At 56.4% G+C, this 56,998-nt stretch carries 56 protein-coding genes, 5 tRNA genes and 1 riboswitch (2 of these 62 running past the window's edge); of the genes, 18 read left to right on the top strand and 43 right to left on the bottom strand.

Annotated elements, in window-relative coordinates; all coding sequences use genetic code 11:
* Positions 1-365, top strand: the final stretch of a protein-coding gene (gene clsB / locus FZF21_RS06915) for a cardiolipin synthase ClsB (protein ID WP_032670294.1). It extends 874 nt beyond the left edge of the window; only the last 365 of its 1,239 coding nucleotides appear in the window; the start codon falls outside the window, past its left edge; the stop codon is at positions 363-365.
* Positions 365-1,327, top strand: a complete 963-nt coding sequence (locus FZF21_RS06910) for a YbhN family protein (protein WP_149120996.1) — start codon at positions 365-367, stop codon at positions 1,325-1,327. The genes clsB and FZF21_RS06910 overlap by 1 nt, the downstream gene beginning before the upstream one ends.
* Positions 1,328-1,441: 114 nt before the next feature.
* Here the strand turns inward: FZF21_RS06910 and FZF21_RS06905 are convergent, their stop codons facing one another.
* The 6 genes from FZF21_RS06905 to moaA all read right to left on the bottom strand — a co-directional run bounded on the left by FZF21_RS06905 (position 1,442) and on the right by moaA (position 4,915).
* Entirely contained in the window at positions 1,442-2,149 is a 708-nt protein-coding gene (locus FZF21_RS06905) for a Bax inhibitor-1/YccA family protein (protein ID WP_015571081.1), read from the bottom strand.
* Between the two features lie 58 nt (positions 2,150-2,207).
* The gene (gene moaE / locus FZF21_RS06900; RefSeq protein ID WP_015571082.1) at positions 2,208-2,660 is read right to left on the bottom strand and encodes a molybdopterin synthase catalytic subunit MoaE; all 453 of its coding nucleotides are present in this window, start codon (positions 2,658-2,660) and stop codon (positions 2,208-2,210) included.
* A 1-nt stretch (position 2,661) separates the two neighbouring features.
* The gene (gene moaD / locus FZF21_RS06895; protein WP_032670296.1) at positions 2,662-2,907 is read right to left on the bottom strand and encodes a molybdopterin synthase sulfur carrier subunit; all 246 of its coding nucleotides are present in this window, start codon (positions 2,905-2,907) and stop codon (positions 2,662-2,664) included.
* The gene (moaC, locus tag FZF21_RS06890) at positions 2,900-3,385 is read right to left on the bottom strand and encodes a cyclic pyranopterin monophosphate synthase MoaC (RefSeq protein WP_032670297.1); all 486 of its coding nucleotides are present in this window, start codon (positions 3,383-3,385) and stop codon (positions 2,900-2,902) included. Before moaC ends, moaD begins: the two co-directional genes overlap by 8 nt.
* Positions 3,386-3,388: 3 nt before the next feature.
* A complete protein-coding gene (moaB, locus tag FZF21_RS06885) occupies positions 3,389-3,901 on the bottom strand; it encodes a molybdenum cofactor biosynthesis protein B (RefSeq protein WP_022647501.1) in 513 nt (170 codons plus the stop codon).
* Positions 3,902-3,925: 24 nt separating this feature from the next.
* A complete protein-coding gene (gene moaA, locus FZF21_RS06880; RefSeq protein WP_047737834.1) occupies positions 3,926-4,915 on the bottom strand; it encodes a GTP 3',8-cyclase MoaA in 990 nt (329 codons plus the stop codon).
* A riboswitch (molybdenum cofactor riboswitch) is annotated at positions 4,903-5,036 on the bottom strand. It overlaps the preceding gene by 13 nt.
* A 226-nt stretch (positions 5,037-5,262) precedes the next feature.
* Here moaA and yvcK point away from each other — a divergent pair.
* Positions 5,263-6,171: a uridine diphosphate-N-acetylglucosamine-binding protein YvcK gene (gene yvcK, locus FZF21_RS06875; RefSeq protein ID WP_017384936.1), complete on the top strand. Its 909-nt coding sequence runs from the start codon at positions 5,263-5,265 to the stop codon at positions 6,169-6,171.
* Positions 6,172-6,249: 78 nt separating this feature from the next.
* Here yvcK and uvrB read toward each other — a convergent pair whose 3' ends face one another.
* Entirely contained in the window at positions 6,250-8,265 is a 2,016-nt protein-coding gene (gene uvrB / locus FZF21_RS06870; RefSeq protein WP_045142379.1) for an excinuclease ABC subunit UvrB, read from the bottom strand.
* 748 nt (positions 8,266-9,013) lie between these two features.
* Between uvrB and FZF21_RS06865 the strand changes: the two genes are divergently transcribed.
* The gene (locus FZF21_RS06865; protein ID WP_015571086.1) at positions 9,014-9,736 is read left to right on the top strand and encodes an ATP-binding cassette domain-containing protein; all 723 of its coding nucleotides are present in this window, start codon (positions 9,014-9,016) and stop codon (positions 9,734-9,736) included.
* Here FZF21_RS06865 and bioD read toward each other — a convergent pair.
* The 4 genes from bioD to bioB are packed head-to-tail and all read right to left on the bottom strand — an operon-like array spanning position 9,699 to position 13,326.
* Complete coding sequence (bioD, locus tag FZF21_RS06860; RefSeq protein ID WP_074162668.1) at positions 9,699-10,400, bottom strand: dethiobiotin synthase; 702 nt, start codon at positions 10,398-10,400, stop codon at positions 9,699-9,701. The two genes, FZF21_RS06865 and bioD, sit on opposite strands and share 38 nt — an antisense overlap.
* Positions 10,393-11,148: a malonyl-ACP O-methyltransferase BioC gene (gene bioC / locus FZF21_RS06855; RefSeq protein ID WP_045343742.1), complete on the bottom strand. Its 756-nt coding sequence runs from the start codon at positions 11,146-11,148 to the stop codon at positions 10,393-10,395. Before bioC ends, bioD begins: the two co-directional genes overlap by 8 nt.
* A complete protein-coding gene (gene bioF, locus FZF21_RS06850; protein ID WP_032670302.1) occupies positions 11,132-12,289 on the bottom strand; it encodes an 8-amino-7-oxononanoate synthase in 1,158 nt (385 codons plus the stop codon). Before bioF ends, bioC begins: the two co-directional genes overlap by 17 nt.
* Positions 12,286-13,326 (bottom strand): biotin synthase BioB, encoded by a 1,041-nt coding sequence (bioB, locus tag FZF21_RS06845; protein ID WP_023303328.1) that lies wholly within the window; start codon positions 13,324-13,326, stop codon positions 12,286-12,288. Before bioB ends, bioF begins: the two co-directional genes overlap by 4 nt.
* A 68-nt stretch (positions 13,327-13,394) precedes the next feature.
* Here bioB and bioA point away from each other — a divergent pair, with 68 nt between their 5' ends.
* A complete protein-coding gene (gene bioA / locus FZF21_RS06840) occupies positions 13,395-14,702 on the top strand; it encodes an adenosylmethionine--8-amino-7-oxononanoate transaminase (RefSeq protein WP_047057931.1) in 1,308 nt (435 codons plus the stop codon).
* A 47-nt stretch (positions 14,703-14,749) separates the two neighbouring features.
* Entirely contained in the window at positions 14,750-15,226 is a 477-nt protein-coding gene (locus tag FZF21_RS06835; protein ID WP_003858531.1) for a kinase inhibitor, read from the top strand.
* A 103-nt stretch (positions 15,227-15,329) separates the two neighbouring features.
* Here FZF21_RS06835 and hutH read toward each other — a convergent pair whose 3' ends face one another.
* From hutH to hutI, 5 genes are all read right to left on the bottom strand, one after another.
* Positions 15,330-16,850, bottom strand: a complete 1,521-nt coding sequence (gene hutH / locus FZF21_RS06830) for a histidine ammonia-lyase (protein ID WP_149120997.1) — start codon at positions 16,848-16,850, stop codon at positions 15,330-15,332.
* Positions 16,847-18,535, bottom strand: a complete 1,689-nt coding sequence (hutU, locus tag FZF21_RS06825; RefSeq protein ID WP_003858533.1) for a urocanate hydratase — start codon at positions 18,533-18,535, stop codon at positions 16,847-16,849. Before hutU ends, hutH begins: the two co-directional genes overlap by 4 nt.
* 127 nt (positions 18,536-18,662) lie before the next feature.
* Positions 18,663-19,397: a histidine utilization repressor gene (locus tag FZF21_RS06820; protein ID WP_017384945.1), complete on the bottom strand. Its 735-nt coding sequence runs from the start codon at positions 19,395-19,397 to the stop codon at positions 18,663-18,665.
* Between the two features lie 19 nt (positions 19,398-19,416).
* The gene (gene hutG / locus FZF21_RS06815; RefSeq protein WP_015571092.1) at positions 19,417-20,355 is read right to left on the bottom strand and encodes a formimidoylglutamase; all 939 of its coding nucleotides are present in this window, start codon (positions 20,353-20,355) and stop codon (positions 19,417-19,419) included.
* Entirely contained in the window at positions 20,352-21,575 is a 1,224-nt protein-coding gene (hutI, locus tag FZF21_RS06810) for an imidazolonepropionase (RefSeq protein ID WP_040117393.1), read from the bottom strand. The genes hutG and hutI overlap by 4 nt, the downstream gene beginning before the upstream one ends.
* Positions 21,576-21,798: 223 nt before the next feature.
* Between hutI and FZF21_RS06805 the strand changes: the two genes are divergently transcribed.
* Positions 21,799-23,082, top strand: a complete 1,284-nt coding sequence (locus FZF21_RS06805) for a putative acyl-CoA thioester hydrolase (protein ID WP_017384948.1) — start codon at positions 21,799-21,801, stop codon at positions 23,080-23,082.
* Between the two features lie 103 nt (positions 23,083-23,185).
* On the opposite strand, the gene pgl is transcribed toward FZF21_RS06805, so the two are convergent.
* Positions 23,186-24,181, bottom strand: a complete 996-nt coding sequence (pgl, locus tag FZF21_RS06800; protein WP_015571095.1) for a 6-phosphogluconolactonase — start codon at positions 24,179-24,181, stop codon at positions 23,186-23,188.
* A 119-nt stretch (positions 24,182-24,300) separates the two neighbouring features.
* Between pgl and FZF21_RS06795 the strand changes: the two genes are divergently transcribed.
* Positions 24,301-25,119: a pyridoxal phosphatase gene (locus FZF21_RS06795; RefSeq protein ID WP_149120998.1), complete on the top strand. Its 819-nt coding sequence runs from the start codon at positions 24,301-24,303 to the stop codon at positions 25,117-25,119.
* Here FZF21_RS06795 and modC read toward each other — a convergent pair whose 3' ends face one another.
* The 4 genes from modC to FZF21_RS06775 all read right to left on the bottom strand — a co-directional run bounded on the left by modC (position 25,120) and on the right by FZF21_RS06775 (position 27,974).
* A complete protein-coding gene (gene modC, locus FZF21_RS06790) occupies positions 25,120-26,178 on the bottom strand; it encodes a molybdenum ABC transporter ATP-binding protein ModC (protein ID WP_149120999.1) in 1,059 nt (352 codons plus the stop codon).
* On the bottom strand, positions 26,178-26,870 hold the full coding sequence (modB, locus tag FZF21_RS06785; protein ID WP_003858545.1) for a molybdate ABC transporter permease subunit: 693 nt from the start codon (positions 26,868-26,870) through the stop codon (positions 26,178-26,180). Before modB ends, modC begins: the two co-directional genes overlap by 1 nt.
* The gene (gene modA / locus FZF21_RS06780) at positions 26,867-27,643 is read right to left on the bottom strand and encodes a molybdate ABC transporter substrate-binding protein (protein WP_017384951.1); all 777 of its coding nucleotides are present in this window, start codon (positions 27,641-27,643) and stop codon (positions 26,867-26,869) included. Before modA ends, modB begins: the two co-directional genes overlap by 4 nt.
* A gap of 178 nt (positions 27,644-27,821) precedes the next feature.
* Positions 27,822-27,974, bottom strand: coding sequence for an AcrZ family multidrug efflux pump-associated protein (locus FZF21_RS06775; protein ID WP_003858549.1), 153 nt, complete (start codon positions 27,972-27,974; stop codon positions 27,822-27,824).
* A gap of 127 nt (positions 27,975-28,101) precedes the next feature.
* On the opposite strand from FZF21_RS06775, the gene modE reads away from it, so the two are divergent.
* The 7 genes from modE (at position 28,102) to gpmA (ending at position 35,911) form a co-directional block, all read left to right on the top strand.
* The gene (gene modE / locus FZF21_RS06770; protein WP_032653013.1) at positions 28,102-28,890 is read left to right on the top strand and encodes a molybdenum-dependent transcriptional regulator; all 789 of its coding nucleotides are present in this window, start codon (positions 28,102-28,104) and stop codon (positions 28,888-28,890) included.
* Positions 28,891-28,957: 67 nt separating this feature from the next.
* Positions 28,958-30,430 (top strand): molybdate ABC transporter ATP-binding protein ModF, encoded by a 1,473-nt coding sequence (gene modF, locus FZF21_RS06765; protein WP_149121000.1) that lies wholly within the window; start codon positions 28,958-28,960, stop codon positions 30,428-30,430.
* A gap of 201 nt (positions 30,431-30,631) precedes the next feature.
* The gene (gene galE, locus FZF21_RS06760) at positions 30,632-31,648 is read left to right on the top strand and encodes a UDP-glucose 4-epimerase GalE (protein ID WP_003858554.1); all 1,017 of its coding nucleotides are present in this window, start codon (positions 30,632-30,634) and stop codon (positions 31,646-31,648) included.
* A gap of 9 nt (positions 31,649-31,657) precedes the next feature.
* Positions 31,658-32,704: a galactose-1-phosphate uridylyltransferase gene (gene galT / locus FZF21_RS06755; RefSeq protein WP_017384954.1), complete on the top strand. Its 1,047-nt coding sequence runs from the start codon at positions 31,658-31,660 to the stop codon at positions 32,702-32,704.
* A 3-nt stretch (positions 32,705-32,707) separates the two neighbouring features.
* A complete protein-coding gene (gene galK, locus FZF21_RS06750; protein WP_058700488.1) occupies positions 32,708-33,856 on the top strand; it encodes a galactokinase in 1,149 nt (382 codons plus the stop codon).
* Entirely contained in the window at positions 33,850-34,893 is a 1,044-nt protein-coding gene (gene galM, locus FZF21_RS06745; RefSeq protein WP_045328178.1) for a galactose-1-epimerase, read from the top strand. The genes galK and galM overlap by 7 nt, the downstream gene beginning before the upstream one ends.
* A 265-nt stretch (positions 34,894-35,158) precedes the next feature.
* The gene (gpmA, locus tag FZF21_RS06740; protein ID WP_006809557.1) at positions 35,159-35,911 is read left to right on the top strand and encodes a 2,3-diphosphoglycerate-dependent phosphoglycerate mutase; all 753 of its coding nucleotides are present in this window, start codon (positions 35,159-35,161) and stop codon (positions 35,909-35,911) included.
* Positions 35,912-35,972: 61 nt separating this feature from the next.
* On the opposite strand, the gene aroG is transcribed toward gpmA, so the two are convergent.
* Entirely contained in the window at positions 35,973-37,025 is a 1,053-nt protein-coding gene (gene aroG / locus FZF21_RS06735) for a 3-deoxy-7-phosphoheptulonate synthase AroG (protein WP_003858564.1), read from the bottom strand.
* 304 nt (positions 37,026-37,329) lie between these two features.
* Between aroG and FZF21_RS06730 the strand changes: the two genes are divergently transcribed.
* Positions 37,330-37,689, top strand: coding sequence for a protein YbgS (locus tag FZF21_RS06730; protein WP_003858566.1), 360 nt, complete (start codon positions 37,330-37,332; stop codon positions 37,687-37,689).
* 99 nt (positions 37,690-37,788) lie between these two features.
* Positions 37,789-38,727 (top strand): CDF family zinc transporter ZitB, encoded by a 939-nt coding sequence (gene zitB, locus FZF21_RS06725; RefSeq protein WP_045347418.1) that lies wholly within the window; start codon positions 37,789-37,791, stop codon positions 38,725-38,727.
* On the opposite strand, the gene pnuC is transcribed toward zitB, so the two are convergent.
* From pnuC to mngA, 20 genes are all read right to left on the bottom strand, one after another.
* Positions 38,724-39,443 carry a nicotinamide riboside transporter PnuC gene (gene pnuC / locus FZF21_RS06720; RefSeq protein ID WP_023296141.1) on the bottom strand — a complete coding sequence of 240 codons (720 nt, stop codon included), beginning with the start codon at positions 39,441-39,443 and terminating at the stop codon, positions 38,724-38,726. The genes zitB and pnuC overlap by 4 nt on opposite strands.
* A gap of 22 nt (positions 39,444-39,465) precedes the next feature.
* Positions 39,466-40,509 carry a quinolinate synthase NadA gene (gene nadA, locus FZF21_RS06715; protein WP_032653006.1) on the bottom strand — a complete coding sequence of 348 codons (1,044 nt, stop codon included), beginning with the start codon at positions 40,507-40,509 and terminating at the stop codon, positions 39,466-39,468.
* Positions 40,510-40,739: 230 nt separating this feature from the next.
* Positions 40,740-40,815: transfer RNA gene (locus FZF21_RS06710), tRNA-Lys, on the bottom strand.
* Positions 40,816-40,846: 31 nt separating this feature from the next.
* A tRNA-Lys gene (locus tag FZF21_RS06705) sits at positions 40,847-40,922 on the bottom strand.
* 41 nt (positions 40,923-40,963) lie between these two features.
* A tRNA-Lys gene (locus FZF21_RS06700) sits at positions 40,964-41,039 on the bottom strand.
* Between the two features lie 3 nt (positions 41,040-41,042).
* Positions 41,043-41,118 (bottom strand) — tRNA-Val (locus FZF21_RS06695).
* 27 nt (positions 41,119-41,145) lie between these two features.
* Positions 41,146-41,221, bottom strand: a tRNA-Lys gene (locus FZF21_RS06690).
* A gap of 161 nt (positions 41,222-41,382) precedes the next feature.
* Positions 41,383-42,171 carry a cell division protein CpoB gene (gene cpoB / locus FZF21_RS06685; protein WP_003858574.1) on the bottom strand — a complete coding sequence of 263 codons (789 nt, stop codon included), beginning with the start codon at positions 42,169-42,171 and terminating at the stop codon, positions 41,383-41,385.
* A gap of 9 nt (positions 42,172-42,180) precedes the next feature.
* Entirely contained in the window at positions 42,181-42,702 is a 522-nt protein-coding gene (gene pal / locus FZF21_RS06680) for a peptidoglycan-associated lipoprotein Pal (RefSeq protein WP_003858578.1), read from the bottom strand.
* A 34-nt stretch (positions 42,703-42,736) separates the two neighbouring features.
* Entirely contained in the window at positions 42,737-44,029 is a 1,293-nt protein-coding gene (gene tolB, locus FZF21_RS06675; protein WP_017384962.1) for a Tol-Pal system beta propeller repeat protein TolB, read from the bottom strand.
* Positions 44,030-44,129: 100 nt separating this feature from the next.
* Positions 44,130-45,365, bottom strand: coding sequence for a cell envelope integrity protein TolA (tolA, locus tag FZF21_RS06670; RefSeq protein ID WP_047737853.1), 1,236 nt, complete (start codon positions 45,363-45,365; stop codon positions 44,130-44,132).
* 28 nt (positions 45,366-45,393) lie between these two features.
* On the bottom strand, positions 45,394-45,822 hold the full coding sequence (gene tolR, locus FZF21_RS06665) for a colicin uptake protein TolR (protein ID WP_003858589.1): 429 nt from the start codon (positions 45,820-45,822) through the stop codon (positions 45,394-45,396).
* 3 nt (positions 45,823-45,825) lie between these two features.
* A complete protein-coding gene (gene tolQ / locus FZF21_RS06660; protein ID WP_003858590.1) occupies positions 45,826-46,518 on the bottom strand; it encodes a Tol-Pal system protein TolQ in 693 nt (230 codons plus the stop codon).
* Positions 46,515-46,919 carry a tol-pal system-associated acyl-CoA thioesterase gene (gene ybgC / locus FZF21_RS06655; protein ID WP_003858593.1) on the bottom strand — a complete coding sequence of 135 codons (405 nt, stop codon included), beginning with the start codon at positions 46,917-46,919 and terminating at the stop codon, positions 46,515-46,517. Before ybgC ends, tolQ begins: the two co-directional genes overlap by 4 nt.
* A gap of 148 nt (positions 46,920-47,067) precedes the next feature.
* Complete coding sequence (gene ybgE / locus FZF21_RS06650; RefSeq protein WP_003858596.1) at positions 47,068-47,358, bottom strand: cyd operon protein YbgE; 291 nt, start codon at positions 47,356-47,358, stop codon at positions 47,068-47,070.
* Complete coding sequence (cydX, locus tag FZF21_RS06645; RefSeq protein WP_003858598.1) at positions 47,358-47,471, bottom strand: cytochrome bd-I oxidase subunit CydX; 114 nt, start codon at positions 47,469-47,471, stop codon at positions 47,358-47,360. Before cydX ends, ybgE begins: the two co-directional genes overlap by 1 nt.
* A 14-nt stretch (positions 47,472-47,485) precedes the next feature.
* Positions 47,486-48,625, bottom strand: a complete 1,140-nt coding sequence (gene cydB / locus FZF21_RS06640) for a cytochrome d ubiquinol oxidase subunit II (RefSeq protein ID WP_023303309.1) — start codon at positions 48,623-48,625, stop codon at positions 47,486-47,488.
* 15 nt (positions 48,626-48,640) lie between these two features.
* Positions 48,641-50,209, bottom strand: a complete 1,569-nt coding sequence (gene cydA / locus FZF21_RS06635; protein WP_003858601.1) for a cytochrome ubiquinol oxidase subunit I — start codon at positions 50,207-50,209, stop codon at positions 48,641-48,643.
* A 679-nt stretch (positions 50,210-50,888) separates the two neighbouring features.
* On the bottom strand, positions 50,889-53,525 hold the full coding sequence (gene mngB / locus FZF21_RS06630) for a mannosylglycerate hydrolase (protein ID WP_086524344.1): 2,637 nt from the start codon (positions 53,523-53,525) through the stop codon (positions 50,889-50,891).
* Positions 53,526-53,548: 23 nt separating this feature from the next.
* Positions 53,549-55,465: a PTS 2-O-a-mannosyl-D-glycerate transporter subunit IIABC gene (gene mngA / locus FZF21_RS06625; RefSeq protein ID WP_149121001.1), complete on the bottom strand. Its 1,917-nt coding sequence runs from the start codon at positions 55,463-55,465 to the stop codon at positions 53,549-53,551.
* 170 nt (positions 55,466-55,635) lie between these two features.
* Here mngA and FZF21_RS06620 point away from each other — a divergent pair, with 170 nt between their 5' ends.
* Entirely contained in the window at positions 55,636-56,352 is a 717-nt protein-coding gene (locus FZF21_RS06620; RefSeq protein WP_149121002.1) for a GntR family transcriptional regulator, read from the top strand.
* Between the two features lie 85 nt (positions 56,353-56,437).
* On the opposite strand, the gene sucD is transcribed toward FZF21_RS06620, so the two are convergent.
* Positions 56,438-56,998, bottom strand: partial view of a succinate--CoA ligase subunit alpha gene (sucD, locus tag FZF21_RS06615; RefSeq protein WP_003858609.1) — the 3' portion only. Its footprint extends 309 nt past the window's final position; only the last 561 of its 870 coding nucleotides appear in the window; its start codon lies beyond the right edge, outside the window; the stop codon is at positions 56,438-56,440.

Genomic DNA, 56,998 nt, shown 5'->3' with positions numbered 1-56,998 from the left:
AAGTCGCCGTGATGGATGACCACTGGGCGACCGTTGGCTCCAGCAACCTCGATCCGCTGAGCTTATCGCTCAATCTGGAAGCGAACCTGATCATCCACGATCGCCAGTTTAATCAGACCCTGCACGATAACCTTCAGGGTCTTATCAATAAAGACTGCGTGCGTGTGGATGAGTCCATGGTGCCGAAACGGAGCTGGTGGAACGTGGGCATCGGCGTGGTGGTGTTCCACTTCCTGCGCCACTTCCCGGCCATGGTGGGCTGGCTGCCCGCGCATACGCCGAAACTGGCGCTGGTGGATCCGCCTGTGCAACCCGAAATGGAAACCCAGGACCGCGTAGAGGCGGAAGATGGAGGGAAAACCTGATGTCGAAATCTCATCCTCGCTGGCGGCTGGCGAAAAAAATCCTGACCTGGCTGTTCTTCATTGCCGTCGCGGTCCTGCTGGTGGTGTATGCCCAAAAGGTGGACTGGGAAGAGGTGTGGAAAGTTATTCGCAACTACAACCGGACAGTCCTGCTGGGGGCCGTTGGGCTGGTGATTGTGAGCTACCTGATGTACGGCTGCTATGACCTGCTGGGACGTGCCTACTGCGGACATAAGCTTGCCAAACGGCAGGTTATGCTGGTGTCATTCATCTGCTATGCCTTTAACCTGACGCTGAGCACCTGGGTGGGCGGGATTGGTATGCGCTATCGCCTGTACTCCCGCCTTGGCTTACCGGGCGGCACCATCACGCGTATTTTCTCCTTAAGCATCACCACCAACTGGCTGGGGTATATCCTGCTGGGCGGGGTGATTTTCACCATCGGCGTGGTGCAGCTGCCTGCGCACTGGTACATCGATGAGGCTACCCTGCGCATCCTGGGCATCGTACTGCTGATGATCATCGCCGCCTACCTGTGGGCCTGCGCCTTTGCCAAACGTCGTCACATGACCATTAAAGGCCAGACGCTGGTGCTGCCGTCATGGAAGTTTGCCGTCCTGCAAATGGTGGTTTCCAGCGCTAACTGGATGGCGATGGGGGCCATTATCTGGCTGTTGATTGGCGAAGATGTGAACTACTTCTTCGTGCTGGGCGTGCTGCTGGTAAGCAGTATTGCCGGAGTGATTGTGCATATTCCGGCGGGTATTGGCGTACTGGAGGCGGTGTTTATCGCGCTGCTTGCGGGGGAGCATGTGTCTCACGGGACGATTATCGCCGCCCTGCTCGCGTACCGCATGATCTACTACTTCCTGCCGCTGGCGCTGGCAACGGTCTGTTATCTGGTGCTGGAGAGTCGGGCGAAGAAGCTGCGCGCGAAGAACGAGAGGATGTTGGCGAAGTGAGTTGTGTCGGGTAGCGCTGCGGTCTGATGCCCTCTCCCACGGGGAGAGGGAGAAAAGCCCGCACCGTGCAATCCCCTCTCCCTGAGGGAGAGGGTTAGGGTGAGGGGGAAATAACTAGCGACGGTTGCCGAAGATACGCAGCAGCATCAGGAACAGGTTGATGAAGTCCAGATAAAGCGTCAGCGCGCCCAGAATCGAGTATTTGCGCAGGTTTGAACTGTCGCGAACATCAATTTGTTCACCGATGTTTTTCAGCTTCTGGGTGTCGTAAGCGGTTAAGCCCACGAAGATCACCACCCCGATATAGGTCACCGCCCACATCAGCGCGTCACTCTTCAGCCACAGGTTCACCAGCGACGCCAGCACAATCCCAATCAGCCCCATAAACAGCATGTTGCCGAAGCCGCTCAGGTCACGTTTGGTGGTGTAACCGTACAGGCTCATCACACCGAACATCCCGCCGGTCACCACAAACGTGCTGGCGATGGAAGAGTAGGTGTAAACGATGAAAATACTGGAAAGCGTCAGCCCGGTCAGCGCCGAATAGAGCATAAACAGCGTGGTCGCCATACCCGCACTGAGCTTGTGCACCAGCCCGGAGAGCACGAACACCAGCGCCAGTTGCGCAATAATCAGCCCAAAGAAGGTGATTTTGCTTGAGAAGATAAACATCATCAGTTCAGGCGTGTTTGCCGCATACCACGCGATAAACGCGGTAAGCAGCAGGCCAACCGTCATCCAGCCATACACCTGAGCCATGTAGGTTTGCAGCCCGCTACGGGTCTGCTGAACTATCGAATCGGAACGCGGAAATCGGTCCATGATTCACTCCTGATTAAGTAAACACACACGTTAAGAGTAACACATCCGCGTAAACCAACTACCAACGGCTGGCGGCATGCTTATCGCTGTCGCGTGATTCTACCCAGCGCTCACCTTCCGGCGTCGCTTCACGCTTCCAGAACGGCGCTTTGGTTTTAAGGTAATCCATGATGAACTCCCCCGCCGCAAAAGCACTCCCGCGATGGGCGCTGGTGACGCCGACAAACACAATCTCTTCGCCGGGCCACATTTCGCCGATGCGATGGATAACCGTAACGCGCCCTAGCGGCCAGCGGCCTCGCGCCTCTTCGACAATGGCCGCCAGCGATTTTTCGGTCATTCCCGGATAGTGCTCCAGCGTCAGCGCTTTTACGCTGTCCCCGAGATTATGATTACGCACTTTCCCGGTAAACGTCACGACCGCGCCGTCTTCGTCGCGCCCGGCCAGCCAGTCATATTCCGTGCCCACGTTAAAACGCTCATGGCCGACCAGAATTCGGGTTTCCGTCATCTTAACCCCCTGTGACCGGCGGGAAGAAGGCCACTTCGTCCCCATCGGCCAGCGGGTGGTTTAACTCCACCAGCGTCTGGTTCACGGCGGCCAGCAGTTTGCCTTCGTCCAGCGCCAGCGCCCAGCGGTCGCCTTGCGCCGCCAGATGCGCACGCAGGGCGGCGACATTTTCGAAAGAGCCGTCCAGCGTCAGGCTGTCGGTATTGACCAGCTCACGGACCTGGGCAAAAAAGAGCACCTTAATCATGGCTTTCCACCTTAAAATCACCGGATTTGCCGCCGCTTTTTGCCAGCAGACGCACCGGGCCAATCACCATATCTTTCTGCACCGCTTTACACATGTCGTAGATGGTCAGCGCCGCCACGGAGGCTGCCGTCAACGCCTCCATCTCCACGCCGGTTTTCCCGGTTAAGCGGCACAGGGACTCGATACGCACGCGGTTATGCTCCGGCTGCGCCTGCAAATTTACCTCCACTTTGCTGAGCATCAGCGGATGGCAGAGCGGGATGAGGTCCCAGGTACGTTTAGCGGCCTGAATACCGGCGATGCGGGCGGTGGCAAACACATCACCCTTGTGATGGCTACCGTCGATAATCATCGCCAGCGTCTCCGGCAGCATGGAGACGAACGCTTCAGCACGCGCCTCGCGCACCGTTTCGGTTTTGGCGGAGACATCCACCATATGCGCTTCGCCAGCGGCGTTTATGTGGGTCAGTTGTGACATAGCTTATTTCTTTAAATGGGGATGGAAATTACACGGACGGGTACGGGCATCCAGCTGCGGGGCAATAATGTTTTCCCACGCGGTGCGGCAGGCTTTGGTCGACCCCGGCATGGCGAAGATCAGCGTCTTATTCGCCACCCCCGCGACGGCACGGGACTGAAGCGTAGAGGTGCCAATCTCTTCAAAGGAGAGCATGCGGAACACTTCGCCGAAGCCTTCCACTTCGCGATCGAACAGCGGGAGCAGCGCTTCCGGCGCCTGGTCGCCTGCGGTAAAGCCGGTGCCGCCAGTGATCAGAACAACCTGGACGTCATCGCTCGCAATCCACTGTGAGACCTGAGCGCGAATGGCGTAACGGTTTTCTTTGACGATCGCTTTATCAACAATCTGGTGTCCGGCTTCGTGTGCCGCCTCGCGCAGCCAGTGGCCAGAGGTATCATCCTCTTCACCACGACGTTCGGAAACGGTAAGAATAGCAATGCGTGTCGGGATAAATTCCGCGCTTACCTGACTCATCTTCTGGTTCCTTCTAAAGCCTGATTACCCGCCGATATAGGACAGGTTCTGAGTAATGCCGGTGTTGCCCTGATGCAGGAAATGGGTCTGCTTTTTGTGCGTCAGCGCCTCGGAAATACGTGCTTCAAGCGCGTCCTGCTGGGCGTCATCTTCCAGCAAATCGCGTAGATCGACGCCGCCATCCCCGAACAGGCAAAGATGGAGCTTGCCGACGGAGGAGACGCGCAGGCGGTTGCAGCTGGCACAGAAGTCTTTTTCATAGGGCATGATCAGGCCGACTTCGCCTTCATAATCCGGATGACAAAAGACCTGCGCCGGGCCATCGCTGCGCTGGCGGATCTGGTGGATCCAGCCGCGTTTCAGCAGTTCGTCGCGCAGAACCATGCCGGAGATATGATGGCGACGGAACAGCTCACTGCCCTCCCCGGTCTCCATCAGCTCAATAAAACGCAGTTGAATGCGGCGCGGTTTGATCCACGCCAGGAAAGTGTCCAGCTGATGGTGGTTCACATCACGCATCAACACGGTATTGACTTTGACCTTGTCGAAACCGGCGGTGAACGCGGCATCGATGCCGTCCATCACCTGCTGGAACTTATCCTGGCCGGTAATGGCGTGGAACTGACGGGCGTCCAGGCTATCGACGCTGACGTTGATCGCCGTCAGCCCCGCATCGCGCCAGTTCGCCACGTCACGCGCCATGCGGTAACCGTTGGTGGTCACCGCGATCTGGCGGATACGTTCGTTTTCACGCACGGCGGCAATGATGTCAGGGAAATCACGGCGCAGGGAGGGCTCTCCCCCGGTAAGACGCACTTTTTCCGTGCCAAGTTCAGAGAACGCGCGCGTGACACGGCGTACTTCATCCACGGAGAGAAAGCCATTATTGGTGACGCTGCCCGGCTTGTAGCCATCGGGCAGGCAGTAGGTGCAACGGAAGTTACACACGTCGGTAATCGACAAACGTAAGTAGAAAAACTTACGCGCGAAAGCATCAGTAAGTTGTGAAGCCATGTACACCTTTCCAGATCGGGAGGCACAGTCATTTCTTTCTGTACCCTGGTGGCAAATCCGCCACGGCCAGGGCGCCATATCTCTCGACACAGGCGCCAGGGCTAGAGTGTATGTTTTCAGTTTTGAAAACGTGGTTATGGCGATAGTAGCGTGGAAATCGCCACTTCGCCATTGTCGCTTTTCGCTATATAAATTTATATATAACGATGTTATCGTGCATTTTCACTACAGAATACGCAAAAACAGCGCTTTCGCATTGATATACGTCATTATGGTTTGTGAGAGGCATCGTCTTTTAGGAGTAGTTGCGTTACTGTGACGCAAGCTTAACAGGATAAGGAATAGGTATGCGCAATCGCACTTTTGCGGATCTGGACCGTGTGGTCGCTCTTGGCGGAGGTCACGGTCTGGGACGCGTGATGTCGTCGTTATCGTCACTGGGCTCGCGCCTGACGGGCATCGTGACAACAACGGACAACGGCGGCTCAACCGGGCGGATCCGACGTGCTGAAGGCGGGATTGCCTGGGGTGACATGCGCAATTGCCTCAACCAGCTTATCACGGAGCCAAGCGTGGCCTCGGCGATGTTTGAGTACCGTTTTGGCGGAAATGGTGAACTTTCAGGCCATAACCTTGGAAATCTGATGTTAAAGGCGCTGGATCACCTGAGCGTGCGCCCTCTGGAAGCGATCAATTTAATTCGTAACCTGTTAAAGGTGGATGCATTCCTGATCCCGATGTCTGAACAGCCGGTGGATTTAATGGCGATCGATGCCGACGATCACGAAGTGTATGGTGAAGTGAATATCGACCAGCTTCTTCTTCCGCCAAAAGAGCTGATGACCTACCCCAGCGTACCCGCAACGCGTGAAGCGGTAGAAGCGATTGCCGAGGCCGATCTGATCCTGATTGGGCCGGGAAGTTTTTATACCAGCCTGATGCCGATCCTGCTGGTGAAAGAGCTGGCGCAGGCGCTGCGCAGAACGCCTGCGCCCATGGTCTATATCGGTAATTTAGGCCGCGAACTCAGCCCGGCGGCGGCAAGCCTGTCGCTGGCGGATAAGCTGGACCTGATGGAACAGTACGTTGGTAAGAAAATTATCGATGGTGTCGTGGTCGGGCCGAAAGTGGATGTATCGGGGATTGGCGATCGCGTGGTGGTGCAGGAGCCGCTGGAAGCCAGCGATATTAAATATCGCCACGACCGCCATCTGCTGCGCGAGGCGCTGGAGAAGGCGATTCAGGCATTAGGTTAGGTTCGTTTTGTGCGGCCTGATGCCCTCACCCCGGCCCTCTCCCACAGGGAGAGGGAGAAAACGCCACCGGGCAAAAAACTACGATGCCGCAATAAACAGATCCCGCAGCTGATGCAGCTGATCGCGGATTTGCGCGGCCTCTTCGAACTCCAGGTTCTGCGCATGCTGCATCATCTGCCCTTCCAGCTCGTGGATCTTCTGCTGCAACGCTTTCGGCGTCAGCGCGACGGTATCCTCTTCCACCACTGAACGGGCCTTGCCGCGGCCTTTCGCTTTGGTCTTCGCAATGTTCTGACCCAGCGCCAGGATATCCACCACCTTCTTGTTCAGCCCCTGCGGCGTGATGCCGTGCTCTTCGTTGTAGCGCTGCTGCTTCTCGCGACGACGTTCCGTTTCGCCAATCGCTTTGGCCATCGACGGGGTGATTTTATCCCCGTACAGGATCGCCTTCCCGTTGACGTTACGCGCGGCGCGGCCAATGGTCTGGATCAGCGAGCGCTCGGAACGCAGGAAGCCCTCTTTGTCCGCGTCCAGAATCGCCACCAGCGACACCTCAGGCATATCCAGCCCTTCTCGCAGAAGGTTAATACCGACCAGCACGTCGAACTCGCCCAGACGCAGATCGCGGATGATCTCCATACGCTCCACGGTATCGATATCCGAGTGCAGATACCGCACCTTCTCGCCGTGTTCTTCCAGATACTCCGTCAAATCTTCCGCCATACGTTTGGTGAGCGTGGTAACCAGCACGCGCTCGTTGATGACGGAGCGGGCACGTATTTCCGAGAGCAGATCGTCCACCTGCGTCGCCACCGGACGCACCTCGATAATCGGATCCAGCAGCCCGGTCGGACGCACCACCTGGTCCACCACGTCATCACCGGATTTTTCCAGCTCGTAGTTGCCCGGCGTGGCCGATACGTAGATGGTCTGCGGAGCAAGCGCCTCAAATTCTTCAAACTTCATCGGACGGTTGTCCAGCGCTGACGGCAGTCGGAACCCGTACTCCACCAGCGTCTCTTTACGCGCGCGGTCACCGCGGTACATCCCGCCGATCTGGGGGATCGTAACGTGGGATTCGTCGATCACCAGCAGGCCGTCCGCCGGAAGGTAGTCAAACAGCGTCGGCGGCGCTTCGCCCGGCCCGCGCCCGGAGAGGTAGCGCGAGTAGTTTTCGATGCCGGAGCAGTAGCCCAGCTCGTTCATCATCTCCAGATCGAACTGGGTACGCTGGCTCAGGCGCTGCTCTTCCAGCAGCTTATTGTTCGCCAGCAGCACCTTGCGGCGGTCCGCCAGCTCGGTTTTGATCTCTTCCATCGCCTGCACAATACGCTCGCGCGGCGTTACATAGTGCGTTTTCGGGTAGATGGTGAAGCGCTGGATCACCGACTCGACGTGACCGGTCAACGGATCGAACAGCGACAGGCGTTCAACCTCTTCGTCGAACAGCTCCACGCGCAGCGCCATATCGTCCGACTCCGCCGGGAAGATATCAATCACCTCGCCGCGCACGCGGAAGGTCCCGCGCTGGAACGCCTGATCGTTACGGGTGTACTGCAACTCCGCCAGACGGCGCAAAATCGCACGCTGATCGATGATCATCCCCTGCGTCAGGTGCAGCATCATCTTGAGATAGAGATCCGGATCGCCCAGGCCGTAGATCGCCGACACCGAGGCCACCACCACCACATCACGACGCTCCAGCAGCGCCTTGGTCGCCGACAAACGCATCTGCTCGATATGTTCGTTCACCGAGGCATCTTTCTCGATAAACGTGTCGGAGCTGGGAACGTAGGCTTCCGGCTGGTAGTAGTCGTAGTAGGAGACGAAATACTCCACCGCGTTTTCCGGGAAGAACTCTTTCATCTCACCATACAGCTGCGCCGCCAGCGTTTTGTTCGGCGCGAGAACCATCGTCGGACGCTGGAGATCGGCAATGACGTTGGCAATGGTGAAGGTTTTGCCCGAACCGGTAACCCCCAGCAGGGTCTGGTGCGCCAGCCCGTCCTCCAGCCCCTCTTCCAGGCGACGAATAGCCTCGGGCTGATCCCCGGAAGGACGGAAAGCAGAATTCAGTTTAAACGGTTTACTCATGGGCGACGACCTGATGACAGAATAAGCGGCAGGTGAGTAATTTTACTCGTTGTGGCCAGGATTGCCAGTAAAAAACACTGGATGAAAAACCAGTAGCGTGTCAGGATATTTAGCGTAGCGCAGAGAGGATTAGTGCGTTCGCGAGCCAAATTTCGACTGTGACAAAATAAAACACCAGCCTCAGGGGGTTATCCCCAGAACTATTACTTTTTTAACATTTGTCAAGGGCGGTTATGAAAGTTTTATGGCAACAGGTGTCGCTGGCGTTGAGGGAATTGCTTTTATCTAATTCGTTAAAAAATAAAGACTAATTTATTAAGCCGCGTTTCGCATCAATTTGGTTGTAACCCGCGTATTCTCTCGCTTATCGCGGGTTTTCTAACTCTAATGCACAAGGTTATCCACAGGAATAGTGGATAACTGCCTCCAGCCCGTACAGCATGCACTCCAGCAAATTCCCGGTTTTTCCCACGAAGCGGCAGTAAAAAATTTTTATCACTCTTTTTTGCCTGGAAAACGTTCATTTTTTCATAAGCGACTGGCGAGATCTTAATCACAATTCTGTCATTTCTCCTGCACCACAATTCGACATACGCAGCACCGGGAGTGTGCAATTCGTATAAACGTTCAGCTTTTGATAGTGAGTTATTCCTAAAAATGGCCTTTTTTTAATCATTATGAAGTTCCTGGCAGGCGTTTTGCAGACATCACTCTGTGCATCACCCCACACATTTTTAAGGAGAGAAAGATGTTGAGTCTGCGTGCTGTAAATCAGTTTTACGGAAGCCAACATACGCTATGGAACGTGAATATCGATTTCCCGCAAGGCATCTGTACGGGCATTGTTGGCCTGCCTGGCATGGGCAAATCCACGCTTATGAACTGCATTACCGGAAAGGTGCCCGTCGAGAGCGGCACCATCATCTGGCATGAGGCTGGCGCGCCGCCGCATAACTTGCTCAACCCTGCGTCCGCATTCCCGGCGCCGCCGACGATAGGCTACGTCCCGCAGGATCGGCGAATATTTTCCCAGCTCACCGTCGATGAAAATCTGCATATCGCTATGCGGGCGACGGGGAAACCCGATCCGGCATCAAAAAGTGACGTGTATGCCCTGTTTCCGGAGCTCTATCCGCTGCGACAGAGCCGTGCCTCTGCGCTGTCCCCTGACGACCAGTATCAGCTGGCCCTCGCCAGTGCGCTGGTTAATCGTCCGCGCGTGTTGATTCTGGATGAGCCCATGCATGGCGCAGGGCACGGTTTCGCGCGCAGGCTGGGGCAGTTGCTGGTGCGGTTGAATCGGGAGCTGGGAATGACGGTGCTGTTAGCGGAGCAACAGCTGTCGTTTATCCGCCGGGTAGCGGATCGTTTCTGCATGCTCTATCGCGGGCGTAACGTGGCACAGGGCCACGTTAACGAGCTGGATGACGACCTTATTGCGCACTGGATGGCGCGGGACATAAGGCGCTGAGGTCGAGATAGCGTCCGGTTTCCGCCTGCTCTGCGCCGTCGGCAAGCCACGGGATCTCGCCGAGAAACGGCGCAGGCAGCACCCGCTTCAGCGTCGCCAGATACTCAGCATGACGTTTACCCGGCGCTACCACGTCATTGGCAATCCACCCTGCCAGACGCAACCCGGCCTGCTGCACGGCCTGGGCGGTCAGCATGGCGTGATTGATACAGCCAAGCTTCACGCCAACCACCAGAATGACCGGAAGCTGCTCGGCCTGCACCCAGTCAGCAAATGTCTGCTCGTCGGACAGCGGGGTAAACCAGCCGCCAGCCCCCTCCACCAGCACCCAGTCGGCCTGTGTTTCCAGGTCGCGTAACCCGGAAGAGAGCACCGAAAAATCAATCGGACGATCTTCATCGACGCTGACGATGTGCGGCGAGGTGGGTTCAGCAAAGGTATAGGGGTTCACCGCAGAATAGGCCAGCGTAAGGCTGCTGTTACGCTGTAGCGCCAGCGCATCGGTATTACGTAAGCCTTCCGGCGTCATCTCGCTGCCGGAGGCTACGGGCTTATACCCGGCCGTTGTTTTCCCCAGCAGACGCGCCGCCTGCAACAGCGCGGCGCTGGCAACCGTTTTACCGACTTCAGTGTCCGTACCGGTAACAAAATAACGTTCAGTCACGTTCAATAATCCCATGAAAAAGATGATAAGAGAGCGGGAACCGGCCCCGCTCCTGCGGCCAGGCCAGCTCGAGACGCTGGAGTTGGCCGCGGGTAAGGGGTTTCTTCTCCCGTCCGGCGTGCAGGTGCGTCGCGCCTATGCCCTTAAGCGATCGCATGGCGCTTAACGCATCGCTAAATTCGAGGGTGACGGTCTGGACCACGCTGCGATAGCGCCAGCCTGCCAGCGCCTGAGTGACCTGTTCGTGCGAGAGAAACCGGTTGACGTGCGGCTGTGCATCCACTGCCCTCCACGCCTGATTCAGCTCTGGCAACGAACTTTCCAGCAAGGTGGTAAAGGCCACCGCTCCGCCGGGCCGCGCCACGCGGTATAGCTCGCGTAGGGCCTGCGGCAGGCTGGCGCACCACTGCACCGCCAGATGGCTCCAGACGAGGTCAAACAGCGCATCCTCCAGCGGGATGGCCTCGATATCGGCCACCAGATAACGGTCTGCTGACTGCTGCTGGCGGGCCTCATCCAGCATCTGCGCGGATAAATCCAGCGCCGTGACGTGGCTACCCGTTGCGCGCCAGTAGCGGCTATTGCCGCCAGGCCCGCAGCCAGCGTCGAGCACCTGCGCAAAACGCCCCTCACCGAGCGCGGCCAGCAGCCCGCGGGCGCTCAGGCGTTGCAGCTCATCGTGCTGTGAATAGCTTTGCGCTGCCCGGCCAAACGCGGCGGCAACGGCCTGTTTATTGACAGGAGACATACAGTGCCTCCAGAAGCGTATCGATATCCTGCGGCTCGTGCGCTGCCGTGAGCGTCAGACGCAAGCGCGCGGTGCCTGGCGGCACGGTGGGTGGGCGGATCGCCGTGACCCACTGCCCGCGCTCTCGTAGCGCCTGTGCCAGCATCAGCGCCCGATGGTTTTCACCCACAATCACGGGCTGAATGGCGCTGTGCGAGTCGGTAAGCCGGTAAGGCAGTGCGCTTACCCCCCGGCGAAAACGCTGAATATGGTCGGCCAGGCGCGCCCGGCGTTCAGCGCCGTCTTCGCCGCGGATCACCGCAAGCGACGCAGAGAGCGCCACGGCCTGCGCCGGGGGCATGCTGGTGCTGTAGATCAGGTGCCGGGCGAACTGCACCAGGTAATCGGCCACCGGCTCGCTGCACAACACCGCGGCGCCGCTGACGCCGAAGCCTTTGCCGAAGGTGACCACCAGCAGTTCCGGCCTGACGCGTTGCTGGTGCGCGCTTCCGCGCCCCTCCTCGCCGGTGACGCCAATGCCGTGGGCATCGTCGACCAGCAGCCAGGCGTTCTGCTGTTTTGCGACGTCATGCAAAGTGGCAAGCGGCGCGCTGTCGCCGTCCATGCTGAATACCCCTTCCGTCACCGCCAGCTGAAGCCCTGAACAGGGTTTACCCAGCAGGACGTTCAGCTGAGAGGCATCGTTATGGGCAAAACGCCGCAGCTGCGCCGGGCTGAGACTGGCCGCTTCAAGCAGGGACGCGTGGCTCAGGCGGTCCGCGATGATGCGGTCGTCTTTGCCCATCAGGGCGGTAATCACCGCCTGATTCGCGGCAAAACCGGAGATAAACAGCAGCGCCCGCGGGTAGCCCAGCCAGTCGGCCAGCTCTTCCTCCAGCGCCTGATGCGCCGTGGTGTAGCCGCTGACGTGCCCGGAGCCACCGCTGCCCACGCCGTAACGATCCGCGCCCTGCTGCCAGGCGCGAACGATCTGCGGGTGCTGGCTCAGGCCCAGATAATCGTTGCTGGAGAAATTACAGAACCGCTCTCCTTCCCGGGAGAGAAAACGGCCTGCACCGTTTTCCACTACCCTGCGCACCCGAAACGCATCCGCCGCCCGCCGCTCGTCGAGCGCGGTCCTGATACGTGCCTGCCAGGTCATACGGCTGCCGCGTTGTAGAACTGGTCGGTGTCGGCGTTAAAAATCTGCTGCTCCAGCTGCTGCTGTTGCTCGTTATCCCCCGCCTGTACCTCGGTCTGGTGTGGGTTCAGCCCCAGCTTGCGGAACAGCTGGACATCTTTGTCCTCTTCCGGGTTTGGCGTGGTCAGCAGTTTGCAGCCGTAGAAGATGGAATTGGCCCCGGCCATGAAGCACATCGCCTGGGTCTGCTCGCTCATCTGCTCGCGACCGGCAGAGAGGCGAACGTAAGAGGTCGGCATCATGATGCGCGCCACCGCGATGGTGCGGATGAAATCGAAGGCATCCACGTCCTCGTTATCCGCCAGCGGCGTCCCTTTTACCTTCACCAGCATGTTGATGGGCACGCTTTCCGGCGGGGTCGGCAGGTTTGCCAGCTGTAACAGCAGGCCGGCACGATCTTTTACCGTCTCGCCCAGTCCCACGATCCCGCCGGAACAGACCTTGATCCCCGCATCACGCACTTTATCCAGCGTGTCCAGACGCTCCTGATAGGTGCGCGTGGTGATGATGTTGCCGTAGAACTCCGGCGAAGTATCGAGGTTGTGGTTGTAGTAATCCAGCCCCGCCGCCGAGAGACGCTGCGCCTGCTCTTCGTTCAGCGTACCCAGGGTCATGCAGGCTTCAAGCCCCATCTCCTTCACCCCCTTCACCATCTGCTCCAGATAGGGCATGTCGCGGTCATGCGGATTTTTCCACGCCGCGCCCATGCAGAAGCGGGTCGAGCCAGCGTTTTTGGCCTTGCGCGCGGAGTCGAGCACTTGCTCGACTTCCATCAGGCGCTCGGATTCGAGACCGGTTTTATAGCGCGCGCTTTGCGGGCAATATTTGCAGTCTTCCGGGCAAGCCCCGGTTTTGATCGACAGCAGCGTGCTGACCTGAACATGACGCGGATCGAAGTGCTGGCGGTGCACCTGTTGCGCCTCAAACATCAGCTCCAGGAAAGGTTTGTTGAATAATTCAGTGACTTGCGACATCGTCCAGCGTGCGTGGTGAGCCATCGGGCTTCTCCAAAGGGTTTTGTTAATTGTCGGTTCGGTTTATACTTGTAAACCTAAAACTTTTCAAAATGGTTTACAAGTCGATTATGACCCAGGACGATCTCGCCTTCGACAAGCAGCATATCTGGCACCCTTACACCTCCACGACCCGCCCCCTTCCCGTCTATCCGGTAGCCTCGGCCCACGGCTGCGAGCTGCATCTTGCCAGCGGCGAGCGGCTTGTTGACGGGATGTCCTCCTGGTGGGCGGCGATCCATGGCTACAACCACCCGCGACTGAACGCGGCGATGAAAGCGCAGATTGACCAGATGTCACACGTGATGTTTGGCGGGATCACGCATCAGCCCGCGGTGGATTTATGCCGTCGCCTGGTAGCGATGACGCCTGAATCGCTGGAGTGCGTTTTCCTGGCCGACTCCGGCTCGGTGGCCGTGGAAGTGGCGATGAAAATGGCGTTGCAGTACTGGCATGCGAAGGGCGAAACGCGCCAGCGGTTCCTTACCTTCCGCAACGGCTATCACGGCGACACTTTCGGCGCGATGTCGGTATGTGATCCGGACAACTCCATGCACAGCCTGTGGAAAGGCTATCTGCCGGAAAACCTGTTTGCGCCAGCCCCGCAGAGCCGCTTCGACGGCGAATGGGACGAGATGGACATGGTGGGCTTCGCGCGGCTGATGGCGGCCCATCGCCACGAGATTGCCGCCGTTATTCTCGAACCGATTGTGCAGGGCGCGGGCGGAATGCGGATGTACCATCCCGAGTGGCTGAAGCGCATTCGAAAGATGTGCGACCGCGAAGGGATCCTGCTGATTGCCGATGAGATCGCCACCGGCTTTGGCCGCACCGGGAAATTGTTCGCCTGCGAGCATGCGGGGATCGCGCCGGATATTCTGTGCCTGGGGAAAGCGCTCACCGGCGGCACCATGACGCTCTCCGCCACGCTTACCACCCGCCAGGTTGCCGATACCATCAGCGACGGCGACGCGGGCTGCTTTATGCACGGCCCGACGTTTATGGGCAACCCGCTGGCCTGCGCCGTGGCAAGCGAAAGCCTCGCCATTCTGGAAAGCGGCGCATGGCAGACGCAGGTGGCGGCGATTGAGGCGCAGCTGAAGCAGCAGTTAAGCGCGGCGGCGGAGGCGGAATACGTCGCGGACGTCCGCGTACTGGGCGCCATCGGGGTAATCGAGACAACGCATCCGGTGAACATGGCCGCGTTGCAGCGCTTCTTCGTTGACCAGGGCGTGTGGGTGCGACCTTTCGGTAAGCTGATTTACCTCATGCCGCCGTACAGCATTTCTGCGGATCAGCTCCGCAAGCTGACCGGGGCAGTGGTTGAAGCCGTTAACACTTCAGCGCATTTCGCGATTTAACCCCATGCGTTACACTTTCTGAATGAGTGAGTAACGAGGGAAATCGGATGAAAATCATCAGTAAAGATTTGCGCGACGGCGAAAAGCTGCCGGAACGTCACGTGTTTAACGGGATGGGTTATCAGGGGGATAATATCTCTCCCCATCTGGCGTGGGACGATGTGCCAGCGGGAACCAAAAGTTTTGTCGTGACCTGCTACGATCCGGATGCGCCAACCGGGTCGGGCTGGTGGCACTGGATCGTGGCAAACCTGCCCGCCGACACGCGCGTGCTGCCGCAGGGCTCCGGTTCCGATCTGGTTGCTCTGCCTGACGGTGCGATTCAGACGCGCACTGACTTTGGCAAAGCGGGCTACGGCGGCGCGGCGCCGCCAAAAGGGGAAACGCACCGCTATATCTTCACCGTGCACGCGCTGGATGTGGACAAGATTGAGGTCGACGAAGGGGCGAGCGGCGCGATGGTAGGCTTTAACGTGCATTTCCATTCGCTGGGTAGCGCGTCGATTACGGCGATGTATTCGTAATCGTGCGGGCTGATGCCCTCACCCCGGCCCTCTCCCACAGGGAGAGGGAGAAAACCTAACAATTCCCTCTCCCTGTGGGAGAGGGTTAGGGTGAGGGTAAAAATCACAGCACCGAAGGTAACAGCCCCACCAGCCGTCCTTCCTCCAGAAGCTGCATCGCCTTATCAATATCCGGCGCAAAGAAGCGGTCGTCATCGTAGTGCGTAACGTGCTCGCGCAGTTCATGGCGCGCCTGCTCCAGCAGCGGGCTGGATTTTAGCCCTTCGCGCAAATCAATACCCTGACACGCCGCCAGCCACTCCACCGCCAGCACGCCGCGGGTGTTAGAGGCCATCTCCCACAGACGACGCCCGGCAGCCGGGGCCATCGAAACGTGATCTTCCTGGTTGGCTGAGGTTGGCAGGCTGTCCACGCTGTGCGGATGCGACAGGGCTTTGTTCTCGCTTGCCAGTGCCGCGGCGGTGACCTGGGCAATCATGAAGCCCGAGTTCACGCCGCCGTTGCGCACCAGGAATGGCGGTAGCTGGGACATGTGCTTATCCATCATCAGCGCGATTCGACGCTCAGACAGCGCCCCGATTTCGGCAATCGCCAGGGCGATATTATCTGCGGCCATCGCCACCGGCTCGGCGTGGAAGTTACCGCCAGAAACCACCTCGTTTTCCTGAGCAAATACCAGTGGGTTATCGGACACCGCATTGGCTTCGACCAGCAGCACTTCTGCCGCCTGGCGCAGCTGCGTCAGGCATGCGCCCATCACCTGCGGCTGGCAGCGCAGGGAATACGGATCCTGCACCTTCTCACAGTTGTGATGCGAATCGGCAATGTCGCTGGTATCGGTAAGTACGTGGCGGTACATGGCGGCGGCATCAATCTGACCGCGCTGGCCGCGCACCTCGTGGATGCGGGCATCGAACGGACGACGCGAGCCGAGCACCGCCTCAGTGGTCAGTGCACCGCACACCACCGCCGAGGCGAACAGATCTTCCGCTTCAAACAGACCGCGCAGCGCGAAAGCGGTCGACGCCTGCGTGCCGTTGAGCAGCGCCAGCCCCTCTTTTGCCGCGAGGGTGATCGGCGTTAAGCCAGCTTTTTTCAGCGCCTCTTTCGCAGGCAGCCACTCCCCTTGCCAGCGCGCCTGGCCTTCACCCAGCAGGAGCAGCGACATATGCGCCAGCGGCGCCAGATCGCCGGAGGCGCCGACGGAGCCCTTCGCCGGGATCCACGGATAAACTTCCGCATTGACCAGCGCCATCAGCGCCTGGATCACGCTCAGACGAATGCCGGAAAACCCACGCGCCAGGCTGTTGATTTTCAACACCATCATCAGGCGGACGATCTCATCGTCCAGCGGCTGGCCAACCCCCGCCGCGTGCGACAGCACCAGCGAACGCTGTAAATTCTCCAGATCGTGCGTGGCGATGCGGGTCTGCGCCAGCAGGCCAAACCCGGTATTGATGCCGTAGGCGGTGCGCCCCTCCGCCACAATCGCCTCCACGCAGGCCACGCTGTCGTTAATGGCACGGTGGGCGCTTTCATCAAGGGAGAGTGTCACCGGCTGACGCCAGACGTGACGCAGCTGTTTGAGCGTCAGCGAGCCGGGAGTAAGTGTTAACGCGTTCATGCAGGCTTTCCTTGTGTGGCGGGGATCATCGGCAGGTTCAGGCCCTGCTCTTTGGCACAATCAATGGCAATCTCGTAACCCGCATCCGCGTGACGCATCACGCCGGTTGCCGGGTCGTTGTGCAGCACGCGAGCGATACGCGCGGCCGCTTCATCAGTTCCGTCACAGACGATGACCATCCCGGAGTGCTGGGAGAAGCCCATCCCGACGCCGCCGCCGTGGTGCAGCGACACCCAGGTCGCGCCGCTGGCGGTGTTCAGCAGGGCATTCAGCAGCGGCCAGTCGGAGACCGCATCCGAGCCGTCGCGCATGGCTTCGGTTTCACGGTTCGGACTGGCGACAGAGCCGGAGTCCAGGTGGTCGCGGCCAATGACGATCGGCGCGGAGACTTCGCCGCTGCGCACCATTTCGTTAAAGGCGAGGCCGAGTTTTTGCCGCCACTCCAGCCCGACCCAGCAGATACGCGCCGGCAGGCCCTGGAAGTTAATGCGTTCGCGCGCCATATCCAGCCAGCGATGCAGGTGTTCGTCGTCGGCGACAATCTCTTTCACTCTGGCGTCAGTTTTGTAGATATCCTCCGGGTCGCCGGACAGGGCAACCCAGCGGAACGGCCCAATGCCGCGGCAGAACAGAGGACGGATATAGGCGGGCACGAAGCCGGGGAAGTCAAAGGCGTTATTCACCCCCATTTCTTTCGCCATCTGGCGGATGTTATTCCCGTAATCAAAGGTCGGAATACCCATCTTACTGAAGGCCAGCATCGCGGAGACGTGTTCCGCCATGGCGCGTTTGGCCGCCAGTACCGTGCCCTCAGGATCGGTTTCCGCTTTTTGCTGGTAGTCTTCCCACGTCCAGCCTTTTGGCAGATAGCCGTGGAGCGGATCGTGAGCGCTGGTCTGGTCGGTGACCAGATCCGGACGCACGCCGCGCGCCACCAGTTCCGGCAGAATATCCGCCGCGTTGCCGCACAGGGCAACCGACACGGCTTTGCCTTCAGCGGTGTACTTTTTGATGCGCGCCAGCGCGTCATCGAGGTTGTCGGCCTGCTCATCGACATAGCGGGTACGCAGACGGAAATCGATGCGGCTCTGCTGGCACTCAATGTTCAGGGAGCACGCGCCCGCCAGCGTCGCGGCCAGCGGCTGCGCGCCGCCCATGCCGCCCAGTCCGGCGGTGAGCACCCAGCGGCCTTTCAGTGATCCGTTATAGTGCTGACGGCCCGCTTCCACGAAGGTTTCATACGTGCCCTGCACAATCCCCTGGCTGCCGATGTAGATCCAGCTACCCGCGGTCATCTGGCCGTACATGGCCAGCCCTTTTGCGTCCAGCTCGTTGAAGTGTTCCCACGTCGCCCAGTGCGGCACCAGGTTGGAGTTGGCAATCAGCACGCGAGGCGCATTTTTATGGGTTTTGAATACGCCCACCGGTTTGCCGGATTGCACCAGCAGCGTTTCGTCGTTTTCGAGATTCGTCAAAGACTCGACAATCGCGTCATAACACGCCCAGTTGCGCGCGGCGCGGCCAATGCCGCCGTAGACCACCAGCTCGTGGGGATTTTCTGCTACCTCAGGATCAAGGTTGTTCATCAACATGCGCAGCGGTGCTTCGGTGAGCCAGCTTTTTGCGGTGAGCGTGGTGCCGCGCGCGGCGCGGACATCCTGCTTGCGGTATTTATCTGACGACATTGTGTGTTCCTCATAAGGGACAGGTGATGCATTTAGATATACTTGTATAGACAAGCACACACAAGGTCGGATTTAACAAAAAAGATACAATTTTGCTATATTGCGTTAGCGATCACGCTTATAAAACTTATGACATAAAGTGGCCCTGTAACCGGTAGCGATTCCCCGGGAATAGCAGCTTCGCATGCGATACAATTTGCGAGGACGACCAGGTACGACGGCGGATCAGCAGACAGGGATCGTGCTCTTTAATACGCAACAGCTCGCACTCCTGCGGCGTGGCGCGCACGGCTTCCACGATATGCTCCCCTTCCGTCAGCGGGGCGACGAGCGAGAGATACGCATGCGGTGTGGTTTGGGTGTAATCCTGGCTCAGGTAGTCCGGTATCCGCTCCGCGTTGACGCAGCGGTCTTCAATCTGGACCGGAATGTCGTTCTCATAATGCACCATCACCGAATGGAAAATCCGGGTGCCCTCGGTAACGTTCAGCTCGATGGCCTGTTCGGCGCTGGCCTGCGTCTCTTCAAGCACCAGCACCTCGCAGTGGTGCTGATGGTTGCGGGCGGCAATTTCATCGGCAATGCTGCGGATTTCAAACAGCGCCGACTGTCCTTTTGGCTCGGCGACAAAGGTTCCGACACCCTGCAAACGCACCAGCAACCCTTCATCGGTCAGTTCACGCAGTGCGCGGTTGATGGTCATTCGGCTAAAGCCAAACTGCGCCACCAGCTCGGCCTCGGACGGAATGCGGTCGTGCGGGCGCCAGACGCCGGCGGCGATTTTTTCGCTGATCGCCTGCTTCACCTTTTCGTAAAAAGGCGCGGGAGGGCTCGGCTGCGGCAGGGGCGAGCGTGAAAACATCATGACTCCTTGAATGTTGTTATGCCCACCAGTGAGCAATTTGCCAGGCCAATCGGGCGGCGAGCTTAGCGCCCTGACCGTCCCGATCGTAGTGCGGATTAAATTCCACCAGATCCGCCGCCTGTAGTTTACCGCTTCGGCAGATACGCTCAATCACCGGGAACAGATCCAGCGCCGGGATCCCCAACGCCGCAGGGGCGGACACGGCGGGCATTTCTGCGGCAGGCAGCACATCGAGGTCAACGGTGAGATAAACCCGGTCTGCCTGCGCAAGCACGCTATCTAGCGCGGATAGCGCATCCCGGCGAAAATCGAGATCTTCAACCAGCGTCACGTTCAACCGCTCAGCTTCCTCCCACAGCGCCTGAGTATTCGCCGCACGGCTTACCCCCAGGCAGGCGTAGTGAAACACCCGCGACTGAGACGCGCAGTAGTGCGCCAGCTGGCGGAACGGCGTGCCGGACGTTGCCCGTTCGGCCTTGCGTAAATCGAGGTGCGCATCCAGGTTGATCACCGCAAGGCGATCGTTCGGAAAGGCGTCCAGCACGCCGCGCCCGTGCGCCCAGGCGGTTTCATGTCCACCACCGAAAACCAGAGTACGCATCCCGGATTGCTGGCACGCGGTTATGGCCTCGCTCAGCGCCTGCTGTGCCGCCTCCAGCGCGTGGCCTTCAACATAAATAGCGCCCATATCCACGAGGCGCGCATGCCCCTGATGGCTCGCCATATTCGCCAGCGCGCCACGCAACACATCGGGCGCCTGTGCAGCACCGGGCCTGCCCTGGTTACGCTTAACCCCTTCATCACATTCAAAGCCCAGCAGGGCGATGCCTGACGGCGCGGGAGAAAAGTGTTCGCGCTGCTGTATGGTCTGGAAGAGACGCTTCGCGGTGCTGGACTCGGCGCTGTCGTCACGACCCTGCCAGACCTGCGGAGAAACGGGATGCCACAGTTTCATGCTACCTGCCCCCGAAACACGCGTTGATACAAAGGATTCCGCCCCGGCTCGTAAACCATCTCAACCGGATGATTCGCCTCCCAAACGACGAAATCAGCCACATAACCGGGCTTTAACTGCCCGTGCGTCGCACCACGTCCTAGCGCCTGCGCCGCATGCCGCGTCACGCCAGCCCAGGCCTCTTCCGGCGTGAGGCCAAACTGGACGCAGGCCATGTTCATTGCCAGATGCAGGCTGGCAAACGGGCTGGTGCCCGGATTGTAGTCGGTAGCCACCGCCATCGGCACGCCCTGCTCTCTCAACTGCGCCACCGGTGGACGCTGGCGCTCCTGAAGAAAATAGAACGCGCCGGGGAGCAATACCGCCACCGTGCCGCTTTGCGCCATCGCCTGAATACCTTCATCATCAAGATACTCAATATGATCGGCCGACAGCCCTTTATACTGGCTGACCAGCGCCGCGCCGCCGAGATTCGACAGTTGTTCTACATGCCCTTTTACCGGGATCCCGAGCGCGGCGGCGGCCCGGAACAGGCGCTCGGTTTGCGCCGGGGTAAAGCCGACGTTTTCACAAAACACGTCCACCGCTTCAAATAACTCTTTTTGCCATAGCGTGGGCATGATCTGCTCACAGACCAGCGCCAGATAGGCATCCGGATCCTGTCGGTACTCGGCAGGAACGGCGTGCGCGGCCAGCAGCGTCGGGCTGATATCGACCAGATTATTCAGGCTGAGCTGGCGGGCAACCAGCAGCATTTTCTCTTCGGCTTCGGCATTCAGTCCGTATCCCGATTTGATTTCAACGGTCGTTACGCCTTCATTCATCAGCCGCTGGAGTCGCTGCTGCGCCACCGTCAGGAGCGTTTCCGGCGAACTGTTGCGGGTGGCCGTGACCGTGGCGTTAATTCCGCCGCCCTGCGCGCTAATGGTCTGATATGACACGCCGTTAAGCCGTTGCTCCCATTCCGCTGCGCGATCGCCGCCGAACACCAGATGGGTGTGGCAATCGATCAGGCCGGGGGTAACCAGACGCCCGTCGAGATCGACACACTGACGATGCCCGGAGGGGATCTCGGATTCAGGAATAATGGCCAGAATCGTCTGGCCGCGCACAACGAGGGCATGTTGTTCTCTCAGGCCGTAGGGCTCCGCCTCACCTGTCGCCAGGGTTGCCAGTCGCGCATTTCGCCATATCACATCATCGGGATGAAGCTGCTGCATGTGCCTTCCACTTGTCATGGGTTGTATAGACATTTATTTTCATCTGCCGCCTGCTGTCAACCGCATTGGGGGAAAATGTTATTTATTTGTGATGACTTTCCCGTCGCCTGCGGGCAAAAATGCAACTTTTCCGGTTTTTATCTTCCCGTTTCGCTCAACTTAGTATAAAAAAGCAGGCTATTTCGTCTATCCAGATAAGACTTGCATACCCAGGAGCATTACCTTGAATATTTCCAGGATTTCCCGTCTGGCGTTGGCACTCGCCTTTGGCGTGACTTTATCCGCTTGCAGTTCAACACCACCGGATCAGCAACCTTCTGAGCAGGTTGCTCCGGGCACCGCTTCCCGTCCGATCCTGTCAGCGGCTGAAGCGAAGAACTTCACCCGTGCGCACTATTTCTCGGCGATGGATCCCAATGCAGCCCCGTGGACGCCTTCTTCTATTAACCTGCCGAAACAGCCAGACTTCGTTGTCGGCCCGGCCGGGGCAGAGGGCGTTACACACACCTCTATTCAGGCAGCCGTTGATGCCGCAATTACCAAACACAGCGCATCTCGTCAGTACATTGCCATCCTGCCGGGTGAATACGAAGGAACCGTTTATGTTCCGGCGGCACCGGGAAGCATTACGCTTTACGGCCTGGGCGAAAAAGCGGTCGACGTAAAAATTGGCCTGGCGATTGATTCAGAGATCGACAGCACCACCTGGCGCCATCTGGTGAACCCGGCCGGTAAATACATGCCAGGTAAACCGGCGTGGTATATGTTTGATAACTGCCAGCGCAAGCGTGCCGCCACCATTGGCGTGATGTGTTCGGCGGTATTCTGGTCACAGAACAATGGCCTGCAATTGCAGAACCTGACCATTCAGAACACCCTGGGCGACAGCGTTGACGCAGGTAATCATCAGGCCGTGGCGCTGCGTAGCGATGGCGACAAGGTACAGATTAACAACGTCAATATCCTGGGCCGCCAGAACACCTTCTTCGTGACCAACAGCGGCGTGCAGAATACCCTTCAGAACAACCGTCTGACGCGTACTCTGGTCACCAACAGCTACATTGAAGGCGACGTGGATATGGTCTCTGGCCGCGGCGCGGTGGTATTTGATAACACCGACTTCCGCGTGGTGAATTCACGTACGCAGCAGGAAGGTTACGTCTTTGCCCCGGCCACGCAGTCTAACCTGTTCTATGGCTTCCTGGCCGTGAATAGCCGCTTTACTGCTGCTGGCGATGGCGTGGCGCAGCTTGGTCGCTCTCTGGACGTGGACTCCGCCACTAACGGCCAGGTCGTGATCCGCGACAGCGTGATTAACGAAGGCTTTAACATGGCAAAACCGTGGGCGGATGCGGCGATCTCGAAACGTCCTTTCTCCGGCAACACCGGCACGGTGGATGATAAAGACAACGTGCAGCGTAACCTGAACGACGCTAACTTTAACCGCATGTGGGAATACAACAACCGCGGTCTGGGTAGCAAAGTGGTTGCTGAGCCGAAGCAGTAAAATGCCTGCTGCCGGGTGGCGGCTGCGCCTTACCCGGCCTACCTCATGCATTAACCGCGCATAAAAAAAACCTCGCATTTGCGAGGTTTTTTTCGTCTACGGATCAATGAGCGTTAATCACAACCCACATCGGCCCTTGTCCGACCGCATAGCGTCCTTTCTCTTCCAGTAGACCCTGCACGCCCTGGATTTCATAGAGCGCAATGTGGTGGGATTTCTGCCCCGCCGCAATCAGGTATTTGCCGCTGTGATCGACATTAAAGCCGCGCGGCTGGGTTTCTGTCGGCTGGAAGCCTTCAACTGCCAGAACGCTGCCGTCTTCAGAGACGCTGAAGATGGTGATCAGACTGGAGGTACGGTCACAGGCATACAGGTGACGGCCATCCGGCGTAATGTGAATGTCTGCCGCCCAGCGTGTGTCGGAGAAATCAGATGGCATCATGTCCAGCGTCTGTACGCACTCGATCTGCCCGTTAGGATCGTTCAGTTCCCACACGTCTACCGAGCTGTTCAGCTCGTTAACGACATAGGCATACTGCTGATTCGGATGGAAGACCATGTGGCGCGGGCCTGCGCCTTCCACGGTGGTGACTTCCGCCGGGCTCTGCGCGACCAGATGGCCGTCATCGCTCAGGGTGAACAGGCAGATGCGGTCCTGCTTAAGCGCTGGCACCCACAGCGTGCGGTTATCCGGCGAAATGTTGGCGGAGTGGCAACCTTCTAGCCCTTCTACCACGTCGACGGTTTCAACGGGAATACCGTCTTCCAGGCGGGTGACGCTCACGCAGCCTGCATTGTAGGAGCCGCTGAAGATAAAGTTGCCTTTATGGTCAGTGGAAATATGGGTCGGGCTGCCCGGCAGCGGGGCTTCTGCGGTATAGGTCAGCGCGCCGTCATCCGGGGAGATGCGGTATGCCAGCACGCGGAATTCCGGGCGTACGCCGACATAAAGAAAACGTTTATCCGGGCTGACGACCATCGGCTGCACCTGGCCTGGCACATCAACAACCTGAACCAGCGTAAGCGAACCTTCTGTATTCAAACGCCAGACATGGATCTGCTGACTTTCAGGACTGGCGGTATAAACGGTTTGTTTCATGAATACTCCTGATTATTTTTAACGGTGAATGCTGAATTGTAGTCCGGGATTTTGCAGGGTTCCGCTCTCGGTGTACCATCCCGACAGACCTTAAATTCAACATTAACCCGGAAGAAAAAATGACCTCGCGAGTGATTGCCCTGGATTTAGACGGAACACTGCTTACCCCTCAGAAAACCCTGCTCCCCTCTTCTCTTGAGGCCCTCAAACGAGCCCAGGAAGCGGGGTATCAACTTCTCATCGTAACGGGTCGACATCACGTAGCCATTCATCCTTTTTATCAGGCACTGGGCTTAGATACACCTGCAATTTGTTGTAATGGCACCTATTTGTATGATTATCAGGCAAAAAAGGTTTTAGCCTCCGATCCGCTTCCCGTTACGCAGGCGCTGCAATTGATTGATTTACTGGATGAGCATGCCATTCACGGCCTGATGTATGTGGATAACGCCATGGTGTATGAACGCCCTACCGGCCATGTGATCCGCACCAGCAACTGGGCTCTGTCTCTGCCGGAAGCGCAGCGTCCGGTGTTCACTCAGGTTTCCTCCCTGCGCCAGGCGGCGGAAGACGTCGACGCAATCTGGAAATTTGCCCTGACCGATGAAGACACCGCCAAACTGAATACCTTCGCAAAACATGTCGAGCATACGCTGGGTCTGGAATGTAAATGGTCCTGGCACGATCAGGTGGATATCGCCCGCAAAGGCAACAGCAAAGGAAAGCGTCTGACCCAGTTCGTCGAATCGCAGGGCGGATCAATGCAGGACGTAATTGCCTTCGGCGATAACTATAACGACATCAGCATGCTGGAAGCGTCCGGAACGGGCGTGGCGATGGGTAATGCCGATGACGCGGTGAAAGCGCGCGCTGACGTGGTGATTGGCGATAACACCACCGACAGCATCGCGCAATATATTTATACCCACCTGCTGTAATCAGGCGGTTATGGAAACGCTCTTGATTTGCGCGTAAAGCCACAGGCCAGGCTTGATGCCCAGCTCATCCCTGGCCCACGGGCTGATGCGCGCCCACAGCGTTCTGTTGCCTACTTCCAGCTGCACTTCCACCTGGCCGTTATCATCAAAACACTGCGCCACTTTTGCGCGCAAAATATTGCGGATACTGGTTTGCAGCGGCGGTTGCAGGACCAGGGAGACATCCGACGCCTGAATGCGGATCCGTAACGTGGACTGAATCGGCGTATCGATTTTATTCACCCACAAATGCTGATCGCCCAGCGCCAGCGCGGTCATCGCGTAGTGCGGATGGTGCTCCAGCACGCTCACCTTCAGAATGCTGCTCTGCTGCTCCTTTGGCAGCCATGGATGCATAACGCTGCTGCCCCACACCTCCTCCAGATTGCCGAATGCCTTCACCCTGCCCGCTTCCAGCACCAGCACTTTGTCGGCCAGATGTAAAATCTCATCCAGCGAATGGCTGACGTAGAGCATTGGCACATTGATTTCCCGCGCCAGACGTTGCAGATACGGCAGCAGCTCGCGCTTGCGCGGAATATCCAGCGAGGCCAGCGGCTCATCCAGCAGTAACAGTTCCGGCGCGGTTAACAGGGCGCGGCCAATCGCCACGCGCTGTTTTTCACCACCCGACAGCGACGACGGCAGACGATCCAGCAGCGGTTCGATGCCCAGCAGCGCCACTAGCTTATCGAACTGTCCGGCCATGTTTTTTGCCATGCCGTAACGCAGGTTCCCGCAAACGCTGTAGTGCGGAAACAGGCGCGCATCCTGAAACACATAGCCGATACGGCGTTTGTCCGGTGACAGGCAGACCTTCTTCTCCGCGTCATTTAAGACGCGGTTATTTAGCACAATACGGCCAGACTGGGGACGCGTCAGGCCGCTAATCGCATTAATCAGCGACGTTTTCCCCGCCCCGGACACGCCAAAAATGGCGGTGATACCGCTGGCAGGCAGCGTTTCGTTCAGCGTCAGGGTGTGGCTGCCCAGGGTTTGCGTAAAGTTGAGTTCCAGCATCACGATTTCCCCATCCGTTCACGGCTTAGGCGCGCCAGCCACTCAGACACCAGCAGCGAGACCAGAGCGAGCACAATCGAAATAATACACAGCCGGGCCGCCGCACCTTCGCCGCCCGGGGTCTGAATCAGGGTATACATGGCCGACGGGATGGTCCGCGTCTCGCCGGGAATGTTCGACACAAAGGTGATGGTCGCGCCAAACTCACCCAACGAGCGGGCGAAGGCTAACACCGTACCGACGATAATGCCCGGTAACGTGAGCGGAAGCGTAATGGTCAGGAATACCCGCCAGCGGCCTGCGCCCAGCGTGCGGGCGGCCTGTTCTAACCGGATATCTACCCCTTCCAGCGCCAGGCGGATAGCGCGCACCATCAGCGGGAAGGACATTACTGCCGCGGCCAGAACCGCGCCGCGCCAGCTGAAAGCAAAGGTCAGTCCGAACCAGTCGTACAGCCATTCGCCAATAAAACCGCGCCGCCCCATGGAGATCAGCAGCAGATATCCGACCACCACAGGCGGTAAGACAAGCGGAAGATGGAGAACACTGTCGAGCAGGGCTTTGCCTGGAAACTTCACGCGAACCAGTAACCAGGCAAAGAACACCCCAAAGGGCAAACTCAGCGCAACCGCCAGGGAAGAGACTTTCAGGCTCAGCAGCACGGCCTGCCATTCAGGTTCGGTCAATATCATTCGTGAGTCGTAAATCCGTAACGTTTAAAGATCGCGGACGCTTCCGGCCCCTTCAGGTAGTCAACAAAGGCCGTCACGGTCGCATTTTTATGTCCATCAACTATCGCAACAGGATATTCTACTTTCTTATGCGAGTCTTCCGGGAAGGTGCCCACCACCTTCACACCTTTACTGGCGACGGCATCGGAGCCGTAAACGATCCCGAGTGGTGCTTCGTTACGCTCCACCAGCGCCAGCGCGCCACGCACATCTTCTGCGGGAGCCAGCTTCGGCGATAAGGTCTCCCATGCACCCAGTTTTTGTAGCGCTTCTTTCGCATAAATCCCGGCAGGAACATGCTCCGGATCGCCTACCGCCAGACGGCCACCGTTGAGCAGACGGGTCCAGTCCGTCTGTTTGTTGATGGCGATGTCGTCCTGCTTGCTGTTTGTGGGCGCGACCACCACCAGGCTATTTCCCAGCAGCGTTTCGCGGGTAGCCGTATCAACAGATTTTTTCTCCACCGCGTAATCCATCCATTTCTGATCGGCAGAGATGAACAGATCCGCGGGTGCCCCCGCTTCAATCTGGCGGGCCAGCGTGGACGAGGAGGCAAACGACGAGACCACCTCGACGTTTTTCTCTTTTTTGTATACCGCAGCAATATCCTGCATCGCGTTAGTCAGCGACGCCGCCGCAAAGACCGTGATTTTTCCTTCATCCGCCAGTGCGTGGGCGGTGAGTGAGAGAGTCAGCGTTGCCCCTGCGAAAAGGCGTACCCATGAACGTGCCATTTGAAGCTCCTGTGCGTGTCGTTATATACAAATAAATATAACGACATATCGCAGGCGTTCCTAGCGCTAAATCGTACCCATTAATGCGTAAACTCAAGGAACGTTGTAAAAGATATCGGCGGGAAAGGAATAAACTTGAGAGCAAAACGCCCGGGCTGGCCGGGCGTTTTGGAGGAAATCATTGCTGCTTTTTAGGCTGGTCACGACGATGACCAATGTTCGAAAAGACGTTGAACACTTCACCCAGGCCGTAGATGGCACCGAGGATGATAGCCATCACTACTGGCACCATGATTACCGCGAATACCAGACTTTTCAACAACTCTAACATGGTTTTCTCCAGATCTTGTGAACGGCTTATTCTACCCTGAAAAGTAAGAAAAACATCCCCTTTTGTGCGGTGCGCTTTCCGCCCCCGGGCATTTGGGTCACAATAGCCTTTTTACCGGGACACTGTTATGCAGGCCGAAATTCTCCTCACCCTACGACTTCAGCAGAAGCTTTTCGCCGATCCGCGACGCATCGCCCTGTTAAAACAAATAGAACAAACTGGCTCGATTAGCCAGGGAGCCAAAAACGCCGGCATAAGCTATAAAAGCGCCTGGGATGCGATTAACGACATGAACACCCTGAGCGAACATACGCTGGTTGAGCGTGCCACCGGCGGGAAAGGCGGCGGCGGCGCCGTGTTGACGCGTTACGGGCAACGTCTAATCCAGCTCTACGATTTACTGGCGCAGATCCAGCAAAAAGCATTTGATGTGCTGAGCGATGACGACAACCTGCCGCTGGACAGCCTGCTGGGCGCCATCTCCCGTTTCTCTTTGCAGACCAGCGCCCGCAACCAGTGGTTTGGTACGGTGACGGGGCGCGATCATTCGCAGGTGCAGGAGCATATAGAGATCCTGCTTGCGGACGGTGCGACGCGCCTGAAAGCCGCCATCACCGCGCAAAGTGGTCAACGCCTTGGGCTGAACGAAGGACAGGAGGTGCTGGTATTACTCAAAGCGCCCTGGATCAGCATCGCACTCAACCCTGAGCAGGCCGCAGAGGCCGACAACCAGCTACGCGGGTGTATCAGCCACATCGAGCGCGGCGCAGAACAATGTGAAGTGCTGATGACCCTGCCGGATGGACAGTTGCTCTGCGCCACCGTTCCGGTGAACGACGCGACCGAATTAGACGAAGGTGCTGTGGTGACCGCATATTTCAATGCAGACAGGGTAATTATCGCCACATTGTGCTAAGCGCATTGACAACCCTGCTTACACTGAGTATCCCTGACATCTGTTGCTGCAAAAAATGGGATAACACATGTCATCATTGCATATTTCGCAAGGCACGTTTCGTCTTAGTGATACCCGTACCTTATCGCTGCCAGAGTTAACCCTTCGCGCCGGAGAAAGCTGGGCGTTTGTGGGCACGAATGGCAGCGGAAAATCCGCGCTGGCCCGCGCTCTGGCAGGCGAATTAACCCAACTGAAGGGTGAACGTCGGTGCACCTTTACCCGGCTGACGCGCCTTTCCTTCGAACAGCTGCAAAAGCTGGTCAGCGATGAGTGGCAGCGTAACAATACCGATTTGCTCAGCCCCGGCGAAGAAGATACCGGCCGCACGACGGCGGAAATTATCCAGGATGAGATAAAAGATCCTGCCCGCTGTCAGCAGCTGGCGGAGCAATTTGGCATTACCGCCCTGCTTAATCGCCGCTTTAAATACCTTTCAACCGGTGAAACGCGCAAAACGCTGCTGTGTCAGGCGCTGATGAGCGAGCCGGAACTCCTGATCCTGGATGAACCGTTTGACGGACTGGATGTGCAGTCCCGCGCGCAGCTGGCAGCGTTGCTGGCGTCGCTTAACCAGCAGGGATACACGCTTGTGCTGGTTCTTAACCGCTTTGATGAGATCCCGGATTTCGTACAGTATGCGGGCGTGCTGGCGGACTGTAGCCTGACCGAAACCGGCGAGAAAGCCGTACTGCTTCGGCAGGCGCTGATTGCGCAGCTGGCGCACAGCGAGAAACTGGACGGTATTGCCCTGCCGGAGCCGGATGCGCCTTCGGCACGCCACGGGCTGGAGCCTGACCAGCCGCGCATTGTGCTGCGCGATGGGGTGGTTGCTTACGACGATCGCCCTATTCTTAATCACCTCAGCTGGACGGTTAATCCTGGTGAGCACTGGCAGATCGTCGGCCCCAACGGAGCGGGTAAATCCACGCTGCTGAGCCTGATCACCGGGGATCACCCGCAGGGATACAGCAACGATCTCACCCTGTTCGGCCGTCGCCGCGGCAGCGGGGAAACCATCTGGGATATCAAAAAGCACATCGGCTATGTCAGCAGCAGCCTGCACCTGGACTACCGGGTGAGCACCACGGTGCGAAATGTGATCCTCTCTGGCTTCTTCGACTCCATTGGTATTTATCAGGCGGTATCCGACAAGCAGCACAAGCTGGCGCAGCAGTGGCTGGATATTCTGGGTATGGATAACCGGGTCGCCGATGCGCCATTCCACAGCCTGTCGTGGGGGCAGCAGCGGCTGGCATTGATCGTCCGCGCGCTGGTCAAGCACCCTACGCTGCTGATTCTTGACGAACCGTTGCAGGGGCTGGATCCGCTCAACCGTCAGCTGATCCGCCGCTTTGTGGATGTCCTGATTAGCGAAGGTGAAACCCAGCTGCTGTTTGTGTCCCACCATGCTGAAGATGCCCCGTCCTGCATCACCCATCGGCTGGAATTTGTCCCTGACCGCGAGCAATACCGCTACCTGCTGAGCAAAATCGATTAACGCGTGGAGGGCGCTGCCCTCCGCTTTTCAGACAACCTGCAACAATACATCTCTATCTCTTTGATCTACAATGCACTCAGTCTGTGAAAAAGCGCGTGTGAAAACCAGTGTAAACGATACCACTATTTTATCCCATGTCACACTTTTCGCGTCTCTGATATGCTATGGTTAATTCATACCATAAGCCTAATGGAGCGAAATATGCGAGTTCTGGTAACAGGTGGTAGCGGTTACATAGGAAGTCATACCTGTGTGCAACTGCTGCAAAGCGGCCACGATGTCGTCATTCTTGATAACCTGTGCAACAGTAAGCGCAGCGTGCTGCCGGTCATTGAACGCCTTTCGGGTAAACAGCCGACTTTCGTGGAAGGCGACATCCGCAATGAAGCATTGATGACTGAAATCCTTCACGATCACGCGATTGAAACCGTTATCCACTTCGCGGGCCTGAAAGCGGTTGGCGAATCGGTGGCAAAACCGCTTGAGTACTATGACAACAACGTCAACGGTACCCTGCGTCTGATCTCCGCCATGCGTGCGGCCAACGTTAAAAATTTTATCTTCAGCTCCTCCGCGACCGTCTACGGCGATCAGCCAAAAATCCCTTACGTTGAAAGCTTCCCGACCGGTACGCCGCAAAGCCCGTATGGCAAAAGCAAGCTGATGGTAGAGCAGATCCTGACCGACCTGCAAAAAGCTCAGCCTGAGTGGAGCATTGCCTTGCTGCGCTACTTCAACCCGGTCGGCGCGCATCCGTCAGGTGATATGGGCGAAGATCCGCAGGGCATTCCTAATAACCTGATGCCGTATATCGCGCAGGTTGCCGTAGGGCGCCGCGATTCCCTGGCGATTTTTGGTAACGATTATCCCACCGAAGATGGCACCGGCGTGCGCGATTACATTCACGTCATGGATCTGGCCGACGGCCACGTGGCGGCGATGCAGCAGCTGGCGGATAAACCGGGCGTGCATATTTACAACCTCGGCGCCGGGATCGGCAGCAGCGTGCTGGACGTGGTGAATGCCTTCAGTAAAGCCTGCGGCAAGCCGGTGAAGTATCACTTCGCTCCCCGCCGCGATGGCGACCTCCCGGCTTACTGGGCCGATGCCACCAAAGCGGATAAAGAGCTTAACTGGCGTGTCACCCGCACGCTTGATGAAATGGCACAGGATACCTGGCACTGGCAGTCGCGCCATCCGCAAGGCTATCCAGATTAAGGATTTGTCATGACGCAATTCAATCCCGTCGATCACCCGCATCGTCGTTTTAACCCGCTCAGCGGGCAATGGATTTTAGTTTCACCGCATCGCGCCAAGCGCCCCTGGCAGGGGGCGCAAGAGACGCCGGCCAAACAGACGCTGCCGCAGCATGATCCGGACTGTTTCCTCTGCCCGGGCAATACGCGCGTGACGGGCGATAAAAACCCGGACTACCAAGGCACCTTCGTGTTTACTAACGACTTTGCCGCGCTGATGACCGATACGCCAGACGCGCCGGAAAGCCATGACCCGCTGATGCGCTGCGAAAGCGCCCGCGGCACCAGCCGCGTGATCTGCTTCTCGCCCGATCACAGCAAAACGCTGCCGGAGCTCAGCGTGGAGGCGCTGAAAGAGGTGGTCAGTACCTGGCAGGCGCAAACCGCAGAGCTGGGGCAGAGCTATCCCTGGGTACAGGTGTTCGAAAACAAAGGCGCGGCGATGGGCTGCTCCAACCCGCATCCGCACGGTCAGATCTGGGCGAACAGCTTCCTGCCAAATGAAGCCGAGCGTGAGGACCGACTGCAAAAAGCATATTTCGCCCAGAACGGTTCGCCGATGCTGGTGGATTACACCCAGCGTGAGCTGGCGGATGGCAGCCGTACCGTGGTGGAAACCGAGCACTGGCTTGCGGTGGTCCCTTACTGGGCGGCGTGGCCGTTTGAGACGCTGCTGCTGCCTAAAGCCCATGTTCAGCGCATTACCGAACTCAGCGACGCCCAGCGAGACGACCTTGCGCTGGCGCTGAAAAAACTGACCAGCCGCTACGACAACCTCTTCCAGTGCTCCTTCCCCTACTCCATGGGCTGGCACGGCGCGCCGTTTAACGGCGAAGAGAATCAACACTGGCAGTTACATGCACACTTCTACCCGCCGCTGCTGCGTTCTGCGACGGTACGTAAATTCATGGTGGGCTATGAAATGCTGGCGGAAACCCAGCGTGACCTGACGGCGGAACAGGCGGCAGAACGTCTGCGTGCCGTTAGCGACGTCCATTACCGCGAATCAGGAGTCTAAAAAATGAGTCTGAAAGATAAAACACAATCCCTGTTTGCTGAAAAATTTGGCTACCCTGCCACCCATGTTATCCAGGCGCCAGGCCGCGTTAATCTGATCGGCGAGCACACCGACTATAACGACGGTTTTGTCCTGCCGTGTGCCATCGACTACCAGACGGTGATCAGCTGCGCGAAACGCGACGATCGTCATGTGCGAGTGATCGCCGCGGATTACGGCAACGAAATTGACGAATTTTCCCTCGATGCGCCGATCGTGACCCACGAAAGCCAGCAGTGGTCGAACTATGTTCGCGGCGTGGTGAAGCACCTGCAAAAGCGTAACAAGAATTTCGGCGGGGCCGATCTGGTGATCAGCGGCAACGTGCCGCAGGGGGCGGGATTAAGCTCTTCCGCATCGCTGGAAGTGGCGGTCGGCACCGTGTTCCAGCAGCTTTATCATCTGCCGCTGGACGGGGCCCAGATCGCCCTCAACGGTCAGGAAGCGGAAAACCAGTTCGTGGGCTGCAACTGCGGCATTATGGATCAGCTGATTTCCGCGCTGGGCAAGAAAGAACACGCTTTGCTGATTGACTGCCGCTCGCTCGGGACCAAAGCGGTTCCGCTGCCCAAAGGTGCGGCTGTGGTGATCATCAACAGCAACTTCAAACGCACCCTGGTGGGCAGCGAGTACAACACCCGTCGCGAACAGTGCGAAACCGGCGCGCGCTTCTTCCAGCAGCCAGCCCTGCGTGATGTCTCACTTGATGAATTTAACAAGGTTGCCCACGAGCTGGATCCGGTTGTCACGAAGCGCGTGCGCCATATACTGACGGAAAATGCCCGTACCGTAGAAGCCGCCTCCGCGCTGGCGAAAGGTGACCTGAAACGGATGGGCGAGCTGATGGCCGAATCGCATGCCTCCATGCGTGACGATTTCGAAATCACCGTGCCGCAAATAGACACCCTGGTTGAAATTGTGAAAGCCACGATTGGCGACAAAGGCGGCGTGCGTATGACCGGCGGCGGATTTGGCGGGTGCGTCGTCGCCCTGGTGCCGGAAGAGCTGGTCCCTGCCATTCAGGACGCGGTGGCTAAACAGTACGAAGCCAAAACGGGCATCAAAGAAACTTTCTATGTCTGCAAAGCATCACAAGGAGCCGGACAGTGCTAAACGAAACACCAACACTCGCACCGGATGGTCTACCGTATCGCCTGTTAACCCTGCGCAACAGCGCCGGGATGGTGGTTACGCTGATGGACTGGGGCGCAACGTTACTTTCTGCCCGCGTACCGATGCCTGACGGCAGCGTGCGCGAAACCCTGCTTGGCTGCGCATCGCCGGAGCAGTATATCGAGCAGACCGCTTTTCTGGGCGCATCCATAGGCCGCTACGCTAACCGCATCGCCAGAAGCCAGTTTACGCTGGACGGCGTAACGTATTCCCTGCTTGCCAGCCAGGGCGAAAATCAGCTACACGGCGGCCCGGAAGGGTTTGATAAACGTCGCTGGAAGATTGTGCAGCAAAATGACGGTGAGGTCTGGTTCTCTCTGGACTCCCTCGATGGAGACCAGGGCTTCCCGGGCAATCTCACCGCAACCGCGCGCTTCACCCTGACCGAAGATAATCGCATCGCCATTGAGTACCGCGCGACCGTCGATAAGCCGTGCCCGGTCAATCTGACTAACCACGCCTATTTCAACCTTGACGGTAATCAGACCGATGTCCGCAGCCACAAACTCCAGATCCTGGCGGATGAGTATCTGCCGGTCGATGAGATGGGTATCCCTTATCAGGGGCTGAAACCGGTAAGCGGAAATAGCTTTGATTTCCGTCAGCCGAAAACCATTGCTCAGGATTTCCTGAGTGATGACGATCAGCGCAAGGTGAAAGGCTACGACCACGCGTTCCTGTTGCAGGCAAAAGGCGATCTTTCTCAACCTGCCGCACAGGTCTGGTCTGCTGATGAGAAGTTACAGATGACGGTCTACACCACCGCCCCCGCCCTACAGTTCTACTCCGGTAACTATCTGGAGGGTACCACGGCGCGTGAACATGACGCCTACGGCGCCTGGCAAGGACTGGCGCTGGAGAGCGAGTTCCTTCCGGACACGCCTAACCATCCTGAATGGCCGCAGCCGGACTGCGTGCTACGTCCGGGTGAAGAGTACGTAAGCGTCACCGAGTATCATTTCATTCCGCGCGCTTAATGTCCGGCGGCGCACGGGCCTACGAATATAGGCCTGATAAGCGAAGCGCCATCCGGCAAAAAAGACTGGCCCTCATCGCGAGGGCTTTTTTATCTCCGCCTTGCTGAAAATAGCGGCGATCGCAGACAAAATCATAACCCTGGATTCACATGCATCTTACACTCTCGAACTATTTTCGCTATGGTTAGGGTTAAGCGTTGCTGCTGGCACAGTCACAGCAATATAATGAGAATTGTTATCATTCAAAATGCTTGAGGAGTAAGAAATGGCTAATACTAAGCTTGTCCTGGTGCGCCACGGCGAAAGCCAGTGGAACAACGAAAACCGCTTCACCGGTTGGTATGACGTTGATCTGTCCGAGAAAGGCGTGAGCGAAGCAAAAGCGGCAGGTAAACTGCTGAAAGAAGAAGGCTTCACCTTTGACTTTGCTTACACCTCTGTGCTGAAACGTGCCATCCATACCCTGTGGAACGTTCTGGACGAGCTGGATCAGGCCTGGCTGCCGGTTGAGAAATCCTGGAAACTGAACGAGCGTCACTACGGTGCGCTGCAAGGTCTGAACAAAGCGGAAACCGCAGAAAAATACGGTGACGAGCAGGTTAAGCAGTGGCGTCGTGGTTTTGCGGTCACGCCTCCAGAGCTGAGCAAAGATGACGAGCGCTACCCGGGCCACGATCCGCGTTACGCGAAGCTGACTGAGGCTGAACTGCCGCAGACCGAAAGCCTGGCGCTGACCATCGACCGCGTTGTGCCTTACTGGAACGAAACCATTCTGCCACGCCTGAAAAGCGGCGAGCGCGTCATTATCGCTGCTCACGGTAACTCCCTGCGTGCGCTGGTGAAATACCTGGACAACATGGGTGAAGATGAAATCCTCGAGCTGAATATCCCTACCGGCGTGCCGCTGGTGTACGAGTTCGACGAAAACTTCAAGCCAGTTAAACATTACTACCTGGGTAACGCCGACGAAATCGCTGCAAAAGCGGCGGCCGTGGCGAACCAGGGTAAAGCGAAGTAATATTCGCCGGACATAAAAAAAGCGTGGAGCAATCCACGCTTTTTTATTGCCCGGGACAAACTTAGCCGCGACGCGCTTTAACCGCATCCGCCAACTGACGCAGGATCGCATCGGTATCGTCCCAGCCAATGCAGGCATCCGTCACGCTCTTACCGTAGACCAGCGGCTCACTGCCCTCCAGGTTCTGGTTGCCTTCCACCAGATGGCTCTCAATCATCACCCCAATCACTGCGCGTTCACCGCTGGCGATTTGCTGACACACATCTGCGCCGACTTCCATCTGCTTTTTAAACTGTTTGCTGGAGTTGGCATGGCTGAAATCGATCATCACCTGCGGTGCCAGACCCGCTTTCTCCAGCCCTGCTTTTACCTCCGCTACGTGTTTAGCACTGTAGTTAGGCTCTTTACCGCCGCGCAGTATGATATGGCAATCGCCATTACCGCTGGTATTCACGATAGCGGAGTGGCCCCACTTGGTCACCGACAGGAAGCAGTGCGGCGCGCCAGCCGCATTAATGGCGTCAATAGCGACTTTAATGGTGCCATCAGTGCCATTTTTGAAACCCACCGGGCATGACAGGCCAGACGCCAGCTCACGGTGAACCTGAGATTCCGTCGTACGCGCGCCAATAGCGCCCCAGCTCATCAGGTCAGCCAGATACTGCGGGGTGATCATATCGAGGAATTCTCCGGCAGCAGGCAGCCCGCTGTCGTTGATCTCCAGCAGCAGCTTACGCGCAATGCGCAGGCCGTCGTTGATCTGGAAACTGTTGTCCATATGCGGATCGTTGATCAACCCTTTCCAGCCCACGGTGGTACGCGGTTTTTCGAAATAAACGCGCATCACGATTTCCAGTTCGCCTTTCAGCTCTTCACGCAGGGCGAGCAGACGGGACGCATACTCTTTGGCCGCAGCAGGATCGTGAATGGAGCACGGCCCAATGACCACAAGAAGACGATCGTCGCTACCTTTCAGGATCTTGTGGATCGCCTTGCGGGCATGAGACACCGTGTTGGCGGCATTTTCGGTGGCGGGGAATTTTTCAAGGAGCGCTACGGGAGGTAATAACTCATTGATCTCTTTAATGCGTAAATCGTCGTTCTGATAATTCATCTTCTTTCCGGCTCTGCCATATCTTTAGTAATGAAAGCAATCCTTTCAATCTAACTTGTCGGCCACGAAGTGTAAACGGGATTTTACACTTCGCGCAGATAATTCCTGGAATTCGCCTAAAATACACAACAAAATAGCGAAAAATGAGATCTGGCCTAAGCTTTTTACTTGTAACGACTGTTTTTAAATATTTATACGCGATTCCATCCTGACATAAATCAGGAAACTGGGATCTTTCGCCACTGAACAAGATGCACTGTTGGAGAATGTTATCCAGCGTAACGATAAGAACAGGAGCACCATGATGAAAATGACGAAACTGACTACGCTTTTCCTGACGGCAACCCTTACTCTGGCAAGCGGTAGCGTACTGGCTGCTGACGCAGGCTCATCCGGCAGCAACGGCGACGCGAATGCCGCTGCCGAAGCAGGCCAGGTTGCGCCGGATGCAAAACAGAATATTGCGCCAAACAATGTTGATAACAGTAATATCAACACGGGCAATACCAACACCGGCGGGACGAACACAGGCACGATGAACCATGAGGGTATGACTACCGACGAGGTTCATAAAAACTCTGTGTGTAAAGACGGGAAATGCCCGGACCCGAATGACAAAGTAGGCAGCGATGCCAATACCAAAACGGACGGTACTACCCAGTAACCTTCCGTAAGGTAAAACAGGGAGAGCGAATGCTCTCCTTTTTTATTTAAGCTCTTAAAAACGCTAAACTAAAAATAATAATAAATCAGGAACGATACCATGGCGCACTCCCACTCCCATTCCCACTCCACTGGCGATGAAAATGCCAAACGGCTTCTGCTGGCTTTTGGCGTCACTGCCACCTTTATGATAATTGAGGTCACAGGCGGGCTGATATCCGGATCGCTGGCGCTGCTGGCCGATGCCGGGCATATGCTGACCGACGCTGCCGCGCTCCTGTTTGCTCTGCTGGCCGTGCAGTTTGCCCGTCGCCCTCCCAATACCCGCCACACCTTTGGCTGGCTCAGACTGACCACGCTTGCCGCCTTTGTGAATGCGATTGCACTGGTGGTCATTACTATTCTTATCGTCTGGGAGGCTTTTCAGCGCTTTCGGCATCCACAACCGATAGCCGGGACGACAATGATGGTTATCGCCATTGCCGGGTTGGTCGCCAATATTCTGGCGTTCTGGATATTGCACCGCGGCAGCAGTGAAAAAAATCTGAACGTACGGGCCGCGGCGCTTCATGTGCTGGGCGATCTGCTGGGTTCCGTAGGGGCCATCGTAGCCGCGCTGATCATTATGGGCACGGGCTGGACTCCCATCGACCCGATTCTTTCCGTGCTGGTATCGTGCCTTGTATTACGCAGTGCCTGGCGGCTGTTGAAAGAGAGCGTCAATGAGCTGCTGGAAGGCGCTCCCACGTCGCTGGATATTGGCGAGCTAAAACGCAATCTGTGTCGTTCCATTCCTGAAGTCCGTAACGTTCACCACGTTCACGTCTGGCTGGTGGGTGAGAAACCGCTTATGACGCTGCACGTTCAGGTTATTCCGCCCCACGATCACGATGCGTTGCTTGAACGTATTCGGCACTTCCTTGAGCATCACTACGAAATTGCGCACGCCACCATCCAGATGGAGTATCAGCCATGTAACGGGCCAGACTGTCACCTGAACGAGGCGCAGTCCGGCCACTCACACGCCCATCACCATTAACGGGAAAGCGCGCGCGAGCCACGCTCACGCGCGCTGTTAATCCACATGCGGCTACCGTTCAGGGCAATGACCGTCAGCAGCATGTACTCCAGCGACATGGCATAAACACCCTGGCGGGCAAATATCACCACGCTAATGACGTTGATGACCACCCACAGCAGCCAGTTCTCAACGTATTTACGGGTCATCAGGATCATTGCGGCAATCGACAACACCATCATGCAGGAATCCCAGAACGGGAAGGCATCCGGCTGAAGCTCAGGCATCGTCACGTTTAATCCCAGACCCGACATGACCGAGACCGCCACGCGCGTCAGGAAGGCAAATACCGGATCAATAAAGACGGTCATAAAGCCGATAGCTACCACGCAGGCCGCGAACCAGGCGATGGCTTTTGGCAACGGCAGCCAGCGGATTTGCAGTTCCGCCTCCTGCTGACTGTTTTGCCGAGACCAGGCGTACCAGCCATAGATATTGGCTGCGAAGAAGAACAGCTGTAGAAGCAGGCTGGCGTAGAGCTGGATCTGGAAAAAGATGATCGCAAACAGCGTGACGTTTATCAGCCCGAACGCATAGTTGCTGATCTTCTCAAGGCTGGCCAGCCAGATACAGAGTAAACCGGCCAGCGTACCCACCGCTTCAATCCACGACAGGTCATAGCCGCCCGCACCAATCGGGATATGAACCAGGATGTTCTGTGTGCTAAAAAAATCCATTTTTTCTCCGGGGCGTAATAAGTTAAGTACGTAGTGTAGCCGCAAAATCCAGCATACGGTTAAGTGGAATTAACGCGCCTTCACGCAGAGCGGCATCCACATGGATCTCATGCGCTTCGCCACCGTTCTCCAGCCCCTCCGCAATCGCTTTGAGCCCATTCATCGCCATCCACGGGCAATGCGCGCAGCTTCGGCAGGTCGCCCCTTCTCCGGCGGTCGGCGCTTCGAGCAACGTTTTTTCCGGCACGGCCTGCTGCATCTTGTAGAAGATACCGCGATCGGTCGCCACAATGAGCTGCTTGTGTGACAGGGTTTTCGCAGCATGAATGAGCTGGCTGGTTGACCCGACGGCATCCGCCATGTCGACGATGGACTGCGGGGATTCCGGGTGCACCAGAATCGCGGCGTCCGGGTATAACCCTCTCATGCGCGTCAGGGCCTGGGTCTTAAACTCGTCGTGAACGATACAGGCGCCCTGCCAGCACAGCACATCCGCACCGGTTTGTTTTTGTACATAGTTTCCCAGGTGACGATCGGGCGCCCAGATGATTTTCTCCCCCAGGCTGTCCAGATGCTCAATCAGCTCAACGGCGATACTAGAGGTCACTACCCAGTCTGCCCGGGCTTTCACCGCCGCAGACGTGTTGGCATAGACCACCACGGTACGATCAGGGTGGGCATCACAGAAGGCGGTGAACTCATCAATCGGGCAACCGAGGTCAAGGGAGCATTCGGCATTCAGCGTCGGCATCAGTATGGTTTTTTCCGGGCTGAGAATTTTTGCCGTTTCGCCCATGAAGCGCACACCTGCAACCAGCAGCGTGGAGGCAGGATGTTTTGCACCGAAACGCGCCATTTCCAGGGAGTCTGAGATACAGCCGCCCGTCTCTTCTGCCAGCTGCTGAATTTCCGGGTCGGTGTAGTAATGCGCCACCATCACCGCATCACGCTCTTTAAGCAGGCGCTTAATTTTTTCACGATAGAACTGTTTTTCATCCCGGCTTAGCGGAGCGGGCTTCGGCGGGAAGGGATAGATTGCGGTTTCGGGATCAAACATCACACTCATTATGGCTTCTCGTTTTACTGGCTTAACAATATTGCCTTTGTTTTGCATGAGATAACAAAAATGAGGCAATGGTGTTTTGTATACTAAACAAGATAGCGAATTTGAGGGGGAATGTCATCGGGATTTGATGCCGGTAGCATTTGTTGGGTGGCAGCTTCGCCTTATCCGACCTACAAGGCCCTGGCGAACGACAGACAGCAAAAAGGCGCCTTTAGGGCGCCTTTTTACATTGGTGGGTCGTGCAGGATTCGAACCTGCGACCAATTGATTAAAAGTCAACTGCTCTACCAACTGAGCTAACGACCCCTTGCGGGATGTACTTCAGATCTATTCAGGCTGGTGGGTCGTGCAGGATTCGAACCTGCGACCAATTGATTAAAAGTCAACTGCTCTACCAACTGAGCTAACGACCCATTCGGGTGTTGCCTGAATTATCACTCGGCACCAATAAAATTGGTGGGTCGTGCAGGATTCGAACCTGCGACCAATTGATTAAAAGTCAACTGCTCTACCAACTGAGCTAACGACCCGAGTGGTGGGTGATGACGGGCTCGAACCGCCGACCCCCTCCGTGTAAAGGAGATGCTCTACCAACTGAGCTAATCACCCACTCTGTACTGCCGGAACTGCTTTAAGTGGTGGGTCGTGCAGGATTCGAACCTGCGACCAATTGATTAAAAGTCAACTGCTCTACCAACTGAGCTAACGACCCACTTTTGCGCTGCTTTCACGTTGTTTGATATCCCGTGGCAACGGCGGCATATATTACTGATTTAAGAATTCTGCGCAACAAAAATTTCGATGAAGATCACTTAACTGCTTAGGAATCATGCTGCACGACCAGAAATGACGCGATTTCTGGTCATGCGATAATCAACCCATCGAACTCAAACGTTTTTGCGCTTGTTTGGCGCCGTCTGTACCCGGGAATTTCGCAACCACCTGCTGATAAACCGCTTTGGCTTTTGCAGTGTCGCCTTTGTCCTGCATGATCACGCCGACTTTATACATCGCATCAGGCGCTTTCGGTGATTTCGGGTAATTTTTCACCACAGAGGCAAAATAAAACGCCGCATCATCCTTTTTACCCTTGTTGTAATTCAACTGACCCAGCCAGTAGTTCGCATTTGGCTGGTAAGTGGAATCAGGGTACTTCTTAACGAAGTTCTGAAACGCAACGATAGCATCGTCCTGGCGCGATTTGTCCTGCACCAGGGCAATGGCCGCGTTGTAGTCCGTATTCGCGTCACCGCTCTGTACAGGCGCACCAGACGACGCGGAGGCATCTGCCGCAGGTGCAGGCGTTGCCGCACCGCTTTGATCGCCTGCTGCTGGCTGTGCTGCTGCTCCGCCGCTGTTAAGGCTATCCATCTGCAACAAAATTTGCTTCTGGCGCTCCACAACCTGATTAAGCTGATACTGACTCTCCTGGATCTGACCACGAAGGGAATCAATATCATTCTGGTTATCGGAAAGCTGCTGCTGGAGTTGAGTTAAAAGCTGGCTGTGAGCGTTAGAAATACGCTCGAGTTGAGTGACCCGGTCTTCTACCGAGCCTGAGCCGACACTACTGATTGGTGCCTGAGCAAAAGCGGCCCAGGGGGCCGCTATTCCAACCAGTAACGACAGACTCATCAGATGATGTCTGAAGTTACTGCTCATGCAATTCTCTTAGTAAACGAGTACGGCACGACGGTTTTTGGAGTAAGCCGCTTCGTCGTGACCCAGTACTGCTGGTTTTTCTTTACCGTAAGAAACGATGGAGATCTGGTCAGCAGAAACGCCTTTACCCTGGAGGTACATTTTAACAGCGTTTGCACGACGTTCACCCAGGGAGATGTTGTACTCCGGAGTACCACGTTCGTCCGCATGACCTTCTACGGTGACTTTGTAAGACGGGTTGCTACGCAGGAAGTTTGCGTGCGCATCCAGCATTGCAGCGAAGTCAGAACGGATGTCGTATTTATCCAGATCGAAGTAAACGATGTTGTTCTGCTGTAACTGCTGCATCTGAAGACGCGCTTGCTCTTCAGAAGACATATTGCCATTGCCGTTAGCGTCCATACCGGTGCCGGCACCCATCATGCCTTCGCCGCTCTGGTCATTGCTTGCATTCTTGTTAGAAGAACACGCTGCGATTGCCATAACAGGCAGAGCGATCATCAGCCCCTTCAGCACTTTGTTCAGTTGCATTTCTAAGATTCCTTTAGTAATCAATTAATTATTATTACAGATACGGCGACCAGGCAGGTGATTTTACCTGTCCATCAGTTGCCGGAAGACGCGCTTTGAAACGCCCATCTGTAGAAACCAGATTCAGCACGGATCCCATCCCCTGAGAAGAGCTGTAGATTACCATGGTGCCGTTAGGTGCCAGACTTGGCGTTTCATCCAGGAACGTTGACGACAGTACTTGTACGCCCCCCGTTACCAGATCTTGTTTGGCAATGTGCTGCTGACCACCCGCAGTACTGACCATTACCATCGTTTTACCATCGGCACTGACGTCAGCATCCTGGTTCTGAGAACCTTCCCAGGTAATACGCTGCGCTGCTCCGCCGTTGATATTCACTTTATAAACTTGTGGACGACCTGCCTGGTCAGACGTAAAGGCCAGATTCTGGCTGTCCGGGAACCAAGTTGGCTCAGTGTTGTTGCTACGACCATCCGTGACCTGACGGATCTGACCAGAACCAATATCCATCACGTACAGGTTCAGGCTACCGGTTTTAGACAGGGCAAACGCCAGTTTGGTACCGTCCGGAGAGAACGCAGGCGCACCGTTGTGACGCGGGAATGACGCAACCTGACGCACAGCACCGTTAGAGAGCGTCTGGATAACCAGCGCGGAACGGCCGCTTTCGAAGGTCACGTACGCCAGCTTAGAGCCGTCCGGAGACCATGCCGGAGACATCAGCGGCTGTGGTGAACGGTGTACGGTGAACTGGTTGTAGCCATCGTAATCAGAGACGCGCAGCTCATAAGGGAACTGGCCGCCGTTGGTCTGTACTACGTACGCGATACGAGTACGGAACGCACCTTTAATACCGGTCAGCTTCTCAAACACTTCGTCACTCGCCGTATGGCCTGCGTAACGCAGCCACTGCTTGTTCACCTTATACGTGTTTTGAGCCAGAACGGTACCCGGCGCACCGCCGGTATCCACCAGCTGATAAGCGACGTTATAGCCGCCGTCTGGCGCAGGAGTAACCTGTCCGACAACCACGGCATCAATACCCAGTGCAGACCATGCAGCAGGTTGAACTTCCTGAGCGGTACCCGGCTGCTGCGGCAGACGAGAACGATCTAAGGGGTTAAATTTACCGCTGTTACGCAGGTCAGCTGCAACAATGCCGCCAATGTCTTCAGGCGCAGCGCCCGGGCCTGCCCACTGGAACGGAACGACACCGATTGGACGCGCTGAGTCGTTCCAGTCGGTAATGTCGATGCTTACTGTGGCATGCACTGCTGACGTCAACAGTACTAAAAAACCAAAAGCTAATCGTAATGCCTGCTTCATCATATCTCCCTTATCCGAACAATAAGTCCTGGATAATTTAGCAGAAGGTTAACAAACTCAAATACACAAAACTATCAGAACCCGATAACCGCAGCTCTGCTTATGGCTTAAAGTTCAGCGAAGCGTCTTTGAACACTTCATAGACAGCCTGTGACGGAGGTTTTGGCAGTTTTGCCTGATTCACTGCCACAAGTGCAGCCTGGCATAACGCTTCATCTCCCCCTTCTGACTCAACGCTCAGCACCATACCATCCGTAGCCAGTTTAATATGCAGTCGGCAGGTTTTCCCGGTATAGAGCGATTTATCGTTAAGTCTGCTGGCAATAGCCGCAGCAATCTGATTCTTATAGTCGTTGATCTCAGCGCCAGAAGCACCGTTGTTCTTAGTGTTACCGCTTCCCGCCGGGGCTGCATTACTCCCTTTTGCCCCACCGCCAGTTTTCGGCGCATTCTTACCAGAACTCAGGTCGCCAATGATATCGTCAGCGGTGGCTGCTTCAGCGGCAGCTTTTTCAGCAGCGGCCTTCCTGGCAGCGGCTTTTTCAGCGGCAGCTTTCTTGTCGGCTGCGGCTTTTTCGGCAGCAGCTTTTTTAGCTGCGGCAGCTTTCTCGGCAGCCGCTTTTTTATCAGCCGCAGCTTTTTCAGCGGCAGCCGCTTTTTCAGCCGCAGCCTTCTCGGCAGCAGCCGCTTTCTTCGCAGCATCGGCAGCAGCTTTCTTCTCTGCTTCCTGAGCGGCTTTCTTCGCGGCTTCTGCTTCCGCTTTCTTCTGGGCATCAGCAGCGGCTTTCTTCGCAGCTTCTGCTTCCGCTTTTTTCTGAGCATCAGCAGCGGCTTTCTTCGCCGCGTCAGCCGCTAATTTCGCCTGTGCGTCAGCCTGCGCTTTTGCATCAGCCGCGGCTTTGGCTGCCGCCTCTTCCGCCTGCTTCTGCTGTTCCTGCGCCTTCTTCGCAGCGGCTTCAGCCTGCTTCTGCTGCTCTGCCTGCTCTTTCGCCGCTTCCTGCGCCTGCAAACGCTCTTTCTCTAGCTGCTTCAGACGTTCCTGCTCAGCGGCCTGCTTTTCACGCAGCTCTTCCGCCTGCTGTTGCGCCTGTTTTTCTCGCTGCTCTTCAGCACGTTTAGAGCTCGCCTGCTGCTGTTGCTGACGATTATAGTTCTGAACGATCGCACCGGGATCCACCATGACGGCGTCGATAGACGAGCCCCCACCGCCGCCTGATGCATCAAGGTGCTCATCGAACGAACTCCAGATCAGCGCTGCAAAAAGAATTACGTGCAGCACTGCGGAGACGATTATCGCTCGCTTAAGCTTGTCGTTCTGTTCGGTTGCCTTTGACACTATCGGTTCCCAAAAACTACGCAGATGATCAAATAGGCTGAGTCATTAAGCCAACTGACTTAACGCCCGCGCTATGTAGCAAGTTCAGCGCTTTGATAATTTCATCATATGGTACGTCTTTCGCACCACCGATTAAGAAGACCGTCTTCGGATTTGACTCCAGGCGTCGTTGCGCTTCAGCAATAACCTGCTCTGGCGGAAGCTGATCCATACGATCTTTCTCTACCACCACGCTGTACTGCCCTACGCCGGAAACCTCAATGATGACCGGAGGATCGTCATTGGTGCTTACCGCCTGTGATTCTGTCGCATCCGGCAGATCAACTTCCACGCTCTGGGTGATGATGGGCGCCGTCGCCATAAAGATCAGCAGCAGCACCAGCAGCACGTCCAGTAACGGAACGATATTGATTTCGGACTTGAGCTCGCGACGACCTCGTCCACGCGATCTGGCCATGGTTTACCCCTTGTTGCTCTCGGTGCTGGTAAACGCCTGACGATGCAGAATCGCGGTGAACTCTTCCATAAAGTTGTCGTAGTTCAGTTCCAGTTTGTTCACGCGCTGGTTCAGACGGTTGTACGCCATTACCGCCGGAATTGCGGCGAACAGACCGATTGCGGTCGCGATCAGTGCTTCTGCGATACCCGGCGCAACCATCTGCAACGTTGCCTGCTTCACCGCCCCAAGGGCGATAAAGGCGTGCATGATCCCCCACACCGTACCAAACAGGCCGATATACGGGCTGATGGAGCCAACGGTTCCGAGGAAAGGAATATGCGTTTCAAGATTTTCCAGTTCGCGGTTCATGGAGATGCGCATCGCACGCGACGCTCCTTCTACCACGGCTTCCGGCGCATGGCTGTTAGCGCGATGTAAGCGAGCGAACTCTTTGAAACCGCTATAGAAAATTTGTTCGGAGCCTGAAAGGTTATCACGGCGTCCCTGGCTTTCCTGGTACAGACGAGAAAGCTCAATACCCGACCAGAACTTATCTTCAAACGCTTCGGCTTCGCGGCCAGCGGCATTGAGGATACGCGTTCTCTGGATGATGATGGCCCAGGATGCGATTGAAAAACCAATCAAAATCAACATGATAAGTTTAACCAGAAGGCTTGCCTTCAGGAACAAATCAAGGATATTCATGTCAGTCACTGCTTAAACTCCGCGACAATAGACTTAGGAAGCGCACGAGGCTTCATTATGGTTGGATCAACACAGACAATCAGGACTTCAGCTGAGTTCAGTACCGTGTTCTCTGCATTGACTATCCGCTGCGTGAAAACCAGTGAAGTTCCGCGCATTGATGTAATTTCTGTTTGGACTTCGAGCATATCGTCGAGTCTGGCAGGCGCAAAATACTCAAGCGTCATCTTGCGTACCACGAAGGCAACTCGCTCAGCCAACAGCACCTGTTGACTAAAGTGATGATGGCGCAGCATCTCTGTGCGTGCCCGTTCATAAAAAGCAACGTAGCTGGCGTGGTAGACCACACCACCGGCATCGGTATCTTCGTAATAGACACGTACCGGCCATCGAAACAGCGTTGTATTCACTTTACATCCCGGTAATACAAGAAAAGTTGGAGCTTTCAAACTTCGCTACTATACGCGCGGGAATGATGGTTTGGAATGGGAGAAAGTAAACGGAGAGTAAATTTTTATGGGCCAGGGTAAGCCCATAACGTTAACGGACATTTCTTATTCAGAAGAAGAAGAAAATCAAACCGGCGAGGAGAACCAGATCGGCAATCAGTGGGCAGAAGATGCCCTGCCAGTGTAGCGCTTTCGGACGAAAGCCGACACCGTGAATCACGCCTGCGCACACCGCCCACATAATCAGGAAGCCGTGCCAGATTTCAAGCTCGCTGGTTTTCGCCGCGAAGCGCGACGGGTCCCAGAAGATACAGCCTGCCAGCAGTAATGCCATAATGAGGGAAAGCGCCCTCAAGGGGCGCTTATCCATTACCGCATATAACGTTGCGATAATATTCATTAGTGCTTTTCTTCACCTGCTTTGGTCGCTTCTACATGCTCAAGCGCCAGGGCAGTGATGACACCAAACGCACAGGCAAGAAGCGTCCCTAAAATCCATGCGAAATACCACATATTCAGCTCCTTACTTAGTACATAGAGTGGGTGTTGCTTTCGATATGTTCTTTAGTGATACGACCGAACATTTTCCAGTAACACCAGATTGTGTAAGCCAGAACAATCGGAACGAACACGCAAGCCACATAGGTCATTAAGTTCAGCGTCATATGGCTGGACGTTGCATCCCACATGGTCAGGCTGGCATTCATCATGGTGCTGGATGGCATCACGAACGGGAACATCGCAATACCGGCCGTCAGGATGATGCACGCCAGCGTCAGGGAAGAGAATACGAACGCCAGAGCGCCTTTCTCCAGACGAGACGTCAGCACGGTCAGCAGTGGCAGCAGCACACCCAGAGCCGGGATAGCCCACAGCACAGGGGTATTGTTGAAGTTCACCAGCCATGCACCGGCCTGACGCGCCACTTCTTTGGTCAGCGGGTTAGACGGTGCAGCATGGTTGATAGCGGACGTCACCACGTATCCATCAATACCATACACCACCCACACGCCTGCCAGAGCGAAGCAGACCAGCGTCACCAGCGCTGCCACCTGAGCGGTAGCGCGGGAACGCAGATGCAGTTCACCTACGGTACGCATCTGGAGATAGGTTGCCCCCTGGGTGATGATCATCGCCACGCTCACCACGCCTGCCAGCAGACCAAACGGATTCAGCAGCTGGAAGAAGTTACCGGTGTAGAACAGACGCATATATTCGTCGACGTGGAACGGTACGCCCTGCAACAGGTTACCGAACGCCACACCAATGACCAGCGGTGGAACGAAGCTACCGATGAAGATGCCCCAGTCCCACATGTTACGCCAGCGGGTGTCTTCAATCTTGGAACGGTAGTCGAAACCCACCGGACGGAAGAATAAAGAAGCCAGCACCAGAATCATCGCCACATAGAAGCCGGAGAACGCAGCCGCGTAGACCATCGGCCAGGCAGCGAACAGCGCGCCGCCTGCGGTGATCAGCCACACCTGGTTACCGTCCCAGTGCGGGGCGATGGAGTTGATCATGATTCGACGCTCGGTGTCATTACGACCGAGGAAACGGGTGAGCATGCCCACGCCCATGTCGAAACCATCGGTGACCGCGAAACCAATCAGCAGAACACCGATCAGCAGCCACCAGATAAAACGCAATACTTCATAATCGATCATTTGATGACTCCTGTCTTAGCGTGCCGGCTGAGTAGTCGCAACAGACTGCTCGTAGTGGTAGCGACCGGTTTTCAGGCTGCTTGGGCCAAGGCGCGCGAACTTGAACATCAGGAACAGTTCAGCCACCAGGAACAGGGTGTACAGACCGCAAATGAGCAGCATGGAGAAGATCAGGTCGCCTGCGGTCAGGGAGGAGTTCGCTACCGCTGTTGGCAGCACCTCACCGATCGCCCACGGCTGACGGCCATATTCCGCAACAAACCAGCCGGACTCGATAGCAATCCATGGCAGTGGGATACCGTACAGCGCGGTGCGCAGCAGCCATTTTTTCTCACCGATACGGTTACGAATGACTGACCAGAACGAGGCCGCGATGATCAGCAGCATGATAATGCCGCAACCCACCATGATGCGGAACGCGAAGTACAGCGGCGCAACGCGTGGAATAGAGTCTTTGGTTGCCATCTGAATCTGCGCTTCCGTCGCGTCGGAGACGTTCGGGGTATAGCGTTTCAGCAGCAGACCGTAACCGAGGTCTTTCTTCACGTCGTTAAATTGATCGCGAACGGCCTGGTCGGTAGAGCCGGCGCGCAGCTGTTCCAGCAGCGAGTAGGCTTTCATCCCGTTACGGATACGCTCTTCATGCTGCACCATCAGATCTTTCAGGCCAGTCACCTGTTTGTCGACGGAGCGCGTGGCGATAATACCCAGAGCGTAAGGAATTTGAATGGCGAAGCGGTTTTCCTGCGCTTCCTGGTCAGGCACACCGAACAGGGTAAACGCTGCCGGTGCCGGCTGGGTTTCCCATTCAGCTTCAATTGCGGCGAGTTTGGTTTTCTGCACGTCGCCCATTTCGTAACCGGATTCATCACCCAGAACAATCACGGACAGAATCGCGGCCATACCGAAGCTTGCTGCGATAGCAAAAGAACGCTTGGCGAACGCGAAGTCACGGCCGCGCAGCATATAGTAGGAGCTGATGCCCAGCACGAACATCGCGCCGCACACATACCCAGACGCCACGGTGTGAACGAATTTAACCTGAGCAACCGGGTTCAGGACCAGCTCAGCGAAGCTGACCATCTCCATACGCATGGTTTCGAAGTTGAAATCAGATGCGATTGGGTTTTGCATCCAGCCGTTCGCCACCAGGATCCACAGTGCGGACAAGTTGGAGCCTAATGCCACCAGCCAGGTTACCGCCATATGCTGGACTTTACCCAGACGGTCCCAACCGAAGAAGAACAGACCTACAAAGGTGGATTCGAGGAAGAAGGCCATCAGACCTTCAATGGCCAGCGGCGCACCGAAAATATCCCCCACATAGTGGGAATAGTAAGACCAGTTTGTCCCGAACTGGAACTCCATGGTCAGACCGGTTGCCACGCCCAGCGCAAAGTTGATACCAAACAACTTGCCCCAGAACTTGGTCATATCTTTATAAATCTGTTTGCCGGAGAGGACGTAAACCGTTTCCATGATGGCCAGCAGGAACGCCATACCGAGCGTCAGCGGCACAAACAGGAAGTGGTACATCGCGGTCAAGGCAAACTGTAAGCGCGACAGTTCGACTACGTCTAACATTATGACTCCTTGCTCATCGCATGAAGACTCCGAGAGTGAACCCCGTTAGATAAGGATCCACACGCATGCCCCAATACAAAGTTATCTGCTTCCCTTCTTCGTTGCTTATTCTCTTCAGGAGGAAAAAGCAATGATGAAAGGTTACAAATACGTTAAGAAAAAACCAAATTGATCCCGTAAATATAATACGCTGCAAAACCCTTACAATAAACAGGTTTTTATTCGAACAGATTTACGTTTTTCGACGGCGATCAATTTATAGCAAAATTACCACTTTTCGGCCATTTTGATCGGGGACAATTTAACGCCTTTCGGAGCCTTTTTCCAAGGATTAAACATTGATTTAAATCAAAAACAGTCAGAGCTGTTAATGATGTTTCTTTGTGGTGCGGATAGTAAAAACCTTGTTAACAATATGTATATTTAAAGGCGTTATTGGTTATAAAAGCCAGAAGATAATATAAACAGTTGTGATTTTTATTAACGCGCGAGAAAAAACGCATTTTGCCGAAAGATAACCATATAATGTTATCTGCTTCACAGTATTTTTCTTTCACTTTGCTACCCGCCGAAACGATTACATTTCATTCACCTTTAATAATCTTAAAATTAACACCCTTTCGTGACTATTTGATGAAATAAAGGCCGCAGGAATGCGGCCTTTATTTTGTTCGGAGGATTACCTTTCAATTTTTATGCTAAAGGTGCGTGACTGGCCTGGCCGGAAAGGTCCCGTAATGGCTGAGCCCTCCTCCCCTTGCGCCTTGCGGACCTCATTCATGTCCGTTTCGCAACAGGCCTGGACCTCACGGTTCACAGACAAAGTCACATCACCGGAGCGGGTCTCCGAAGGGTTGTACAGACGAAGAATCATCTCGTCACGATCCTCCGCTTTTTTCAGCGCACTGAGTACGCATCCGTTAGGCGCCAGCGTTAACAGGCTATAGCTACAGGGTGTGGTGAAAGAGGCGCGGTTAAGCTTCATCGCATCCCACGGGATTTTGTTATAACAGTGCACTGGCGTTAACCACGACTTCGCCTGCTGCGCAACGCCAGCACTGACGGGCGTACCATTAAAACTGAACAGGCTAAAGCGACAGGTTAACTGGCCCCGCATCTGCGAATCAGGCACCGGCATTTTGATCCCGGACGGTCTGCCGGGGCGCAGCAGTAAATCTTCCTTCCCAAGCACCCCCACGCCGCGAAGCAACGTCAGGGCAAACGTTTTTTGACGCTCGCCAGTCACTTCAAATTCGCGCAACCCTTCGGTAAACAGGGCCATTCCGTTACGCCGTTCCTGGAGCACCGCGTAGTTGAGCAGATTCCACACCGGCAGCGGCGCTTCCTTCCAGCCCTCCTCCTGCCAGTTCGCCATCGCTTCATCCTGTACAGGTCGCGTCAGCGAACCGAACTGGGTATCGGCTAACACCGTGTCTGCGGTAAATGGCGTCGGGATCAGCACCCGCACACGGTGGTCATCCGCGTGATTTCCGAGACGCGCCTCAACGTCGATACGTCGGCTGTTATGGCTGAGCGTGACCGTGAGTTCTGCCTCAAGCGTTCCCGTCTGCTGACGCGCAGAACGTTCGGTGAGATCCGCCGGCACCGCCATGCGATGGCGGATCACCGCCCTGCTCTGCCAGGCCTCGTGGATCACCTCAACCTCATGCTCGCCCTGAGCGGAAGTGAGTCTCCACTCTTCCCGTGAAGGCGAGTAGTCGTACTCATCGCCATCATCCGAGCTCTCTTCTATTTCCAGCGCGCGGTCATAGATAAGCCCGGACGCTTTATCGAGCAGACGCAGGGTGCCGTCGTCGTTTAACGTTATTTCCCAGAAAGCATTTTCCAGCAACGCCTCCGACGATTTTTCTGCCGCCAGCAGCTTGCCGGCCACGTGCGGCTCGATACAGAGCGTGCGGTAACCCATTGATGGCAGGATCTGATTGAGCTGGATATCAAACTCCATAAAGGGATCGTAGTTGCCGTAATGCACAATTTGCCGGTCAATCAAGCCGGGGTCGATTTCACGCGCGCTGCGCAGGCAGTAAGGGATTTCATTCCCCCTATCGTCCAGCAGGCGGAACTGGCTGGCGCGCAGACGTATCGTGGTGTTAATCACTTCCTCCCGCGGCCAGGGCGTGAGGTTAAACATCACCAGTTTGTCTTCCTCGCTCTGCGGCATGTTGTCGACAATCTTGCGCATATAGAAGTATGTCAGGTTATCGGCCATGTCTTCCGCCAGCTCGAAGCGGGACATCACCTCACGATGCACTTTGTCACTACAGCAGCAGCCGATACTGTCATGGGCGTGATTCTTGAGGATCTCTTTCCACATTTTTTCCAGCAAGCCGTGGTGATACTCAAAGCCCAGCGTCCAGGCAAGCGTGGCCAGCGGCTCAAGGACGTTGACGATTTTATTCTCTATCCGGGCGTGGGCGATTTTGATGTCCATCCGCGTGGAGCCTATCGTCCGGTGCACCCGCATATATTTACCGTCAATAAACTCCCCTTTCAGCGTCGCCAGTTCATCGCGGTGCGCGTCAATGTGGTCAAACACCTCCTCGAAGCGGCTCATCACAAACTGACGCTGCGGATAGATTTCGCGCAGCTTATCCATCACCGCAAAGATGTTCTGCTGGAGCGGCATCTGATCATGGCCGTTAGGCAGTAAAATTTCTTTGGTCACGGAGGCTTTTTCCAGTACCTCGAAGTACGTGTCGAGCCGTTTGCGCAGCCCGGCCTCATCCTCCGGTAAGTACTTACCAATCGCGTAGCCCAGCGGTAGCACCTGTGCCGTCACTTCGCTGCCGTCCTGGCTTTGCCAGAGAAATTCGGTTTTATCGGTACCGTGCCGCTCGGAACACCCGCGCCAGAACATGGTGCGCGAGATGCCAAAACCGTTGTAAATGTGCGGCAGCTGGGAGGACATGCCGAAGGAGTCCGGCAGATAGCCAATTTTCATCGGCTCGCCAAAGGCCAGACAGTCGCGTATACCGTACATCAGATTTCGGACAATCGACTCGCCGGAAACAAGGGTGGTATCCGTCTGGGTATACCACGGCCCGATAATCAGCTTCCCGGCCGCCACCAGTGCCTTCACGCGTGGCCTGTTTTCCGGTTTCACGGCAAAATAATCTTCCAGCACCGCCGTCTGGCCGTCGAGTACGTAGTATTTATACTCTGCGTCCTGCTCAAGACGAGTGAGGATCTCTTCCATATTATTGACCAGAAGAATACGTGACGCTTCGGTGGTGAAGTACCACTCCCGGTCCCAGTGCATATGTGGCGTGATATGAACGCGAGATACAGCTTTCATCTTCGTTTCCTGTCAGTGCGTGTTTACGATGGTATGTCTTCAGTCACGTAGGTGCCGCTCTTCACGGCCTGGCGTCGCCAGAGCAGTAAAATGAGCGTAGAGATTGCGGCGCCAGCCAGCGCGGCGCCAAACCAGCCGACAGCGGCCATCACGCCGCCCAGCCCGGCATCATGCAGTAAGAAGAGCGAGAAAATGCCCGCGCCGGGGGTGGATAGCCCAATCCCCATCGCCCCGACAATCGCTCCGGTCACCATTGACCCCAGAACAAATGAGCCAATGACCCGCAACGGATCCTCGATAGCCATCGGAATTGCCCCTTCGGTGATGCCCGCCAGCCCCAGCAGCCAGGTGGACTTGCCGGTTTCAATTTCGAACTGTTTGAACAGGTTCGGAGCCAGCATCGTTGATGCCGTCACGGTAAAGGCCGATACCATTTTGACGGAGGCAAAAATCGCATAAGGCCCGTATACGCCATTGGCCATCGCCCCGAGACAGAACGCGTAAGAGGCTTTGTTGACCGGACCGCCCAGATCGAACGAGCACATAAAGCCCAGGATCGCCCCCAGCAGCAGCGCATTCGCGCCGGACAGACCGTTAAGCCAGGCGGTCAGGGCGTTATTGATCCAGGCCACCGGTTCGCCGATCACAAACAGCATCAGGCTGCCTGCGCCCAGCACGCCAATCACCGGATAGAGATAAAAGGTCAGAAAGCCGTTGTAGCGGCTACTCAGCCGGATGTGGTTTTTCACCCAGCGCATCAGGTAGCCCGCAATCAGCCCGCCGACGATGGCCCCGAGAAAACCAGAGCCGATCATATTGGCGGCAAGACCCGCCGCAAAGCCCGGCGTTAGCGCAGGTTTATCCGCCAGCGAGTAAGCGGTATAGGCCGCCAGAACAGGCACCATCAGAATACCGAGCATCCCGCCGCCCAGTTTGCGGTACATCCACAGCCACGAATTTTCCTGATCGAACAGATGCTGCAAGCCCAGGATTTGCGCCAGCAGTACCGACACCGCCAGCACCGTGCCGCCAGCGACAATCAGCGGCACCGCAAAGGAGATACCGCTGAGCAGCGCCTGCTTGAGTTCGGTTTTAACGCACTTTTTCGCGTCCGAGTCGACATGCGCAGGACGCGCATCGGATACAGGCTGTAGCGCCAGCGCACGCTCAATGAGCGCTTCCGCATGGCGTAAGGGTTCCGCGACGGGCACGGAAATGGCGGGCATCCCCTGAAAACGCTCACGCTCTTTGATCGCCACTTCCGCCGCGAAGATACACGCTTTTGCCTCCTGCAACTGCTGCGCGGTGATGCGCCCCTCAATACCATTTGCCCCCTGCTTTTCGACCACCACATTGACGCCGAGCTTACGTCCCGCTTTTTCGAGATACTCCGCTGCCATGTAGGTATGGGCGATCCCGGCCGGACAGGCGGTAACGCAGACGATCGTCGGGGCATTCTCCGCAACGGTGGTTTCTTGTGCGTCAGGCGCCGTTTCCAGCGCCGCAAGCACCGCTTCCGCGCTGGTCGCCGTCATCACGCGCGCCCTGAGCTCGTCATCCGCCAGGCGAGACGTCAGTTCCGTCAGGACCTGAATATGCGTTGATCCCGCTTGTGCGGGAGGAATGGCGAGCAGAAAAATTAGCTCGACATCCTCCGGTCCGTCCACACCTTCCCAGGCCAGCGGCTCACGCAGTGTGGCCACGGCAAAAGCCGCTTCGTTTACCGCCACTGATTTACCATGAGGTACGGCCAGCCCCTCGCCCAGCGCCGTCGGGCCAAGCGATTCCCGATGGAAAACGTCTGCCAGAAACGTATCGGCGTTGGCTATTTTGCCCAACGCCACCAGCCGCGTCGCAAGCTGACGGATTGCCTCATCACGGCTGGTAAACTGCGCCTGCACGCAGACAGCACGGGGGTCGGTCAGAGTCGTCAGGTTCATAAGATCCTCACCTATCCAAAGTTATTGTCTGGGGAGGATTGTGGCAGACCGTATAATACATTTATGTGATCATTTTCACTAACACCGATATTTGTATCTTATTTGTATTATTTACAAATTCACCACTGAAGGCATAATTCCCTGAAAACGTATTAAAAAGGCGCGACACAATGGGCAATAAACCGATGTACCGGCAGATCGCCGATGCGTTCCGCGAGAAAATAAATGCCGGTGAGTTAAAACCTGGCGACGCGCTGCCGACAGAATCCAGCCTTCAGGAGGCGTTTAGCGTCAGCCGGGTCACCGTGCGGCAGGCTTTGAAGCTGCTCGCCGACGAGCAGATCATCGAAAGTATTCAGGGCAGCGGCTCGTATGTAAAAGAGGAGCGGGTGAATTACGATATTTATCAGCTCACCGGCTTTTACGAAAAGTTAGCGGATCGCAACGTCGATACGCACAGCGACGTCAGCGTCTTCGAAGTGGTGAAAGCCGATGAGAGGCTCGCAGCAAGGCTGGCGATCAACCCGGACGATAAAGTCTGGCACGTCAAACGCGTCCGCTTTATCAAACAAAAACCGGTGAATCTGGAAGAAACATGGATGCCGCTGGCGATGTTCCCCGACCTCACCTGGGAAGTGATGGAACAGTCGAAATACCATTACATTGAGCAGATCAAAAAGATGGTTATCGATCGCAGCGAGCAGGAGCTGGTGCCAGTCATGCCATCGGACGAGGCGATTGCCGCCCTGGCGCTCGATCCGGCAAAACCGATTCTGGAAAAAGTCTCCCGCGGCTTTCTGAAAGACGGCCGGGTATTTGAATACAGTCGCAACGTGTTTAACACAGACGACTATAAATTCACTCTGGTGGCTAAACGCAGGCAATAAAAAAAGGCCGCTTTACAGCGGCCAACCATGTCGAAACGGACATTTTTTATACTTCAACGCGCCCCATTCGGGGAGCAGAGAGGACTTACTTAATGATGGATTTCAGTGCTTCACCGATATCCGCCAGGCTGCGAACGGTCTTCACGCCTGCGGCTTCCAGCGCTGCGAATTTCTCATCAGCCGTACCTTTACCGCCTGCGATAATCGCGCCCGCGTGACCCATACGTTTGCCTTTCGGCGCGGTCACACCCGCGATGTAACCCACCACCGGCTTGGTCACATGATCTTTGATGTAAGCAGCCGCTTCTTCTTCCGCGCTACCACCGATCTCACCGATCATCACGATCGCTTCGGTCTGTGGATCTTCCTGGAACAGCTTCAGGATGTCGATGAAGTTAGAGCCCGGGATCGGGTCACCGCCGATGCCCACGCAGGTGGACTGGCCGAAACCGTAGTCGGTGGTCTGCTTAACCGCTTCATAGGTCAGGGTACCGGAACGGGACACGATACCCACTTTGCCTGGGCGATGAATGTGGCCCGGCATGATACCGATTTTGCATTCGCCTGGAGTGATAACGCCTGGGCAGTTCGGGCCGATCATGCGCACGCCTGCTTCGTCCAGCTTCACCTTCACGGTCAGCATATC

The organism is Enterobacter sp. LU1 (assembly GCF_008271405.2).
In the GTDB taxonomy this organism is placed as follows: domain Bacteria; phylum Pseudomonadota; class Gammaproteobacteria; order Enterobacterales; family Enterobacteriaceae; genus Enterobacter; species Enterobacter hormaechei_C.
This window is presented reverse-complemented; position numbering and strand designations above follow the sequence as displayed.

Excerpts from the sequence above, each read along its gene's own strand:
- FZF21_RS06910 (WP_149120996.1), top strand. The coding sequence starts at position 365 with ATGTCGAAATCTCATCCTCGCTGGCGGCTGGCGAAAAAAATCCTGACC.
- FZF21_RS06905 (WP_015571081.1), bottom strand. The coding sequence starts at position 2,149 with ATGGACCGATTTCCGCGTTCCGATTCGATAGTTCAGCAGACCCGTAGC.
- moaE (WP_015571082.1), bottom strand. The coding sequence starts at position 2,660 with ATGACGGAAACCCGAATTCTGGTCGGCCATGAGCGTTTTAACGTGGGC.
- moaD (WP_032670296.1), bottom strand. The coding sequence starts at position 2,907 with ATGATTAAGGTGCTCTTTTTTGCCCAGGTCCGTGAGCTGGTCAATACC.
- moaC (WP_032670297.1), bottom strand. The coding sequence starts at position 3,385 with ATGTCACAACTGACCCACATAAACGCCGCTGGCGAAGCGCATATGGTG.
- moaB (WP_022647501.1), bottom strand. The coding sequence starts at position 3,901 with ATGAGTCAGGTAAGCGCGGAATTTATCCCGACACGCATTGCTATTCTT.
- moaA (WP_047737834.1), bottom strand. The coding sequence starts at position 4,915 with ATGGCTTCACAACTTACTGATGCTTTCGCGCGTAAGTTTTTCTACTTA.
- yvcK (WP_017384936.1), top strand. The coding sequence starts at position 5,263 with ATGCGCAATCGCACTTTTGCGGATCTGGACCGTGTGGTCGCTCTTGGC.
- uvrB (WP_045142379.1), bottom strand. The coding sequence starts at position 8,265 with ATGAGTAAACCGTTTAAACTGAATTCTGCTTTCCGTCCTTCCGGGGAT.
- FZF21_RS06865 (WP_015571086.1), top strand. The coding sequence starts at position 9,014 with ATGTTGAGTCTGCGTGCTGTAAATCAGTTTTACGGAAGCCAACATACG.
- bioC (WP_045343742.1), bottom strand. The coding sequence starts at position 11,148 with ATGTCTCCTGTCAATAAACAGGCCGTTGCCGCCGCGTTTGGCCGGGCA.
- bioF (WP_032670302.1), bottom strand. The coding sequence starts at position 12,289 with ATGACCTGGCAGGCACGTATCAGGACCGCGCTCGACGAGCGGCGGGCG.
- bioB (WP_023303328.1), bottom strand. The coding sequence starts at position 13,326 with ATGGCTCACCACGCACGCTGGACGATGTCGCAAGTCACTGAATTATTC.
- bioA (WP_047057931.1), top strand. The coding sequence starts at position 13,395 with ATGGTTTACAAGTCGATTATGACCCAGGACGATCTCGCCTTCGACAAG.
- FZF21_RS06835 (WP_003858531.1), top strand. The coding sequence starts at position 14,750 with ATGAAAATCATCAGTAAAGATTTGCGCGACGGCGAAAAGCTGCCGGAA.
- hutH (WP_149120997.1), bottom strand. The coding sequence starts at position 16,850 with ATGAACGCGTTAACACTTACTCCCGGCTCGCTGACGCTCAAACAGCTG.
- hutU (WP_003858533.1), bottom strand. The coding sequence starts at position 18,535 with ATGTCGTCAGATAAATACCGCAAGCAGGATGTCCGCGCCGCGCGCGGC.
- FZF21_RS06820 (WP_017384945.1), bottom strand. The coding sequence starts at position 19,397 with ATGTTTTCACGCTCGCCCCTGCCGCAGCCGAGCCCTCCCGCGCCTTTT.
- hutG (WP_015571092.1), bottom strand. The coding sequence starts at position 20,355 with ATGAAACTGTGGCATCCCGTTTCTCCGCAGGTCTGGCAGGGTCGTGAC.
- hutI (WP_040117393.1), bottom strand. The coding sequence starts at position 21,575 with ATGCAGCAGCTTCATCCCGATGATGTGATATGGCGAAATGCGCGACTG.
- pgl (WP_015571095.1), bottom strand. The coding sequence starts at position 24,181 with ATGAAACAAACCGTTTATACCGCCAGTCCTGAAAGTCAGCAGATCCAT.
- FZF21_RS06795 (WP_149120998.1), top strand. The coding sequence starts at position 24,301 with ATGACCTCGCGAGTGATTGCCCTGGATTTAGACGGAACACTGCTTACC.
- modC (WP_149120999.1), bottom strand. The coding sequence starts at position 26,178 with ATGCTGGAACTCAACTTTACGCAAACCCTGGGCAGCCACACCCTGACG.
- modB (WP_003858545.1), bottom strand. The coding sequence starts at position 26,870 with ATGATATTGACCGAACCTGAATGGCAGGCCGTGCTGCTGAGCCTGAAA.
- modA (WP_017384951.1), bottom strand. The coding sequence starts at position 27,643 with ATGGCACGTTCATGGGTACGCCTTTTCGCAGGGGCAACGCTGACTCTC.
- FZF21_RS06775 (WP_003858549.1), bottom strand. The coding sequence starts at position 27,974 with ATGTTAGAGTTGTTGAAAAGTCTGGTATTCGCGGTAATCATGGTGCCA.
- modE (WP_032653013.1), top strand. The coding sequence starts at position 28,102 with ATGCAGGCCGAAATTCTCCTCACCCTACGACTTCAGCAGAAGCTTTTC.
- modF (WP_149121000.1), top strand. The coding sequence starts at position 28,958 with ATGTCATCATTGCATATTTCGCAAGGCACGTTTCGTCTTAGTGATACC.
- galE (WP_003858554.1), top strand. The coding sequence starts at position 30,632 with ATGCGAGTTCTGGTAACAGGTGGTAGCGGTTACATAGGAAGTCATACC.
- galT (WP_017384954.1), top strand. The coding sequence starts at position 31,658 with ATGACGCAATTCAATCCCGTCGATCACCCGCATCGTCGTTTTAACCCG.
- galK (WP_058700488.1), top strand. The coding sequence starts at position 32,708 with ATGAGTCTGAAAGATAAAACACAATCCCTGTTTGCTGAAAAATTTGGC.
- gpmA (WP_006809557.1), top strand. The coding sequence starts at position 35,159 with ATGGCTAATACTAAGCTTGTCCTGGTGCGCCACGGCGAAAGCCAGTGG.
- aroG (WP_003858564.1), bottom strand. The coding sequence starts at position 37,025 with ATGAATTATCAGAACGACGATTTACGCATTAAAGAGATCAATGAGTTA.
- FZF21_RS06730 (WP_003858566.1), top strand. The coding sequence starts at position 37,330 with ATGAAAATGACGAAACTGACTACGCTTTTCCTGACGGCAACCCTTACT.
- zitB (WP_045347418.1), top strand. The coding sequence starts at position 37,789 with ATGGCGCACTCCCACTCCCATTCCCACTCCACTGGCGATGAAAATGCC.
- pnuC (WP_023296141.1), bottom strand. The coding sequence starts at position 39,443 with ATGGATTTTTTTAGCACACAGAACATCCTGGTTCATATCCCGATTGGT.
- nadA (WP_032653006.1), bottom strand. The coding sequence starts at position 40,509 with ATGAGTGTGATGTTTGATCCCGAAACCGCAATCTATCCCTTCCCGCCG.
- cpoB (WP_003858574.1), bottom strand. The coding sequence starts at position 42,171 with ATGAGCAGTAACTTCAGACATCATCTGATGAGTCTGTCGTTACTGGTT.
- pal (WP_003858578.1), bottom strand. The coding sequence starts at position 42,702 with ATGCAACTGAACAAAGTGCTGAAGGGGCTGATGATCGCTCTGCCTGTT.
- tolB (WP_017384962.1), bottom strand. The coding sequence starts at position 44,029 with ATGAAGCAGGCATTACGATTAGCTTTTGGTTTTTTAGTACTGTTGACG.
- tolR (WP_003858589.1), bottom strand. The coding sequence starts at position 45,822 with ATGGCCAGATCGCGTGGACGAGGTCGTCGCGAGCTCAAGTCCGAAATC.
- ybgE (WP_003858596.1), bottom strand. The coding sequence starts at position 47,358 with ATGAATATTATCGCAACGTTATATGCGGTAATGGATAAGCGCCCCTTG.
- cydX (WP_003858598.1), bottom strand. The coding sequence starts at position 47,471 with ATGTGGTATTTCGCATGGATTTTAGGGACGCTTCTTGCCTGTGCGTTT.
- cydB (WP_023303309.1), bottom strand. The coding sequence starts at position 48,625 with ATGATCGATTATGAAGTATTGCGTTTTATCTGGTGGCTGCTGATCGGT.
- cydA (WP_003858601.1), bottom strand. The coding sequence starts at position 50,209 with ATGTTAGACGTAGTCGAACTGTCGCGCTTACAGTTTGCCTTGACCGCG.
- mngB (WP_086524344.1), bottom strand. The coding sequence starts at position 53,525 with ATGAAAGCTGTATCTCGCGTTCATATCACGCCACATATGCACTGGGAC.
- mngA (WP_149121001.1), bottom strand. The coding sequence starts at position 55,465 with ATGAACCTGACGACTCTGACCGACCCCCGTGCTGTCTGCGTGCAGGCG.
- FZF21_RS06620 (WP_149121002.1), top strand. The coding sequence starts at position 55,636 with ATGGGCAATAAACCGATGTACCGGCAGATCGCCGATGCGTTCCGCGAG.